Origin of the sequence: Inquilinus sp. NPDC058860, from assembly GCF_042743185.1 — a bacterium.
Lineage (GTDB): Bacteria > Pseudomonadota > Alphaproteobacteria > DSM-16000 > Inquilinaceae > Inquilinus.
The window spans coordinates 1-54629 of the sequence record NZ_JBHYMS010000013.1; the positions used below are offsets into that span (position 1 = coordinate 1).

The following is a 54629-nucleotide window of genomic DNA, read 5'->3' on the forward strand; positions in this document are numbered from 1 at the left end:
TTCCAGCACCGTCTCGGGCTGTGCGTCCGCCCGGGTGGTCTCGATCGGTGCCGTCATTGCGTTGGAGACCCCGGGCGGCCACGGACGCCGCCCGGGCCGTCGTCGATACGGCCGCATGCCTGGATGGCCGCCCGGCGGCGATCGCCGCCGCCTACGCCGCCGTGACTGCCGGCGGGCCTCCGGACCTCTGGGCCCATGGGCTGCTGACGGGAACCGACGTTCCGACGGCGGCGGAGTCGCGGACCGCTGTGACCGTTGCGGCCCATGCCGCGGCCGGCGCCGGGCTGGCGGCCGCACAGGCCGGGGTGGCGGGGCAGGACCGCCGGTCCCTCGGGCCCGAGCTGAGCGCGATCAACGCCGCCGCCCGGGAGCTGCTGATCGAGAAGAAGATCCCGGCGGAGGGGCTGGCCGCCGTCGCCGCCCGGGCGGCGGAGAAGCGGGTCGAGCTCGTCCGGAAACAGGCCGAAGAACTGTCCGCCCAGGTGGCGCAGACCCGGAACGCGCTGGACCTCGCCGAGGTCGCGATCGCGGCGCGCGAGGCGGATCTGGCCAGGGCGTCCTCGGACCCGGACCAGACGGCGATCCAGGCATCGTTGGAGTACGAGCGACGGAAGCGGGACGAGCTGCAGGCGACCCTGCGCCGGCAGGGGCGGCAGGCCCAGGCCGCGGATGGGGAGCTGGCGGCGGTGTCCGGCGATGCCCGGCCCCGCATCGCCGCCGCGGTCAGGGCGCTGGAGGCGGCCAACGCCGCGGCGCCGGACCGGCAGCAGGCCGCGGTCGCCGCGGCCAAGGCCGCCGCGTGGGCGATGCGCGGCGCGAACGATCCGGTCCGGGCGGAGCGCGTGGCGGCGGCCGCCCATCTCGCCGCCCTGGCCGGGGCGGATGAGGACGACGCCGAGGCCGCCGGGCGCCTGATGGCGGCCCATTGCGACGCCGCCGGCGGCACGCTCGACGACCTCGGCGCCAAAGCGGCCCAGGCCGCCATCGCCCAGGTCGTGACCGGCGGCGTCGCGGCCGACGATGCCGGCCGGAGGCGGCAGCTGCTGGCCGCGGCGGCCGCGACCACGGCGCTGGAGGGGGCGAAGCCCGTCGCCGCCGCGGCCATGGGCCCGGCCGTCGCCGCGGCGGACGCGACGCCGGCCGCCGGGGTCCACGCCCCGCCGGTGTTCTCCATGGCCGATCCCGACGCCCGCCCGGGCGGGGCGGCGGTGCCGCCGCTGCCGGCCATCCCGAAGCATTATGAGCCGGTGGAGACCCGCTTCGATCCCGCCAGGGCGGTCGCCGTCGACGAATGGAAGCACGCCAAGATCCGGCAGGTCACCGATCTCGGCCTGATCGGGGCTTCGGGGCCCAGCACGACCACTTACATCATCGAGGTGATGGGGCCGAAGGGCCGGTACTGGGCGGATTTCGACTGGTCGCCGAACGCCAACCAGCTGTATGGCGAGATCCCGATCAAGCCCAGCGCCGCCGGGGCGGACGGGCTGGCGGCGCAGGCCGGGACCGTGATCGCCTACAGCGGCATCACCGGCGACTGGGAATCGTTCGAGCAGCGGGCCAAGGACCTGAAGGCGCGGACCGACGCCGCCTTCGCCGAGGTCGCCAGGCTGCTGACCTCGCGCGATCACGACGGCAGCCTGAGCCAGCTGCGCTATCACGGCGGGGAGAGCGGCCACCTGGCGAATCTGCTGCCCTACGTCAAGACCAGGATGCAGGAGGAGATCCGCCTGTTCGTGCAGGGCCGGCACAGCCAGCCGGCGTTCAAGGAGAACCTGTCCAAGATGTTCGTCGAGCTGGTCGAGAAGATCGAGGGCGACCGGTCGCGCAAGAAGGCGATCCTCCGGCACCAGATCGACACGATGATCCGGATCGTGATCGCCATCGTGATCGGCGGCGGCGTCGGCGGCGCCCGGGTCGCGGCGGGCTTCATGGGAGGAGGAGGGTAGGGGGCGTCAGCCCGGCTATCGCACACCCCCTGCGTCCTGCGCCGGTTCAAAATGCCGACGGGGCAGGAGAATGGCACAGCGCGATGCCTGTCGGCCTGCTTGCCTGGCCCGGCGCTGGGCGCTGGGATGGTGTGAGAGCGCTCACCCCGAGGCCACCGCCGTCCAGCGGCCCTTCACCTTCTCGAAGCCGTGCGCCGGCATCGGCACGAAGCCGGCGCCGTCCCAGCGCCGCGGCTCCAGCGTCAGCCGGTCGCCGTCCAGCAGGATGCGGTTGTAGGCGTTCGGCTCGTTGCGCCGCCGGCTCGAGGTCGCGGTCGCCGCCTGGGCCACCAGGATCGGCCGCCGCACCCGGCCGTGATGGGTGGTGACCTCGCCATAGAAGCCGCGGTGCAGGTGGCCGGTCAGGATCAGGTCGACCCCGGCGGTGGCGAAGACGCGCAGCGCCGTCTCGGCCCGCCCGATCAGCTTGGTCTCCGGTGCGTCGGGCGGCGGCAGGAAGGGGTGGTGCGCCACCACCACCTTCAGCATGCCGCGCGGCAGGGCGCGCAGCGTCTCGCGCACCCGCTCGATCTGCTCCAGGCTGATCGACCCGTGCGACCAGTTCCAATGCGCCACCAGCCGCCGAGCGGTGTTGACGCCGATCAGCACGATCCCGTCCTGGACCAGGAGCGGCGCGGTGTCCGGGGTGATGAAGCGGCGATAGCGCGAGAACGGCTTGGTGAAGCGCGACAGCAGGTTGTGCCGCGGGATGTCGTGGTTGCCCGGCACCACGATATAGGGCGCCGGCAGCCGGTCCAGGAAGTCGCGGGCGGCCGCGAATTCCCCGCTGCGCGCATCCTGGGTCAGGTCGCCCGAGACGGCGATCACCGAGGGCTCGAGCGCCTTCAGCTCGGCCAGCAGGGCCTCGACCAGGGCCGGCTCGGTGCGGCCGAAATGCAGGTCGGAGATGTGGGCGACGCTCTTCATCACTCCGGGGTGTCGGGCTTGTCGGGATCGGCACGCGGCACCATCACGGTCAGCGCCTTGGCCAGGATGCGATAGCGCAGGGGCGTCGCCAAGAGATGGTTCTCCCCGTCATTGGCGACCCATAGTCGCGCGCGGCGCGAGACCACGTTCACCCGGCGCGCCGCCAGGGCCGCCGCCGCCGGGTCGTGCTGCCAGGTGCCGGCGACGATGCGGGCGATCAGGCGCCACAGGTCCAGCCGGCGGTCGATCCGCGCGGCGTAGACGCCCAGCGTTCCGCCGTCCAGCGCGACGCGGCTGTGGAGCGCGGCGAAGCCTTCGGCCAGCGGGTTGTTGGTGATCGCCAGGGTGCGGGTGATCAGCCGCACCGGCCGGCCGTCCGCCTGCAGCACCACATGCAGCCGCGGGCCGTGGTCGAAGCCGCGGAAGAAGAAGCGGACCAGCCGCAGCCATTTCATCGGTCCGGGGTCGTGCCGCATCCGCTCGCGCTGATGCACCATGCGCGGGGCGATGCCGGGCAGCGAGCTGTTCAGGAAGATCCGGTCGTTGACCAGGGCGACGTCGATCCGCCGGGTGGCGCCCGCCAGCAGCGCCGGCAGCGCCGCCTCGGGCGACAGCGGGATGCCGAGGTCGCGGGCCAGCAGGTTGGCGGTGCCCATCGGCAGGATGCCGAGCGGGCGGCCGGGACCGGCCCGGTTCTCCGGCAGGAGGCGCTCGGCGGCGGCGATGATGGTGCCGTCGCCGCCGCCGACCAGGATCGCCTCGGCCTCCGAGGCGACGGCGGCGTCCAGCGCCCGGCACAGCGCCGGCCCCTCGGCCACGGCCGCGCGCGGCTCGTGCCCGGCGTCGGCCAGGATCTGCTGCAGCCGCGCCGCGACGGCTTCGGGAGGCCGGCCGAGCAGGGCGCCGGCGGCGCCGTTCAGCACCAGCGCCACGCGCATCGGGCCGTCCTCAGCCGGTCAACGCGCGGTGCCGGTGGTGCCGCCCTCGCAGGTGCAGGCGGTGCTGGGGATGGCGCCGCCCGGGATCGGGCAGCTGCCATACATGGTAACGCAGCGCTGGGCGGCACCGGCCGAGGGCAGCGGCAGCAAGGGCGTGCTCGGCGCCTTGCGGCTCAGGCTCTCCGCCTCGCGCGGCGCCGGCACCGGCTGCGGCCGGAACGGCGCCAGCTGCGGCGGGCGGAGCTGCCCCGGCGGGGTGATCGGCTGGACCGCCGGAGGGCGGCCGCGGACGATCGGCGGCGACCCGATGCCGCCGGCACAGGGGCTGCCGATCTGCGACGGGTCGACGATGCATTGCGCCATTGTGGGCGCCGGGACGGCGGGGGCGGCCGCCGCGGCGAGGCCGGCGGCGAGCGCCAGGCGGATCAGCGGGCTCATGCTGATGAATTGTGCGGGGCGCCGGTTTCTTCAATGGTCGAAGGCCGCGATGTTTCGCTGCGTTTCCGCCGTGTTTCGTCTTAAGCTGACGGCGAATCGGAAGTCGGGCGCGGTGCCGGGCCATGGATGGCCGGCGGGGCGCAGCCGAGCTTCGCAAACAGTCGCAGACCATACCGATGAAATGCAGCCGGCCGGCGCTGTCCAGGCCGGCTGCGTCCCGTAAGCCCCAGCCACCCGAGAGGCAGCCATGGCTTTCACCTTGAAGATCAACGGCACCCCGCACGAGGTCGATGTCGACGGCGACACCCCGCTGCTGTGGGTGCTGCGCGACGTGCTCGGCATGACCGGCACCAAGTTCGGCTGCGGCCTGGCCCTGTGCGGCGCCTGCACCGTGCATGTCGACGGCCAGGCCGTCCGCTCCTGCCAGACCCCGGTCGACAGCGTCGGCGACGGCGCCGTGACCACGATCGAGGCGGTCGGCGAGACGCCGCAGGGCAAGGCGCTGCAGAAGGCGTGGCTGGAGCTGGAGGTGGTGCAGTGCGGCTACTGCCAGTCCGGCCAGATCATGTCGGCCGCGGCGCTCTTGGCCGAGACGCCGAAGCCGACGGACGACGACATCGACGCCGCCATGTCCGGCAATGTCTGCCGCTGCGGCACCTATCAGCGGATCCGCGCGGCGATCCACAAGGCCGCGGCCTGAAGGAGGGACAGACCATGCCTGATGGTTCGCACACCCTCGACCGCCGCGGGTTCCTCAAGGTCGGCGCCGCGCTCGGCGGCGGACTGGCCCTCACCGTCGCCCTGCCGCCGGCGCTGGCCCTGGCGGAGACCCAGGTGTCGCACCGCTTCGCGCCGAACGCCTTCATCCGCATGGATCCCAAGGGGCTGGTGACCCTGGTGATGCCGTCGGCCGAGATGGGGCAGGGCATCTACACCGCCGAGGCCATGCTGCTGGCGGAGGAGCTGGAGGTCGGGCTCGACCAGGTCCGGCTCGAGCATTCGCCGCCGGACGATGCGGCCTACGGCAACGCGCTGCTGGGCAGCCAGGCGACCGGCGGCTCGACCTCGATCCGCGCCTTCTGGACGCCGCTGCGTCAGGCCGGGGCGGTCGCCCGCACCATGCTGATCGCCGCGGCCGCCCAGCAATGGAAGGTCGATCCGAAGACCCTGAAGGCCGAGCGCGGCGCGATCACCGACGGCCGGCGCAGCCTGAGCTATGGCGAGCTGGTCGACCTGGCCGCGACGCTGCCGCCGCCGGACCCGAAGAGCGTGGCGCTGAAGGACCCGAAGGACTTCACCCTGCTGGGCACGCCGGTGAAGCGCCTGGACTCGCCGGACAAGGTGAACGGCAAGGCCGAGTTCGGCATCGACGTCAAGCTGCCGGGCATGAAGGTGGCAGCGATCGCCATCTCCCCGGTCAGCGGCGGCAAGCCGAAGACCGTCGACGAGGCCGCGGCGATGGCGGTCAAGGGCGTGCGCCAGGTGGTGAAGACCGACGCGGCGGTGGCCGTGGTCGCCGACCATATGGGCGCCGCCAAGAAGGGGCTCGAGGCCGCCGCCGTGCAGTGGGATGACGGCCCGAACGCCGCCGTCGGCAGCGCCGACATCGTCCGCGCGCTGGAGGAGGAATCGAAGAAGCCCGGCGCCGTCGCGCGCAACGACGGCGACGCCGAGAAGGCGTTGGCCGGCGCGGCGCAGCGGCTGGAGGCGATCTACCAGGTGCCGTTCCTGGCCCATGCGACGATGGAGCCGATGAACTGCACCGTCCATGTCCGGAAGGACGGCTGCGACATCTGGGTCGGCACCCAGGTGCCGACCATGGCCCAGGGCGTCGCCGCCGAGATCACCGGCCTGCCGAAGGAGAAGGTGCAGGTCCACAACCACCTGCTGGGCGGCGGCTTCGGCCGGCGGCTCGAGGTCGACGGCGTGGCCCATGCGGTCAAGGTGGCGCAGCAGGTCGACGGCCCGGTGAAGGTGGTCTACAGCCGCGAGGAGGACACCCAGCACGACATGTACCGGCCGTACTACTACGACCGCTTCGCGGCCGGCCTCGACGCGCAGGGCAAGCCGGTGGCCTGGACCCACCGCATCGCCGGCTCCTCGATCATGGCGCGCTACTTCCCGCCGGGCTTCCAGAACGGCATCGACCCGGACGCGGTCGACGCCGCGGCCGAGCCGCCCTACGCCTTCCCGGCGATCCGGGTCGAATATGTCCGGGTCGAGCCGCAGGGCGTGCCGACCTCCTGGTGGCGCGGGGTCGGCCCGACCCACAACGTCTTCGTGGTCGAAAGCTTCATCGACGAGCTGGCGGCCGCGGCGAAGCAGGACCCGGTCGCGTATCGCAAGGCGCTGCTGGGCCACAATCCGCGGGCCCTGGCGGCGCTGACCCTGGCCACGGAGAAGGCCGGCTGGGGCACGCCGATGCCGAAGGGCCACGGCCGCGGTGTGATGGTTCAGTTCGCCTTCGGCAGCTATGTCTCGATGGTGGCGGAGGTCGAGGTGGCGGGCGACGGGTCGATCAAGGTTCATCGCCTGGTCTGCGCCGTGGATTGCGGCCTGACGGTCAACCCGGACACGATCGAGGCGCAGGTCCAGGGCGGCGCGATCTTCGGCCTGACCGCGGCGCTGCACGGCAACATCACCTTCGCCAACGGAAGGGTGGAGCAGGGCAATTTCGACACCTACCTGCCGATGCGGATCGACGAGGTGCCGGTGGTCGAGACCCATCTGATCAAGAGCGCCGAGGCCCCCGGCGGCATCGGCGAGACCGCCACCGCCGCCGTCGCCCCGGCGGTGGCGAACGCGATCTTCGCCGCCACCGGCAAGCGCCTGCGCGCCCTGCCGTTCGACACGGATCTGCTGAAGTCGTCCTCGTGACAGGCTGAACTCCGGCGGGGGCCGCGGCTCCCGCCGGCGCAACCCGGACGGAATCCGGGATCCCGAAGGAAGAGGAAGAGACGGAAATGAAGCTGACGCAGTGGGCCCTCGCGGCCCTGCTGGTGGCTGGCGCGAGCACGCCGGCCTTGGCCGATGGCGATGCCGCGCGGGGCCAGACCCTGTTCTCGCGCTGCAGCGCCTGCCACACGGTGACCGAGCAGAACAAGCTCGGGCCCCATCTCTCCGGCGTGTTCGGCCGCACCGCCGGGACGGTCGCCGGCTACACCTACTCCAAGGCCATGGCCGCCTACGCCAAGCCCTGGGACGAGGCGACGCTCGACACCTTCCTGGCCGCGCCGAACAAGGCGGTGCCGGGCACCAAGATGACCGCCGGCGCCGTGACCAACCCGCAGGACCGCGCCGACATCATCGCCTATCTGAAGACGCTGGGGGCGTCGTAGGGCTGGCGAAGCCAGATCGCGCGATCCCGCCCTTCTACTCTCCCCCTCCCCCCGCGGGAGGGGGTAGGGGGAGGGGGAGGATAAAATGGGCGAGGCGGATTCTGATGACCGCCGGCTTCGCCTCCGGCCCATCCGCCCGTCACCCCATCCACACCGCCTCGACATTGTTGCCGTCCGGGTCGATCAGGAAGGCGGCGTAATAGGTCGGGCCGTAGTCGGCCCGAAGCCCGGGCGCGCCGTTGTCGCGGCCGCCGGCGGCCAGGCCTTGGGCATGGAAGCGGTCGACCGCCGTCCGGTCGGGGGCGCGGAAGGCGACATGGGTCCCCGCGCCCGCTGCCCCGGAGCGGTACAGCCACAGCGCCGGCGCCCCGGCCGGGCCGAGGCCGGCATCGGCATCGCCGCGGGAGCAGACCCCGTGGCCGAGCGGCGCCAGCACCGCCTCGTAGAAGCGCAGGCTGGCGTCGAGGTCGCGGACCTTCAGGCCGAGATGGTCGTACATGGCAGAACCTCCGTCGTGAGCCGGAGGTCAGGCTGCGGCGATCGGGGCCAGCCTTTCTTGGAATATCTTGCGGTCGCCCCGGGCCGCCTTGCGGAAACGTTGGGGCGAGACGCCGGCGGCGCGGTGGAAGCTGCGCACGAAGTTCGACAGGTCGCCGAAGCCGACGTCGTAGGCGATGTCGGTGACCGGCCGCGTGTCCTCCGCCAGCAGGCGGGCGGCGCGGCGCAGCCGGGCGCGGACCAGGTACTGGTGCGGGGTGACGCCCAGGCTGCGGGCGAAGATCCGCAGGAAGTGGAAGGGGCTGAGGCCGACGGTCCGGGCCGCGCCGTCCAGGTCGACCGGCTGGTCGGCATTCGCGTCGATCCACAGCGCCGCCTCGACCGCCCGGCGGCGGTCGCGCGCCGCCGGCTCGGCCGGCCGTGCCTCTCGCCCGGTCACCAGGGCGAGGAAGCGGGTCGTCAGGGCGATGCCGACCTCGTCCAGCCCCAGGTCGCTGCGGCCCTCGGCCGTGGCCTGGGCCAGTTCGCCCAGCACCATCAGCCCGGGCAAGGGCGGCATCGCCCCGGCGCGCCAGGCGGCGCGGTCGTCGCCGACCGCCTCGACCAGCGCCGGGGCCAGCTCGAAGGACAGGCACTCGTCGCCGCCATGGTGATGCTCGTGGCTGCAGGCATACTCGTCGCCCGGATGACCGACCAGCACCGACCCGGCCACCAGCTCGTCGGCCCGGCCCAGCTGGCGGCAGCCGAAGCTGCCGCGCCGGACATAGGAGACGGAATGACCCGTGTGCAGCTCGGTGAACGGACGGTCGTCCGGCCCGGCGCTGCACCGGTAGTCGTACACCGTCATCGACGGGCGCTGCAGGATCTGCTCGGCGGGCATGTGCGGAGTCTGCGCGCGCCTGTGGTCTCCGGCAAGCCCGGTCAGTCGAACAGCGAGGCCTGGGCGGCGGCCGCGGCGCCTTCGATCCGCAGCATGCGCAGCTTGGTGTCGACCCCGCCGGGGGCGGAGAAGCCGCCGGGCTTGCCGCCGGCCGCCAGCACCCGGTGGCAGGGCACCACGATCGGGAACGGGTTGTGCCCCATCGCCTGGCCGACGTCGCGGGCCAGCAGCGGGTCGCCCAGTCGCCTGGCGATCTCGCCATAGGTCATGGTCGACCCCGGCGGGATGGCGCGGGCGATGGCGTAGACCCGGCGCTCGAACTCCGGCACGCGGTCGAGGTCGACCGGCACGTCGGACAGGTCGATGCGCTCGCCGCGCAACAGGGCGCCGATGCGCTCGATCACCCGGGCGATCCCGGGCGGGGGCGCGCCTTCCTCCGTGCCGGGGCAGCGGCGGAGCAGGCGCATCCGCGTCTTCTCCGGGCTCGACCCCGGCAGCTGCACGCCGGTTATGCCGCGCGGGCCCCAGGCGATGCCGCAGGGGCCGATGGCGGTCTCGAACAGGGTGTAGAGATGCTCGCTCATGGGCCGGATCCTACCACCCGCCTCCCGGTCGGTCGGCCCGGTTCTTGCGGTCAAACTCGGTCAGTGTCCGACGGTGGCCGGCCCGGGCTCCGCCGCCGCCTCGATCTCCGCCTCCTGCGGCCTGGCTCCGGCCGGCCGCGGCGCGATCGGGATCAGCCAGATGGCGACGAAGGTCAGCACCGCCACCCCGGCGACGCCCCAGAAGCTCCAGTGCAGCGCCTGGTCGAACACCGCGCGCACCGACGGGTCGGCCGCTAGGTCCGCCAGCCCGTCCGGCCGGTTCAGCACGTCGTGCACGCCGGCGGCCAGGGCGCCGCTGCCGAAATGGGCGATGCCGAGGTTCAGCACCGCGCCCAGCGCCGTGGCGCCGATGGTGTTGCCCAGGCTGCGGGCGAAGATGATCGACGCGGTGGCGCTGCCGCGCATCGACCAGTCGACGCTGTCCTGCACCACGGCGATGGTGGTCAGGCTGATCAGCCCCATGCCGAAGCCCATCAGGAACGACCCGGCGCCGGCCAGGGCCGGGTGGCTCTGCGGCGTCAGGAACAGCAGCACCGCGGCGCCGACCGGGAACAGCAGGCTGCCGGTGCGCAGGGTGCGGCGGATGCCGAAGGCGCGGTAGAAGCGGCTGGACAGCATCACCGCCATCGGCCAGCCGACCACCAGCATGGTCAGGGTGAAGCCGGCGACGATCGGCGACCGGCCCAGCACGCCCTGGACATAGACCGGCAGGATCGTGGTCAGGCCGATCAGCGCCATGCCGGCCAGAAGGGTGGCGGCGTTGCTGGTGGCGATCAGCCGGCGGCCCCACAGCGCGATCGAGATGATCGGCTCCGGCGCCCGCCGCTCCTGCCGCAGGAACAGCCAGCCGGACAGCAGGAACAACAGCGCCAGCCCGCCCAGCAGCGGGGCGCCGGCATCGGTCTCGGTCAGGATCACCAGCAGCGACACCACGGCGACGGTGAACAGCCCGGCGCCGGCGTAATCGATGCGCACCTCGCGCGGCTCGATCTTCTCCTTCAGGAACAGGATGAAGCCGGCGATGGTCAGCACGCCGAAGGGCAGGTTGATCCAGAAGATCCAGGCCCAGGACAGGGTGTCGACGATGACGCCGCCGGCCAGGGGGCCGATCACGGCGGAGGTGGCCCAGACGCTGGCCATCATGCCCTGGGCGCGGCCGCGCTCCTCCAGCTTGTACAGGTCGCCGATCACGGTCATGGTCACCGGCGCGATCGCCCCGGCGCCCAGCCCCTGCAGCAGCCGGAACAGGATCAGCGACCCCATCGACCAGGCGAAGCCGCACAGCACCGACCCGGCCAGGAACACCGCCGTGCCGCCGATCAGCACCGGCTTGCGGCCGAACACGTCGGCCATCTTGCCGTAGATCACGGTGGCGGTGGTCTGGGCCAGCAGGAAGGCCGAGAACACCCAGCTGTAATAGGTGAAGCCGCCCAGCTCGCCGACGATGCGCGGCATGGCGGTGGCGACGATCGTCGCCTCGATCGCGATCATGAAGGTCGCCAGCATGATCGAGGCGATCAGGAACGGTCGCTTCGACCGGTCGACGGCAGTGGACATGGCGTTCCTCCGGGCCCGGGTCGGGCCGGTGCGGCGGGCGGGTCTCTGCGGATGACGGATCACCCATCCTACATCCGACTCCGGGCCGGCGGATGGGGGTGCAGAGCTGCCATGCATCCGGCGGCCACGCCCTTGTCCCGGCCGCGGGGATTGCCCACGGGCGCCGGCCGGTCCAGTTTTCTGGAGGAGACGGCACGGGCAGGGGACCATGCTCTACAAGGGAAGCTGCCATTGCGGCCGCGTCGCCTTCGAGGTCGAGGGCGAGCTGACCGGCGCCGTTGCCTGCAACTGCTCGATCTGCTCGCGCAAGGGGGCGCTGCTCTGGGCCGTGCCGCATCACGGCCTGCGCGTGCAGGCGGCGCCGGCGGATCTCGGCACCTATCTGTTCAACCGCCACGCCATCCAGCACCGCTTCTGCCGGAATTGCGGCATCCACCCCTTCGCCGAGGACACCGCGTCGGGGGCGGAGCGGTCGGCCTACATCAACATCCGCTGCCTCGAGGACATCGACCTCGCCGCGGTGCCGGTGCATGAGTTCGACGGCCGGTCGATGTGACGGTCCGGCGCCGGGAATCGGCCGCTTCAGGGCCGGGGGCCGCGTCGCGCCCAGGCGGAGACGAACAGGCAGAACGCGATGATCGCCCCGATCTCGGCCCAGAAGAAGATCAGGATGTCGGCGCGGACGCCCAGCGGCGGCGTGCCCGGCAACGCGCTGCGCAGTGCGGGCAGCGCGAAGATCACGGCGCCGAGCGCACCGGCGAGCGTGACCTCGATCCTCCGCATGCCGATGAAGACGAGGCCGCCGATGACGAGGGCGCAGAGCGCCATCACGACGATGGCACCATAGATCGCGATGCCGAAGAACGAGACGGCCCCCGTGCGGCGGATCGCGAACTGAAGCTGCAGGTCACCGGCGGTCTCTGCCGCCGCCTGCTGCGCCTTCACGGTGTAGCCGAGCAGGCCTTCCCAGACCGTGACACGGATCGGCAGCGGCGCCTCGCTGTCGTCCGGGTTTCGCTCGCTCGCCGCCAAGGTCATGGCGGATCCATACCGGTCCAGGGGATAGTCGCGCACATTGCCGTCCTCGAGATCGAATTCGAAGGTGACCTCGGGAAGAGGCTGGCCGGCCCCGATCTGCACATGTTCGATCTGCTTGCCGCGCTTGATCCTGATCAGGAAATCGTGGTCTGCGGTCGCGGTCGCCGCACTGGCCAGGGAGGGATCGGGCGTCACGCTGATCCGCATCTGCACGGAATCGTTGACCGGGTCGACCTCGATCGGCTGCACATAGAGCCTGACCCGAGCCTCCCCGGCCGGGGCGCCGAACTCGGTCTCGGCCGGCGCGCTCGACACGTCGAACCGGGCCAGGATGAGGATATAAGCGATCGCGCACCCCGCCAGCAGCACGGCCAGCACGATGGCCCGGCGCAACGGCGATGCCGAGAGGGCTCGTGGGATTTCGCCTCCGGCTGCATCGCCGGCCGGCTTGTCGGAGACGTCTTCCATGGCCTCGCACCCGGGTTTGCGGGATCATTTCAAAGCCCGGGCCGGGGCGGCAAGGTCCGATCGGCGCCATTACGCCTTAAGCCTTAATCCCGGTCTAGCCCCGGTATCCCCGGCAGTGCCGTGGCCAGATGGTCGACGAAGGCGCGGACCCGGCGCGGCACGAAGCGGCCGGAGGGGTACACGGCATGCACCTCCAGGGGCGCATAGGCGTAGCCCGGCATCACCCGAACCAGCGCGCCGCGGTCGAGCAGCGGCTGCACCAGCGGCAGCTGGGCGCCGCCGATGCCGATCCCGGCACGGATCGCCTCGACCAGCACGAAGGCGTTGTTGGCCAGGAAGCGCGACCGCACCCGTACCTCCAGCGGCCCGTCCGGGCCGACCAGCGGCACCGCGTCGCCCGCCGCCGCCCAGCTGAAGCGGACATGCGGGTGGCGCGCCAGCTCCTCCGGCGTCTCCGGGCTGCCATGGGCGGCGACATAGTCCGGCGCGGCCACCAGGATCCGCCGCAGCGTCGCCAGGCGGCGCGCCACCATGCCGGGCGAGGCCAGGGCGCCGAGGCGGATGGCGACGTCGACGCCCTCGCCGATCAGGTCGGCATAGCGGTCATCGGCGATCAGCTCGACCGCCAGCTCCGGATGGCGCCGCTGGAAGCCGATCAGGATCGGCGCCAGATGCGCCTGGCCCAGCCCGGCCGGCGCGTGCACGCGCAGGCTGCCGGTCAGCGTGTCGGACGCCTCGGCCAGCCCGTCCTCGGCCTCGGCCACCGCCTCCAGGATGCGCCGGGCCTGGGCGTGGTAGCGCTCGCCCGCCTCGGTCAGGGCCAGTCGGCGGGTGCTGCGGTTGAGCAGGCGGACGCCCAGCCGCCGCTCCAGCGCCGCCACCTGCTGGCTGACCGCCGGCTGGGTCAGGCCGAGCTCCCGCGCCGCCGCCGACAGGCTGCCGAGCTGCGCCACCCGGACGAAGGTGGCCATCGTGGTGAACCGGTCCATGGCCGATCATCCCAAAGTCGTGCTTATGGATGATAGTCGATCGGCGCCACTACTCAATGCCGTCCGAATGAATGATCTCTGGGCCGGAGCCCGCGGGCGATCGGCACGGAGAGACAGCGATGGACCGGAAGACGGCACTGGTGGTCGGGGCCCAGGGGGTGATCGGCCGCAACCTGGTGGAGCATCTGGCGACGCTGGAGGAGTGGCAGGTGATCGGACTGTCGCGCCGCGGCGGCGACGCCTCGGGGCGGGTCCGGCATGTCGCGGTCGACCTGCTCGACCCCGCCGATGCGCGGGACAAGCTCGGGACCTTGAGCGAAGTCACCCACATCTTCTACGCCGCCTTCCAGGACCGGCCGAGCTGGGCCGAGCTGGTGGCGCCGAACCTGGCCATGCTGGTCAATGCGGTGGAGACGGCCGAAGCACCCGGGCTGCGCCATGTCGGCCTGATGCAGGGCTACAAGGTCTATGGCGGCCATCTCGGCCCGTTCAAGACGCCGGCGCGGGAGGACGACCCCGGCCCGATGCCGCCGGAATTCATGATCGATCAGCTGGCCTGGCTGCAGGCCCGGGCCGCGGCCCGGGGCTGGAACTGGTCGGCGATCCGGCCGGCCGTGGTCGGCGGCACAGCGCTCGGCAACCCGATGAACCTGGCGGTCGCCATCGCCGTCTACGCGTCGATGGCGAAGGAGCTGGGCGTGCCGTTCCGGTTTCCCGGCAAGCCCGGCGCCTATGACAAGCTGTTGCAGATGACCGATTCGGGCCTGCTGGCCCGGGCCACGGTCTGGGCGGCGACCGATCCGCGCGCCGCCGGCCAGGCCTTCAACATCGCCAATGGCGACCTGTTCCGGTGGACCGACCTGTGGCCGCGCCTGGCCCGCTTCTTCGAGCTCGAGACGGCGCCGCCGCTGCCGATGCCGCTCGAGACGATGATGGCGGACAAGGAGCCGCTGTGGCGGTCCATGATCGCCAGGCACGGGCTGGCGCCGACGCCGTATCGCGACGTGTCGTCCTGGCGCTTCGCCGATTTCGTCTTCGGCTTCGACTACGACATGTTCGGCGACACCTCGAAGTCGCAGCGCTTCGGCTTCCACGACACGGTCGACACCGAAACGATGTTCCTCGACATCTTCCGCGACCTGCGCCGGCGCCGGATCATTCCGTGACGGATGCAGCACAACAAAGCCGCAATCGAGTGGTAGAGAAGAGAGGCTCCCGGTATTGCGGGAGCTTCGATATCGGGTGTGAATAATTTGATATGATGGTCATGTTCTAGTCGGCAGGGGCGATTGCGCTCTCCGACTGCGCCGATCGACTGATATTCACAAGAAGACGTATGGACGGCAAAGGATCGGCCGTCGCGATATCTCCTGGGCAATGCGAGGCCAATTGCGGACCGGACGCCCATGCCGCTGGCGACAGGGCGATGCCGGACCGTGCGCAGCCGGACCCCGTTTCGCACCTGCCTCCCACATGCGAGGCCGGCCGGTCGCCGGTCTCCGTACCCAGGAGGCCTGTATGGTAAGGAAACCCGAAACCAAGGACCAGGGCGTCGCCGTCCGCGTGGCGCTGCCGGACGACGAGCGCGCCCGCAAGGCGTCGCTCGCCGTCTATGCCTATTCCCGCGGCGGCAAGCTGCTGGACGTGAAGCCGCTGGACGCGAAGGGCGAGGTCGCCCTGCGCGTGCCGATCGGCGCCGAGGGCACCAGTCTCCGGCTGCTGGTGGGCCCGCGGCTGGAGGGCGAGGAGCGCTCGGTCGCCGAGCTGATGCGCCGCGGCGCGGTCGAGCGCCACCTGCGGGTCGACCGCGGCGCCGAGCGCCTGGCGATCGACATCCCGGTCGCCCTCGACACCATCCTGTGCTGGCTCCGCGGCCTGTGCGTGGTCCGGGGCACGGTGCTGAAGCGCACCACGCTGGGCGGGCAGAGCATCGACCTGCCGGTCTGCGACGCCACGGTCGAGGTCTATGAGGTCGACCGTTTCCCGATCATCCTGCCGAAGCTGCCGAAGCTGGTGCTCGACCGGCTGCGCGACCTGATCCTGCATCCGGTGCCGCTGCCCGACCCGGTCCCGGATCCGCTGCCGGGCCCGTTCCCCGGGCCGTTCCCGCCCCCCGGCCCCGGCCCGGACCCATTCCGGGGCGATGCCGTGCTGCGCCGCCTCGGGCCCGAGACCGCGCCGCAGATGATGCACAGCCATGCCGAGGCGGCGACCGCCCTGGCCGGGCTGGACCAGGCCGGCACCCTGCGCTTCGCCGCGCGGACGGGCAGCGACCTCGATTTCCAACGCGTTCTCCTGGATCACGAGCTGCTGCTGCGGCCGATCTTCTGCATCCTGTTCCCCGGCTTCTTCACCAAGCAGTTGGTGGCCACGGCGCACACCGACGATTGTGGCCATTTCCACACGCTGTTCTTCCAGGGCTGCCACAACCACGACACGCCGGACCTGTACTTCAAGGTCAAGCAGCGTTTCCTGTGGTGGGACATCGTCATCTACGGGCCGACGCCGGTGCCCTGCTACACTTGGTGGAACTACGCCTGCGGCAGCGAGGTCACGCTGGTCACGCACCACCCGCTGGCGCGCACCTGCCCGCCCTGCGAGCCGGTGGTGGCCGGCGACAATTGGGTGCTGTTCACCGCGATCGGCCAGACCTCGATGAACGCGATCTTCGGCAATTCGGACGCGCTGCAGGGCGTCACGACCCCGGCCAATCGCGGCCTGACCGGGGACGGGGCGCCGTTCGGCGGCGTGCTGCGGCCGCAGCTCCTGTTCGACAACAGCCTGCGCGAGACGCTGGGGGTCAAGTACTACCGCCTGTTCTGGCGCCGCGCCGGCACCCCGGACTGGATCCCGATGCTCGGCGATGTCGGCCGCCACTACACCTATGACGGCGGCGGCGGTCAGCCGGTCAGCGCGCTGTACAAGCTGGGGCCGCTGTCGCCGCCGGAAGCCCCCGCGGCCAACCTGTTCGAGATCCCGCCGGCGCTGCCGCCGCAGGGCGTCTGGGGGCCGGTGATCGCGCCGGTCGACTACCAGAACGGCGTGTTCGACACCACGCTGCCGGCGCCAGGCATCGCCTACGACGCCGGCGGCGCGGAGGTCGGCACCGACCGGTCGGGCAAGTTCGAGATCCGGCTCGAGCTGTTCGACACCGCGGGCGCCCCGGTCGACATCGCGGCACTCGGCATCCGCTACTTCGTGCCGGATGTCGACAACCTGGCCGGCACGATCACCACCGTCGGCGCCGCCCCGCTGGGCCTGGTCGACGGCAACGCCATGGTCGTGACCGTGCATGTCGACAACAATCCGACCTATGCCGAGATCGACGCGCCGGCGATCGGCATGGCGTCGGCCGACCCGTGCTGCGGTGTGCTCGGCTTCTCCCCGGGCGACGTGGTGCTGCTGCCGTGGCGGGCGAAGCATAAGAACGGTTTCGCCACCTACAGCTTCATCACCAAGCGGGTCGACCAGAAGGTGTTCGAAATCCTCGACGCCCCGGTGGGCCTGGTCGGCAGCCACAGCACGGTACAGGGCGCGCAGGGGCTGATGGACGCCAACCTGCCGGCCGGCTGCCTGCCCGGCGGATGCAACGTCGCCGCCTTCGCCTCGCTGGAAAAGGTCACGGCGATGGCGACCGACGGCTGGAGCCGGCTGCAGTATCTCGACAGCGGCGACTTCGAGGCCTTCACCCTCAGCCGCGGCGGACCGGCCTAGGATCGGCACCCGAGCGGAGGCTCCCCGCTTTGGCAGGGAGCCTCATCTCGTCACCGTCACCGGGCCAGATCGAAGCGGTCGAGCTCCATCACCTTGGCCCAGGCCGCCACGAAGTCCCTCACGAACTTCTCCTGCGCGTCGGCGCTGCCATAGACCTCGGCCAGCGCCCGCAGCTGCGAGTGCGACCCGAAGATCAGGTCGACGCGGGTGCCGGTCCATTTGAGCTCTTCCGTCTTCCGGTCCCGGGCCTGGAACACGTTCTCGGCATCCGAGGACGGCTGCCACTGCGTGCCCATGTCGAGCAGGTTGGCGAAGAAGTCGTTGGTCAGCACCCCCGGCCGCCGGGTGAAGACGCCATGCGGGGCGTTCCCGGTGTTGGCGCCCAGCACGCGCAGGCCGCCGACGAGCACCGTCATCTCCGGCGCCGTCAGCGTCAGCAACTGCGCCCGGTCGACCAGCATCTCCTCCGGCGTCAGGGCCAGCAACGTCTCGCCGAGATAGTTGCGGAACCCGTCGACCTTCGGCTCGAGCGGCGCGAAGGAGGCGACGTCGGTCTGCTCCTGCGACGCATCGGTGCGGCCCGGGGTGAAGGGCACCTGCACGTCCTGCCCGGCATCCTTCGCCGCCTTCTCGACCGCGGCGCCGCCGGCGAGGACGATCAGGTCGGCCAGCGAGATCTTCCTGCCGCCGGACGCCGAGGCGTTGAACTCCTGCTGGATCGCTTCCAGCTTGGCCAGCACCGTCGCCAGCTGGTCCGGCTGGTTCACCGGCCAGTCCTTCTGCGGCGCCAGGCGGATGCGGGCGCCGTTGGCCCCGCCGCGCTTGTCGGAGCCGCGGAAGGTCGACGCCGAAGCCCAGGCCGTGGAGACCAGCTGGGGCACGGTGAGGCCGGAGGCGAGCACCTTCGCCTTCAGCGCGGCGACGTCCTGCGCGTCGACCAGCGGGTGGTCGACCTCGGGCACCGGGTCCTGCCAGATCAGCGTCTCCTTCGGCACCAGCGGGCCGAGATAGCGCACCTTCGGCCCCATGTCGCGATGGGTCAGCTTGTACCAGGCGCGGGCGAAGGCGTCGGCGAACTCCTCCGGATGCTCGAGGAAGCGCCGCGAGATCTTCTCGTAGGCCGGGTCGAACCGCAGCGACAGGTCGGTGGTCAGCATCGCCGGGGCATGGCGCTTCGACGGGTCGTGCGCATCCGGGATCGCGCCGGCGCCGGCGCCATCCTTCGGCCGCCACTGTTGCGCGCCGGCCGGGCTCTTGGTCAGCTCCCATTCATACTGGAACAGGTTCTTGAAGAACTCGTTGCTCCACTTCGTCGGCGTCGAGGTCCAGGTGACTTCCAGGCCGCTGCCGATCGCGTCGCCGGCGAAGCCGGTGCCGTGCGTGCTCCTCCAGCCCAGGCCCTGCTCCACGATATCGGCGCCTTCCGGCTCGACGCCGACCAGGGCCGCATCGCCGGCGCCATGGGTCTTGCCGAAGCTGTGGCCGCCGGCGATCAGGGCGACCGTCTCCTCGTCGTTCATCGCCATCCGGGCAAAGGTCTCGCGGATGTCGCGCGCCGCGGCGACCGGGTCCGGATTGCCGTTCGGGCCTTCCGGATTGACGTAGATCAGCCCCATCTGCACGGCGCCGAGATGGCCCTGCAGCTCGCGCTCGCCGCTGTAGCGCTCATCCGCCAGCCACTTGCCTTCGGGGCCCCAGAAGATGTCCTGATCGGGCTCCCAGGTGTCCGGGCGCCCGCCGCCGAAGCCGAAGGTTTTGAAGCCCATCGACTCGAGCGCGACGTTGCCGGTCAGGATCAGCAGGTCGGCCCAGGAGAGCTTGCGGCCGTATTTCTGCTTGATCGGCCACAAGAGCCGGCGCGCCTTGTCGAGATTGACGTTGTCCGGCCAGCTGTTGAGCGGCGCGAAGCGCTGCTGGCCCCGCCCGCCGCCGCCGCGGCCGTCGCCGATGCGGTAGGTGCCGGCGCTGTGCCAGGCCATGCGGATGAACAGGCCGCCGTAATGGCCGAAATCGGCCGGCCACCAATCCTGCGAATCCGTCATCAGGGCATGCAGGTCCTTGATCACGGCATCGAGGTCGAGGGTCTTGAATTCCTTGGCGTAATCGAACGCCTCGCCCATCGGGTCGGACAGGGCGGAGTGCTGGTGGAGAACCTGAAGGTTCAGCTGGTTCGGCCACCAGTCCCGGTTGGTGTGGGCGCGGGGACCGCCTGTGAACGGGCACTTGCCTTCGCTAGCCATGTTCCCTCCGATCGGGTTCCGCAGTTTTGAATTATTCTAAAACCAAATTCTAAAACCAACGCGGCGCTTTGGCCAAGGGCGAATGGGTGGTGCCGGCGTCAGCGCGCCAGTTTCGCCGCGATGCCGTCGAGCAGCAGGCCGAGGCCGTGGTCGAACTCCGCATCCGGGTCGCCGCCGCGCACCGCCGCCATGCCCGCGGCGAGCATCGGATAGGCGGCCAGATCGGCGGCGGCCATCCGTTCCCCCTCGCGTTCGTTGACGTCGGCGGCGTCGGCCTGCTCCTCCAGCACCCAGCCCACCACGTAGCGGCCGATCGCGATCTCGGCGCGCAGCGCGTCGGCCGGACTGAGGCCCAGGGCGCACAGGGCGGCGGTCTCGGATTCGACCGCGGCGAACTCCGCCGGCTCCGGCCGGGTGCCGGCGTGCAGCCGGGCGCCGTCGCGCCGCGACAGCAGCGCCCGGCGGAACCGGCGCGCATCGTCCGCCACCCAGGCGCGCCAGTCGGCGCCGGGCTCGACCGTCCGCCGCATCCCGGCCTCCTCCATCATCGCCGCGGCCATGGCGTCCAGCAGCGCCCGCTTGTTCCGGAAATGCCAGTACAGGGCCGGGGATTGCACGCCGAGGCGTTCGGCCAGGCGGCGGGTGCTCAACCCGTCGATGCCGACCTCGTCCAGCAGATCCAACGCCGTCCGGATCACCACGTCCCGCTGCAGCTTCATCATCTGCTCCTCACTCCGCCGCTTGACAGCCTAGCCGCGCTCGGTTCCTTATCATTGATAAATTTATCATCGATAAGGATCTGCCATGGCTTCCCTCGCCCCGGCCGCACCGCTGGAAGGGATCCCGGCCGCGTTGTGGCGCCAGGCCGCGATCCTGGTGGTCGGCGGCTTCCTGTCGCGCCTCACCACCTCGATCGTGAACATCGGCCTGGCGCCGATGGGCGAGGGCTTCGGCGTGTCGCTCGACACCATGCAGTGGGTGGCGACCGGCTACCTGCTGGCGCTGGCCGCCTCGATCCCGGTCAGCGCCTGGGCGGCGCGGCGGGCCGGGCCGACCCGGCTGTGGCTCGCCAGCCTCGGCCTGTTCATCCTGGTCTCGGCCGCCTGCGCCCTGTCGGCCACGGCCGGGCAGCTGATCGCGGCGCGGGTGCTGCTGGGCCTGTGCGGCGGCCTCCTGGTGCCGGTCGGGCAGATGCTGCTCGGCATGGCGGCCGGGCCCGGGCGGATGGGCCGGCTGATGGGCACGATGGGCATCGTGGTGGTGCTGGCCCCGGCGATCGGCTCCACCGTTGGCAGCGCGCTCCTGGCCTGGCAGGGCTGGCCCTGGCTGTTCTGGATCAACGTGCCGCTCGGCCTCGCCGCCCTCCTGGCCGGCTGGCGCTGGCTGCCGCGCGCCGAGGCCGGCCCGGCGGGCCGGCTCGACATTCCCGGCCTGGTGCTGCTGACCCTCGGACTGCCGCTGATGACCTGGGGCGTCTTCGCCATCGCCCAGGCCGGCGGCCTCGGCGCCGCGGCGGCGGACGGCGCGCTGCTGCTGGGCCTCGCCCTGATCGCCGGATTCGCGCTGCGGGCGCGGCGGATGGAGGCGCCGCTGATCCGCATCCGCCTGCTGCGCGAACGGGTCTTCGGTCCGGCCGGGCTGATCCTGTTCTGCGGCGGCTTCACCGTGTACGGGGCGCAGATCGCGCTGCCGCTCTACTACCTGCTGGTGCGGCACGAGACGGTGTTCACCACCGGCCTCTTGATCCTGCCGCAGGATCTCGGCATCGCGCTCGCCATGCCGCTCAGCGGGCGGCTGGCCGACCGCTTCGGCGGCGGCCGGCTGGTGATGGCCGGCACCATCCTGACCGTGCTCGGCACCGTGCCGCTGGCCTTCCTGGAGGCCCGGACCAGCTATCTCTGGCTCTCCGCCGTGCTGGCGGTGCGCGGCTTCGGCATGGTGCTGGCGGCGATGCCGGCGATGACCGTGGCCCTGGCTTCGCTGCCGAAGGAGCGCGTGCCGGACGGGGTGCCGCTGCTGAACATCCTCGACCGCACCGGGGCCTCGATCGGCGCGGCGCTGGCGGTGGCGCTGTTCGGCCTGTTCCTGCCGCCGGGACCGCCTTATCCGATGGGCGCGCTGGCCGCCTTCGACGCCACGCACGGCATCCTGGCGCTGGTCGCGGCGCTGCCGCTGCTGCCGGCGATGATGCTGCTCCGGGCGGAGCGGCGGTCCTAACGGGACCGGCCGCGGCGCTGGCTTGGCCGTCGCCGGTCCGGCCGGGGCGGCCGCGCCGGCTGGGCGGCGCGGTAGCGGTCGAGCATCCGGGCGAAGCTGGCGAGAAGGGCGGTCTCGATCTCCGGCCGGCCCTCCAGCCGGCTCAAGAGGAAGGCCGCGGATTCCAGGGTCGACAGCGCCTCGCGCCGGGGCTCGCGCCGCAGCTTGCCGTACAGCGACGGGCGCTGCGGCCTCAGGGCGATGCGCTTGCCCTTCAGCATCCAGGCGTTGCGCCACCACAGCGTCTTGGCCTGGCTCCAGGTGCCGTCCAGCACCACCACGCCTTCGATCTCGTCGAGCGCCGCCTCCTGCTCGGGCAGCGGCGCGCCCTTCCTGTCCAGCACCACCAGCTCGCGTCCCGGCGGGAAATCCTCCGGCCGCATCGAGCCGAGATACAGCACCGCCCAGCGCTTCGGGTCGGCCGGCTGGCCCAGCGCCGCTGCCAGGCTGGGCCAGGACAGGCCGATCTTGAACACGGCATCGGTCAGGTGCAGCGCGGTCAGCCGCGCCGTGCCCAGCTCCTTCGCCTGCTCCTGCGGGTGCTGCAGGATCAGCAGGCCGATCCGGTTCTCGACCGGCACCACACCGTCGCAGACGCACAGCGCCGTCGGCTTCAGGCAGCGCGGGCACTCGGCGTCCGGCGCCGCGGGCTCGATGTCGTTCGTGTCGATGGGGTCGGTCATGGCGGTGTTGAAGCGCAGTCCCGGGGCGCTGGCAAGCGGGGAACGGTCGCGCGCCGGGCCTCGGCATGGCACACTTCGGCCGGGGAGGAGCCATGACGACCGGTGCGACGCCGTTCCAGCACCTGTTCCGTCGCGGCGCCGCGGAAGCGCCGCCGCTCCTGCTGCTGCACGGCAGCGAGATGGACGAGCAGGCCATGACCGGCTTCGCCGCCGCGGTCGCCCCCGACACAACCTGGATCGCGCCGCGCGGCCAGGTGCCGGTCGGCGACGGCTGGGCCTTCTTCCGCCGCCACCCGGACCGTACGCTCGACACCGGGGACCTGGCGCTCAGGGCCGGCCATCTCGGCGGCTTCGTCGCCGAAGCGGTGATGCGTCACGGCCTGGCGTGGCGCGGCCGCCTATCCTGGCCGGCTTCTCCAACGGCGCGATCATGGCGGCGGCGCTGCTGGCGCTGCGGCCCGGCCTCGCCGCCGGCGCCATCCTGATGCGGCCGAAGCCGCCCTGGCCGGAGCGGGACTTCCCGCGGCTCGACGGGCTGCCGGTGCTGATCCTGGCCGGCGAACGCGACGAGCGCCGCGACCCGGAGGACGCGCCGGTGCTGGCGCGGCCGTCTGACGGCGGGCTCGAGCGCTTCCGGTGCTCGCGGACTCAAACGTCCGCTGCGCGCCGGTTCTCGAAACCACCGCCAGCCGACTCGCGCCAGCGCATTTCCAAACGATCTCTCCCGTCTGGGACGGCTACAGCCAGCCCCAGCGCTTGAACCGCCAGTACAGGAAGCCGCAGATGCCGACGATCGCGCCCAGCACCACGAAATAGCCGTAGGGCAGGCGCAGCTCCGGCATGTTGTCGAAGTTCATGCCGTAGATGCCGGCGATCGCCGTCGGCACCGCCAGGATCGCGGCCCAGGCGGCGAATTTCCGCTGCACCTGGTTCTGGCGCGAGGCCTCCAGCAGCAGGCCGGCCTCGAAGGTGTGGGTGACGATCTCGCGCAGCGCGTCGATATGGTCGCTCACCCGACGGACATGGTCGGCGACGTCGCGGAAATAGGGATGCATCGCCTCGTCGATGCAGCCCACCTCGGTGTGCTCCAGCTGCCTGCACACCTCCGCCGTCGGGGTCACGGTGCGGCGGATCACCATCAGCTCGCGGCGCAGGGCGTGGATGCGCTCGATGTCGCGGGCGGTCAGCGGCGCCTTCAGCACGCGCTGTTCCAGCGCCGTCACCTCGACCTCGATCGCCTCGACCACCGGCGTGTAGTTGTCGACCACGAAGTCGAGGATCGAATACAGGACGAAATCCTCGCCGTGCCTGAGCAGCGCGGGGCTGGCCTCCGCCCGTTCCCGCACCTTGGCGTAGGAGGAGGACGGGCCGTGCCGCACCGAGATGACGTAGCCGGGACCGACGAAGATGTGGGTCTCGCCGAACTCGGTCTCCTCCTTCACCCGGTGGGCGGTGCGCAGCACCACGAACAGGGCGTCGCCATAGGTCTCCAGCTTCGGCCGCTGATGCGCGTGCAGCGCGTCCTCGATCGCCAGCGGGTGCAGCCCGAACTGCTGCGCCAGGTCGCGCAGCTCGGCCTCCTCCGGCTCGCGGATGCCGATCCAGACGAGATGGCCGGGCTTCTCCGCCCATTGCCGGCCCTCCGACAGGGCGATCTCGGCGACCCGCTGTCCATTCTCATAGGCGGCGGCCGCAACCAGATGACCCAAGATTCCCTCCGTCCGTCGACGCGGGCGGCACGATAGCACGGTGTCCGACGGCCGCCAGCCGGGCGGTGGCGGCAATGCTCCCAAAGCCGGGAACAATTGAGATTTCACCTTCATCGACAACTGTAACAACCTGATGTTACGGTGGTTCGCAATTCGGCCCGGCGGTCCGAAGATCGCGGATCAAGACGGTGCGATGCCTGCCAGACCGTGCAGATTCTCCATTGCGGCTCTCCTTCTGGTCTCGGCGTCGGCGCTCGCCGGCTGCAGCTCTCTGCTGCATGAGGGCACGGCGGATCTTGCCGGCGTCGGCGGCGCGGCCGCGGCCACGGCGGTCACCGACAACGCCCTGGTCGCGACCGGCATCGGGCTCGGCGTCCGCTCCGCCGCCAGCGCCGGGCTGCAATATGGCGAGCGCAAGCTGCACCAGGCCGAGCAGGACCGCATCGCCGCCGTCGCCGGCCCGATGGCGGTCGGCCGGGTGGCGCGCTGGGACATCGCCCATGACGTGCCGATCGAGGCCGACGAGAAGGGCGAGGTCACGGTCAGTCGGCTGATCGGCGCGCCGCCGCTCGCCTGCAAGGAGATCGTGTTCTCGGTCGAGGGCGAGAAGGACCGCGCCTTCTACGTCGCCGTGATCTGCCAGAACGGCGAGACCTGGAAATGGGCCTCGGCCGAGCCGGCGACGGAGCGGTGGGGATCGTTGCAGTGATGGGGGCAGTGACGGGGGCAGTGACGGGGCGGCGTCGCCGTCTCCCGTGGCGCCTGCTGCCGATGCTGGTCATGCCGCTCTCGGGCTGCGCCATGGTGGCGGATGTCAGCGGCATCGCCACCGGCGGCACGGTCGGCGCCATCACCGCCAACCCGGTGGTCGGCTACAGCGTCGGCATGGGCACCCGCGCCGCGGTCGCCGCCGGGGTGAAGTCGGTGATGCGCGACCTGCACAAGGACGAGCAGGACGCGATCGCCGCCGTCGCCGGCTGGATGCAGCCGGGCGAGACCAAGCTGTGGCGGATCGACCACGACCTGCCCTTCGGCTATGCCGACGAGACCGGCGCGGTCCAGGTCACCCGGCTGATCGAGACGCCGCTCGCGACCTGCAAGGAGATCCTGGTCACGGTCGAGGAGGGCGAGGGCGCCAAGGCGACGCGAGGGATCTACGTCGGGACGATCTGCCGCCAGGGCGAGACCTGGAAATGGGCCTCGGCCGAACCGGCGGTGGAACGCTGGGGATACCTGCAGTAGGCCGCGAGCCGGGGCCGGCCGTCACTCCCGCGGCATGGCCGCGATCATCTCGATCTCGACCCGGGCGCCGAGCGGCAAGGCGGCGACGCCGATGGTCGAGCGGGCCGGGTAGGGGGCCCGGAAATGCCGTTCGTAGACCGCGTTCATGGCGGCGAAATCGTCCATGTCGGTCAGGAACACATTGACCTTCACCACCGCGTCGAAATTCAGGTCCGCCGCCGCCAGGATGTGGCCCAGATTGGCCAGGCACTGCTCGGTCTGGGCGGCGGCGTCGCCGTCGACCAGGCGGCCTGTGGCGGGGTTGATCGGGGTCTGGCCGGAGAGGAAGAGCAGGTCGCTGCGTCCCACCACGCCGTGCGAATAGGGGCCGATGGCCTGCGCCTGCGCACTCGTCACAGCCTTGCGTGCCATCGCACCCCCATCTCGCCCCCTCAGGCGTGTGCCGCGCCAGGCGGCGCGACGCGATGATGCCGCGACCGGTGCGCCGTTGGAAGACGGTTTCGCGATGCCGGCAAGATTTCGCGGCGAGGGGCGGCCGGAACCTTGTCCCGGCCGCCCGCCACCGCGGACTCCCACGGCGGATCCGGGGCCCCTTCCTTCGCGGAAGGAGCCCGGCTCCGTTCCTACTCCGCCGCCTGGGCCAGCGGCGCGTCGGGCGACCAGCGCAGCACCGGCTTGCGGGCCGCGGCGGTCTCGTCCAGGCGCCGGCGCGGCGCGTGGTAGGGCGCGCCCTTGAACCACTCCACCTGGCCCGCCTTGGCCTTCTCGACCAGCGACCGCATCATGCCGATGAACTGGTCGAGCGTCGCCTTGCTCTCGGTCTCGGTCGGCTCGATCAGCATGGCGCCGTGCACGACCAGCGGGAAGTACATGGTCATCGGGTGGAAGCCCTCGTCGATCATCGCCTTGGCGATGTCGAGCGTCGTCACGCCCGTGTCCTTCAGCGCCCGGTCGTCGAACAGCGCCTCGTGCATGCAAGTGCCGTTGTCGAAGGCCGGGGTCAGCACGTCCTTCAGGCGGGCCTGCACGTAGTTGGCGTTCAGCACCGCGTCGCTGGCCACCTGCCACAGCCCGTCGGCGCCGTGGCTCATCATGTAGGCGAGGGCGCGGACGAACATGCCCATCTGGCCGTGGAACGCCTTCAGCCGGCCGAAGCTGTGCTCCGGCGCGCCGTCGCGGCCCTTGTGCTCGGCGACGCGGAAGCCGTTGGCGTCATGCACCACGGCCGAGATCGGGGCGTAGGGCGCCAGCGCCGCCGACAGCACGACAGGGCCGGAGCCCGGGCCGCCGCCGCCATGCGGGGTGGAGAAGGTCTTGTGCAGGTTGATGTGCATGGCGTCGACGCCCAGGTCGCCCGGGCGCACCCGGCCGACGATGGCGTTGAAGTTGGCGCCGTCGCAGTAGAAGAAGGCGCCGGCCTCGTGCACCACCCGCGCGATCTCGACGATGTCGCGCTCGAACAGGCCGCAGGTGTTCGGGTTGGTCAGCATGATCGCCGCCACGTCCGGCCCCAGCTTGGCCTTCAGCGCGGCGAGGTCGACATGGCCGTCCGCCGTCGCCGGGATGGCGTCGACGGTGTAGCCGATCGCCGCCGCGGTCGCCGGGTTGGTGCCATGCGCCGATTCCGGCACCAGCACCCGCCGGCGATGGCCCTCGCCGCGGGCCTCCTGGGCGGCGTGGATCGCCATCATGCCGCACAGCTCGCCATGCGCGCCGGCGGCCGGGGACAGGGCCACGGCCGGCATGGCGGTCAGCGTCTTCAGCCAGTGCGCCAGCGTGTCGATCAGCTCCAAGGCGCCCTGCACGGTCGCGACCGGCTGCAGCGGGTGGATGTCGGCGAAGCCGGGCAGCCGCGCCATCCGCTCGTTCAGCCGCGGATTGTGCTTCATGGTGCACGAGCCGAGCGGGTACAGCGCGGTGTCGATCGCCATGTTCATCCGCGACAGGCGGGTGTAGTGGCGCATCACCGTCGGCTCGGCCAGGCCGGGCAGGCCGACCGCGGCGCGCGGCTTCACCCCGCCCAGGCGCAGCTCGGCGGTCGAAGGCTCCGGCAGGTCGACGCCGCAATGGCCGGGCGAGTCCTGCTCGAAGATCAGCTTCTCCTCGATGTCGAGGCCGCGGTTGCCGGTGAAGGTGTCGACTTCGGTCATCACAGCACCTCCGACAGGCCGGCGCACAGCGCGTCGATATCGGCCTCGGTGTTGGTCTCGGTCGCCGCCACGAGAGCCAGGTCGGCGAAGGCCGGGCGGTTGGCGTAGATCCGGCTGACCGGCACGCCGCCCAGGATGTTGCGCTTGGCCAGCAGGTCGATCACCAGCTCGGCCGGCTTCGGCAGGCGAATGGTGATCTCGTTGAAGAAGCTGTCGTTCAGCACCGCGACGCCCGGCACCTTGGCCAGCTTCTGGGCCAGGGTCACGGCCTTGGCGTGGTTGATCCGCGCCAGCTTCGTGAACCCGGCCTCGCCCAAGAGCGACAGGTGGATGGTGAAGGCCAGCGCGCACAGGCCGCTGTTGGTGCAGATGTTGCTGGTCGCCTTCTCGCGCCGGATGTGCTGCTCGCGGGTCGACAGGGTCAGCACATAGCCGCGCTTGCCCTCCGCGTCGACGGTCTGGCCGCACAGCCGGCCCGGCATCTGGCGGATGAACTTCTCGCGGGTCGCGAACAGGCCGACATAAGGGCCGCCGAAATTCAGCGCGTTGCCGATCGACTGGCCCTCGCAGACCACGATGTCGGCGCCCATCTCGCCCGGCGGGGTGAGGAGGCCCAGCGACACCGCCTCGGTGACCACCACGACCAGCAGCGCGCCCTTGGCGTGGCAGGCCTCGGCCAGGGCCGACAGGTCGTGGACGTGGCCGAACACCGACGGGTTCTGGACCACGACGCAGGAGGTCTCGCCGTCGATCCGGCCGGCCAGGTCCTCGACCCCGTCGGGGCAAGGCACCGCCTCGTCCAGGGTGAAGCCGGTGAAGTCGGCATGGGTGCGGCAGACGTCGCGGTACTGCGGGTGCAGCCCGCCGGAGATCACCGCGCGGCTGCGCCGGGTGACCCGGTTCGCCATCATGATGGCCTCGGCGCAGGCGGTGGAGCCGTCATACATCGAGGCGTTGGCGACCTCCATCCCGGTCAGCAGCGCGACCTGGGTCTGGAACTCGAACAGATACTGCAGCGTGCCCTGGGTGACCTCGGGCTGGTACGGCGTGTAGCTGGTCAGGAACTCGCCGCGCTGGATCAGGTAGTCGACCGTGGCCGGGACGTGGTGGCGATAGGCGCCGGCGCCGCAGAAGAACGGCACCGACCCGGCGGGCACGTTCTTTGCCGCCATCGCGCCGAGCGCGCGCTCGACCTCCAGCTCGCCCTGGTGCGGCGGCAGCTCGGTCAGGGGGCCGGGCAGCCGCGCGCTCTGCGGCACGTCGCGGAACAGGTCGTCGACCGAGCCGGCGCCGATCGCCGCGATCATGTCGCGGCGGTCGGCCTCGGTCAGAGGCAGATAGCGCATCAGTGCTGGTCCTCGACGTAAGCCTTGTAGGCGGCCTCGTCCATCAGGCCGTTCACCGCGGCGGGGTCGGACAGCTTCACCTTGATGAACCAGCCCTCGCCCATCGGCTCGTCATTGACGGTTTCCGGCGCGTCGACCAGCGTCTGGTTGGTCTCGACGACCTCGCCGGCCACCGGGGCGAAGACCTCGCTCGCCGCCTTGACCGATTCGACCGTTCCGAAAGCGTCACCGGCGCCCAGCGTCTTGCCGACCTCGGGCAGCTCGACGAAGACGACGTCACCCAGCTGCTTCTGGGCGAAATCGGTGATGCCGATGGTGGCGATGTCACCCTCGACGCGGATCCACTCGTGGTCCTGGGTGTAGCGAAGCGTGCTCATCTGCTGGCGTCCCTGTTCGTTCAGCGGTGGAAGTTCGGGGCGACGAAGGGCAGGGCGGCCACCACGGCCGGATGCGCCTTGTCGCGGATCAGGAGGGAGACGGCCGTGCCGGGGGCGGCGAACCCCGTCTCGAGATAACCCATGGCGACCGGGCCGCCGACCGAGGGGCCGAAGCCGCCCGAGGTGACACGCCCGATCTCGCGTCCGTCGGCGGACAGGACCGGCGTGCCCTCGCGGGCCGGGGCGCGGCCCTCGGGCCTGATGCCGACCCGCTCGCGCGCCGGCCCCTCGGCCAGCTGCTTCAGGATGCGGTCGGCGCCGGGAAAGCCGCCCTCGGCCCGGCGGCGCTTGCCGATGGTCCAGGACAGGCCGGCCTCGACCGGGGTCGTCGCGGTGTCGATGTCGTGGCCGTAGAGGCACAGCCCGGCCTCCAGCCGCAGCGAATCGCGGGCGCCCAGGCCGATCGGCGCCGCCTCCGGCTCCGCCAGCAGGACGCGGGCGATGCGATCGGCCTCCTCGGCCGGGACCGAGATCTCGAACCCGTCCTCGCCGGTATAGCCGGAACGGCTGATCATGCATTCGACCCGGTCGAGGGCGAAGGTGCCGGCCTCCATGAAGGCCAGGTCGTCGGCGCCGAAGGCGTGGCGGGCCAGGACGGCGGCGGCCTTCGGGCCCTGCAGCGCGATCAGCCCGCGGTCGTCCAGCCGCACCAGCCGGGCGCGGCCGGCCAGCTTCGCCGCGATATGGGCGAAGTCGGCGTCCTTGCAGGCGGCGTTGACCACCAGGAACAGCCGCGCCGGGTCGGGCGTGCGGGTGACCATCAAATCGTCGAGGATGCCGCCCGTCTCGTTCAGCAGCAGCGAATAGCGGATGCGGCCCGGCGCCAGGGCGGCGATGTCGCCCGGCAGCAGCGTCTCGATCAGCGCGGCCGCGTCCTCGCCCGGCTCGGCCTCCAGCCAGGCCTGGCCCATATGGCTGACGTCGAACAGCCCGGCCTCGGCGCGGGTGTGCAGGTGTTCCTTCAGGATGCCGGCCGGGTACTGCACCGGCATCTCGTAGCCGGCGAAGGGGACCAGCTTGGCGCCGAGCTCGACATGCAGGTCGAAGAGTGGAGTTCGGAGCAGGGGGGTATCGGTCACGGTCCCGGGTCCTCGTCGACAAAAGGTGGGCGTGCGGGACCATCCCGCGCGCCACCCCCTCTGTCTGGGACCTGAGAGAATCGCCGGGAACTCTGTCCGGCTTACCCCATCGGTGAGGCAGCGGCGGGCGCCGCTGCCTGCTCTCCAGAGTGCCTTACCCTGACGGTCCTTTGGCCTGAGAGTTTCCGGGGCGTTTGCTCCTTCGGCGCCGGTCCCGCTGCAACGCGGTCCCGGTCTCTCCCGCCAGGGTCGTAGGCCGTATCAATGCGCAGGCGGACACTCGTCCGTCGCGCCCGAAAAGTCAATCCGCGACGGTTACAGGCCTGCTTCCGTCATTCGTCATTGCGGCGGCAGGCTCGAATCCGGTGTGCGCGGATCGGGCACCACCGGGGCGATGGTGCGGCGGCCGGCGGCCTGGGCGGCGGCGCCCGGCGTCCGCGGGTCGTTGCGGTGCTTGTTGAACTCGAGCTGCTGCGGCGTCAGCTGGAATCCGATCATGATCTTGTACGAGCCGCCCTCCGCCGGGCTGGAGGCGGGGATCACCTGCTCCAGCGGCTCCTGGATGGTCTCGCGCGGGGTGACCTGCAGCCTGGGCACCGGGATCTTCACGTCGAAATTGGCCTTGTTCAGGATCCGGTCCTGGGCGTCGGTGACCGCGACGAAGTACTGCACCGGGACGTCCTTCTCCAGCCAGGCGGCCGGGCCGCGCCAGGCGGTGAACTCGACATTGACGTTCATGGTCACGGCGTTGTCGCCATAGGTGCAGTCGCCCCGGGTGTTGGTGATCCGGGCCTCGACCAGCACGTCCTTCGGATTGGTGCTGTTGTTGCGCACCAGGTCGTAGACCGCGGCCTCCTGCGGAATGACGATCTGCGGGCAGCGCAGCCCGGCCTGCTGCGCCGCATTCTCGCCACCGCAGGCTGCTAGGCCTGCCAGCAGGAGGACGGAACCGCCGGCCCGAAGGCGCCCTGAGACGCCGTACCGCGCTTTTCTTGGGAGGGCACCTATATTAGGGTCGCGACGCAACAGTTCGGCGGGCATCGCCCTCTCCTTCAACAACGGGTTCAGGACCATAGGAAATGGCACAGGCTGGCACAAGCGCAGGCGCGGATGCGCGGGACGCGCGGCCGTCCTTGACGGTGATGCTGGCCTCGCCGCGCGGATTCTGCGCCGGCGTCGACCGCGCCATCCAGATCGTCGAGCGGGCGATCGAGAAATACGGCGCCCCGGTCTATGTCCGGCACGAGATCGTGCACAATCGCTTCGTGGTCGAGACGCTGGAGGCCAAGGGCGCGATCTTCGTCGAGGAGCTGGACGAGGTGCCGAACGACGCGCCGGTGGTGTTCTCGGCCCATGGCGTGCCGAAATCGGTGCCGGCGGAGGCGGAGCGGCGCAAGCTCCTGTATCTCGACGCCACCTGCCCGCTGGTCAGCAAGGTGCATCGCGAGGCCGAGCGGCACTACCGCACCGGCCACACCGTGATCCTGATCGGCCATGCCGGCCACCCCGAGGTGATCGGCACCATGGGCCAGCTGCCGCCCGGCGCGGTGCGGCTGGTCGAATCGGTCGAGGACGTGGCGACGCTAGAGGTCGAGGACCCCGACAACCTCGCCTTCGCCACCCAGACCACGCTGTCGCTGGACGACACGGTCGCGATCGTCGACGCGCTGAAGGCCAAGTTCCCCACCATCTCGGCGCCGAACAAGCAGGACATCTGCTACGCCACCACCAACCGGCAGGAGGCGATCAAGGTGATCGCCCCGCATTGCGACGCGGTGCTGGTGATCGGTGCGCCGAACTCCTCCAACTCGGTGCGGCTGGTCGAGGTCGCGCGCCGGGCCGGCTGCGACAAGGCGATGCTGGTGCAACGCGCGGCGGACCTCGACTGGTCCTGGTTCGACGGCATCGCCACCCTCGGCATCACCGCCGGCGCCTCGGCGCCCGAGGTGCTGGTCGAGGAGGTGATGAGCGAGCTGCACAAGCGCTACGCCGTCAGCATCCAGTCCGAGCCGACCACGGTCGAGACCATCACCTTCAAGCTGCCGCGCGAGCTCAGCCCCGCCTGACCATGCCGAAAGATGGACATCTGAGTCCGCAGCGTCTGCGGACGCCCGAGGCATTGGTCGAGGCCGGCCTGGCGGGGCATGACCGCCTGGACGAGTTGCGTTCGGTCGCGGCGCGCTACGCCATCGCGGTGACGCCGGCGATGGCGGACCTCGTCGACCCGGCCGATCCGGACGACCCGATCGCGCGGCAATTCGTGCCCGGCGCAGCCGAGCTGGAGACGCGGACGGAAGAGCTGGCCGACCCGATCGGCGACGGCGCCCACAGCCCGATCCCGGGGCTGGTCCACCGCTATCCGGACCGGGTGCTGCTGAAGCTCCTGCATGCCTGCCCGGTTTATTGCCGCTTCTGCTTCCGACGCGAGATGGTCGGGCCGGGCGGCGAGGCGATGGGCGAGGCCGATGTCGCGGCCGCGATCGACTACATCCGTGCCCGGCCGGAGGTGTGGGAGGCGATCCTGACCGGCGGCGACCCGCTGATGCTGGCGCCGCGCCGCCTGGCCGACGTGGTGGCGCGGCTCGACGCCATCCCGCATCTCGGCGTGGTCCGGCTGCACAGCCGTGTGCCGGTGGTGGAGCCGGAGCGGGTGACGCCGGAGCTGGTGGCGGCGTTCAAGGCACAGGACAGCGCCGTCTGGCTCGCCATCCACAGCAACCATCCGCGCGAGCTGACCCCCGCGGCGCGGGACGCGATCCGCCGCCTGGCCGATGCCGGCATCGCGCTGGTCTCACAGACCGTGCTGCTGCGCGGCGTCAACGACGACCCGGCGGTGCTGGAGCAGCTGTTCCGCGACTTCGTGCGCCTCAGGATCAAGCCCTACTACCTGCATCACGGAGACCTCGCCCCCGGCACAGCCCAGTTTCGAACCGGGATCGAGGACGGGCGCCGGATCATGAAGGCGCTGCGCGGCCGGCTGTCGGGCCTGGCCCAGCCGACCTATGTGCTCGACATCCCGGGCGGCCGCGGCAAGGTGCCGGTCGGGCCGGACTATCTCGACGGCTCCGACGCCGAGGGCTGGACCGTCGAGGACCCGAACGGCCACCGCCACGCCTATCCGCCGAAGATGTGACCGATCGTCAATCCTGGCCAGTGAGGGGGCGGAGGGCCAGCAGCCGCCGACGGGCCGTCACGATGCCGCGGCTGAGCAGGACCAGCACTGCGCCGATCGCCAGCCGCGCGGCGGTGGAGACGAAGCCGCCGAAATCGTCCGGGGCGATCGGAGGCATGGGGAAGCCGTTCTCGGCCACGTAGCGATAGTACAGCCCGGCCTTGCCCCAGTAGTAGAAGGCATCGGCGATCCCGGTCGCGACGAAGTACAGGCCGAGCGCCGCGATCGCGATCTCCTCGACTGCGCGGAGGTCGAAGCCGCTGCCCTGGCCGGGCGCGGCCGCTTCGACCAGCAGACGGTCGACGATCCGCCCCGCTCCCCAAAACATGACGAGGCCGATCAGGCCCGCGATGGCCGGCGGCATGAGCGTCATGGTGATGACGTCGCGGGTCGTCATCGGCGCCTCCATCGGCAGCATGCGCCCCAGCAGGACCGGCAGGTCGATCACGGCAGACACAATGACGATCAGCCCGGCGATCTTGACCAGAAGGCGGGCGATTTCCCGTAACGACATGGCATGACCCCCCGGTTCAGCCGGCAGGCAGTGTATCAGGAAGGTGTGGCCGCACTCCACATCCTGCGTCTCTCCCTTCGACAAGCCGGCCCTTCCCGCACTATGAAGACGGGCGCTGTCGCTTCCGCCGGGTGCCCATGGCCGTCTACACCGAAGTCACCGACGAGGATGTCGCCGCCTTCGCGGCGGAATACGACATCGGCTCCGTCCTGTCGCTGAAGGGCATCGCCGAGGGCGTCGAGAACTCCAACTACCTGCTGGTGACCACGGCCGGGCCGCATATCCTGACGCTCTACGAGAAGCGGGTGGCCGAGGCCGACCTGCCCTTCTTCCTCGGGCTGATGCAGCATCTGGCGGCGCGCGGCATCGAATGCCCGCAGCCGGTCGCCGCCCGCGACGGGCAGGCGCTGCGCCGCCTGGCCGGCCGGCCGGCGGTGATCGTCACCTTCCTGGACGGGCTGTGGCCGAAGCGGATCCAGCCCTGGCACTGCCAGGCCCTGGGCCCGGCGCTGGCCCGGATGCACGCGGCCGGGGCCGATTTCCCGATGGTCCGGCCGAACAACCTGTCGCTCGGCGGCTGGCGCCGGCTGGTGGCGGATTGCGCCGGCCGTGCCGACACCGTGACGCCCGGCCTGGCCGAAGGCATCACCCGCGAGCTCGCCTTCCTCGAAGCGCAGTGGCCGACGGACCTGCCGGTCGGGCTGATCCATGCCGACCTGTTCCCGGACAACGTGTTCTTCCGCGACGGCCGCCTGTCCGGGCTGATCGACTTCTACTTCGCCTGCACCGACATGCTGGCCTATGACCTGTCGATCTGCCTGAACGCCTGGTGCTTCGAGCCGGACGGCGCCTTCAACGTCACCAAGGCGCGGCTGCTGCTGTCCGGCTACCGGGCCGAGCGGACGCTGTCGCCGGCCGAGGTCGCGGCGCTGCCGATCCTGGCGCGCGGCAACGCGCTGCGCTTCCTGCTGACCCGGCTCTACGACTGGCTGAACCACCCGCCGGGCGCCTTCGTCCGGCCGAAGGACCCGCTCGAATACTGGCGCAAGCTGCGCTTCCACCAGCAGGTCACCAGCGTGGCCGCCTATGGGATCGATCCGTGACCGACACCGCCGCGACGACGAAGAAGCCGATGAAGCTGCCCAAGGTCGAGATCTTCACCGACGGCGCCTGCAGCGGCAATCCCGGCCCCGGCGGCTGGGGCGTGCTGCTGCGCATGGGCGAGACCGAGCGCGAGCTCTATGGCGGCGAGACGCTGACCACCAACAACCGGATGGAGCTGATGGCGGCGATCCAGGCGCTGGAGGTGATGAAGCGCCCGGTCGAGGCGGTGCTGACCACCGACAGCCAGTATGTCCGCAACGGCGTGATGCAGTGGCTCAAGGGCTGGAAGGCGCGCGGCTGGGTCACCGCCGACCGAAAGCCGGTGAAGAACATCGACCTGTGGCAGCGGCTCGACACCGCCATGGCGCCGCACAAGGTCCGCTGGGAATGGACCCGCGGCCATGCCGGCCACGCCGAGAACGAGCGGGTGGACGAACTGGCCCGGAAAGGCCTGCGCGAGCACGGCCGCGGCCTGGCGCCGGTCGAGGCGTCGTAGGTCGGGTTCGCTTGGGCGAACCCGACATTCGCCTCTCTTCCCATTTGTCATGCCCGGGCTTGACCCGGGCATCCAGGAAATGTCGATGCCGCTCCGGGTGGCTCCTGGATTGCCGGGTCAAGCCCGGCAATGACAGGAACGGGGTACGTGCGAACTGGCCGCTTGACCCGGACCATCCTCTCTCCATATTACCAATAGTAAGTTACTATTGGTAATGACGCCGCCGTGCCCCGCGCCGGTGGCCTGGAAAGGGAAGGTCATGGTTCAGCGAGTCCTGATCGCCGGCGGATATGGCGTGGTCGGCGGCACCGTCGCCCGGTATCTGCGGCGGACGGCGCCGGATCTCGACATCATCCTGGCGGGGCGGTCGCCGGAGTCCGGCGCGGCGCTGGCGCGGGAGATCGGGGCATCGACCCTGCGGCTCGACGTCGCCGACCCGGCGGCGGCCCTGGCCGATCTCGGGCCGGTCGACCTGATCGTGGCGGCGCTGCAGGACCGCGGCGACACGCTGATTCAGGCCGCCCTGGCGCAAGGCGCGGCCCATATCGGCATCACCAAGGTGGTGGAGGAGACCGGACCTGCGGTGTTCGCGGCGCTGCACGCGCCGCCGCGGCGGCCGGTCGTGCTGGCCGGCCACTGGGCGGCTGGGGTGCTGATCCTGGTGGCCCGGCAGGCGATCGAGGATTTCGCCCGGGTCGACTCCGCTGCCATCGCCGCGCTGTACGATGAGCGGGATGCGGTCGGGCCGATGAGCGCCGCCGATGCCGAGGCCTTCTCCGGCCGCGCCTTGCTGCGCCGGGCCGGGCAATGGGCCTGGGTCGATGGCGGCGACCACGGCCGCGCCCTGCACCTTGCCGAGGGGCTCGAGGCCACCGTGCAGCCCCTGGCCGCGCTCGATATCCCCAGCCTGGCTGCGATCACCGGCGCCCCCGATATCCGCTTCGATTTCGGCATGGGCGAGTCGCTCGGCACCCGGGCCGGCGACCGCGCCTCGCATGAAGGCGTGATCGAGATCGAAGGGGTGCTGCTGTCGGGGCGGCCTGTCCGGCGGCGGGTCCTGGTGTCGGACCCGAAGGGGGTGGACCACATGACCGCGCTGGGCGCCCTGGTCGTCGCCGAGCGCGTCCTCGGCCTGGACGGCCTGCCGTTGCCGGCAGGCGGCCTGGCCTTGCCCGAGACCCTGGTCGCGCCCGAGGCGGCGATCGCCCGGTTCGAGCAGCTCGGGGTGCGGATCACGACCGAGACGGATCCGGAGTGACATGGGAAGGGGCCCGCCACGCGGCGGGCCCCGTCAGTCTCAGAGCGCCGCCAGGATGGCCTCGCCGCTCGACACCTCGAAGGCGCCCGGCTTCTCGACGCCGAGATGGGTGACGACGCCGTCCTTGGCGACCAGGGCGAAGCGCTGCGACCGGGTGCCCAGGCCATAGCCCGACCCGTCCATCTCCAGCCCCAGCGCCTTGGTCAGGGTGGCGTTGCCGTCCGGCAGCATGAACACGGTGTCGCTCGACACCTCGCTCTTGTCGGCCCAGGCCTTCATCACGAAGGGGTCGTTCACCGCCAGGCAGACGATCTGGTCGACGCCCTTGGCCTTCAGCGCCTCGGCGTTGCCGGTGAAGCTCGGCAGGTGCTTGGCCGAGCAGGTCGGGGTGAAGGCGCCCGGCACCGCGAACAGGGCGACCGTCTTGCCCTTGAACAGGTCGTCGGTCTTGACCTCGGCCATGCCCTCCTTGCCGAGGTATTTCAGCGTGACCGACGGGATGCGGTCGCCAACCTTGATCGTCATGGGGTCTCTCCGACAGATTGCATGGGGCCGGCCCGCAGCGGCCGCCCTTGTTGACCGAATGGTTACGAACTCGCGCCGCGGGCCTGCTTCAAGGCATCCAGGACCGTCTCGGTGCTCAGGAGCTCCGGCAGCAGGATCCCGTCCGGCGCCCCCGGCCCGTACACGGCGTTGAACGGTATGCCGTAGCGGCCATGCGCCGCAAGGTAGTCGGCGATCGCCGGGTCCGGATTGGTCCAGTCGGCCAGCATCGGCACCATGCCCGCCGTGCCCAGCGTCGCCGCCACCGGGTCGCGCTCGATCACCAGCAGCTTGTTGACCTTGCAGGTCAGGCACCAGTCGGCGGTGACGTCGACGAACACCACCTTGCCCTCGCGCACCAGCCCGGGAATCGCGGCCCGGTCGAACCGCGTCCAGGGAATGGCGGAGGCCGCCTGCGGCGTGGCCGCGTCGGACCGGTCGAAGCGCAGCGGCAGCAGCACCGCCGCCAGGGCCAAGCCGACCGCCGCGACGGTGCCGGTCCGCCGGATCGCGACCCCGCCGCGCCGCCGCAGCCACAGCACCAGGCCGATCGCCACCAGCACCGCCGCCACCAAGGCGGCCGCCGCCGGCGGCACCTGCACGGCGAGGACCGAGAGCAGCCAGGCGGCCGTGCCGAACAAGGCGAGGCCCATCACGGCCTTGACCCAGACCATCCAGCGGCCGGGCCGCGGCAGCAGCCGGGCCAGGCCCGGCACGGCGGCGATCAGCAGATAGGGCAGCGCCATGCCGATGCCGAGCGCGGCGAAGATCGTGCCGATCTCGAAGGGCCCGCGCGACAGGGCGAAGCCCAGAGCGGTGCCGACGAAGGGGGCGGAGCAGGGAGTGGCCAGGAGGGTGGCGAAGGCGCCGGTCAGGAACGGACCGGCCAACCCGTCCTTCTCCGGCCGGCCGGTGCCGCTGGCCCGGGCCGCGGCGTCCATGGCGCGGCCGGGCAGCGTGATCTCGAACAGGCCCAGCAGGTTGCAGCCGAACAGGGTGACGATCACCGCCATCGCCGCCAGGAACACCGGCTCCTGGAACTGCAGGCCCCAGCCGACCGAGGCGCCGGCCGCCTTCAGCCCGACCGCGCCGGCCGCCAGCACCAGGAAGGAGGCGAGGATGCCGGCGGCGGTGGCCAGCAGGCCCAGCCGCTGCCGCCGCGGGGTGCGGCCCCCCGCCTCGACGCCCCCGAGCTTGATGATCGACAGGAGCTTGAGCGACAGCACCGGCAGCACGCAGGGCATCAGGTTCAGGATCAGCCCGCCCAAGAGGGCCACGCCCAGGATCGACAGCCAGGCGGCGGCATCCGGCGCCGCCGCCACCGCCGCGCCGACCGTCGCCTCGGCCTCGACGCTGCGCGGCCCGTCGACCAGGGTCAGGACCAGCGGACTGCCGGCCAGGGCCGCCGGCGGGTCGGCCGCCGCCTGGATCCGGTCGATCTCGGCCACCAGCTTGCGGCCGCCCTCGCTGGTGGTGATGCGCGGCGCGGCGAAAGCGTCGCCCGGCGCGCCCTCGACGAAGATGTCGGGTGTCTCGAAGGGCTCGCGCGCCGTCGCCTCGATCCTCAGGCCCCCGTTCGGGCCGGCGGTGGAGGCCGCGACCGTGCCGAAGGCCAGGCCGGCGGCGCTGCCGTCGGCCGGCACCGCGTTGGCGTAGCGGTCGATCAGGTTGGCCGCGGCCGGGTCGGGCGTCGCGGCGCCGGCCGGCAGGTCGAGCGTGAAGCTGAAATTGGCCGGGATGCAGATGTCGCTGCACACCAGCACGGTCGCGGCCAGGGCCAGGTGCTGCGCCTGCCCCGGCTGCGCCACCGGCAGGGTCAGCGGGAACACCACCTCGGTCTCGTAGCCATAGGTCTCCAGGCCGAACAGCTGGAACCGGTGCGGCGCCGGATAGGCAAGCGTCGCGGTGCCGAGATTGGTCGAGCCCGCCCAGTCCAGCGCCGGCGGCAGCCCGGCATCGCCGGGGGACCGCCAATAGGTCTTCCAATGCGGCTCCAGCCGGATGTGCAGCCCGGCCGGGATCTCGCCCAGGGTGCCGGTGCCGTCGACCGCCGTGACCAGCCGCGCCGATGCGCCCTTGGCGTTCTGCCACGGCGTCTCGGCGGCCCCGGCCATGCCGGGCCCGGCCAGCGCGGCGAGGCCGAGCGCGGCGGCCGTCAGGAAGGCGAGCCTACGACTCATCGAAACTCCGGCACCATGAAACCGCCCTTCTTTGGCCTATATAGTCGTTCGAAACCAGATCGCCGCGGGTTAGCCTAGTGTCGCAGGCGGAACGGAAGACGGAGCAGTGGTCGGGATGAGACGGGCGAAATCCTCCAAGGGCAAGGTGCCGGCGGATGGCAGCTACCTCGGGGGGCAGCTGCTGATCGCGATGCCGACCCTGATCGCGCCGCCCTTCGCCCGGACGGTGATCTATCTCTGCGCCCACAACGACCAGGGGGCAATGGGGCTGGTGGTCAACAAGCCGCTGTCGACCATCGACTTCCCCACCCTGCTCGACCAGCTCGGCATCCCGCATGGCGACCTCCTGGGCAGCACCCGGGTGCAGTTCGGCGGCCCGGTCGAATCGGGCCGCGGCTTCGTGCTGCACTCGACCGACTACCGGGCGGAGAAGACGGTGGTGGTCGGCGACGTCGCGGTGACCTCGACGCTCGAGGTGCTGCAGGCGATCGCCAGCGGTGCGGGCCCCAGCCGCCACCTGCTGGCGCTGGGCTATGCCGGCTGGGCGGCGGGGCAGCTCGACGCCGAGATCCAGGCCAATGGCTGGCTCAACGTTCCCTGCGATTCCGACATCCTGTTCGGCGACGACCTTTCGGTGAAGTGGGAACGCGCCATCGCCAAGCTCGGCGTCGACCCGATGATGCTGTCGGGCGAAGCGGGTCATGCCTGAGGCCGCCCGCAAACGCGCCGGCGCGGCCGCCTGATGGCGTGACCTCCGCTTCCGGTGCTCACGGACATTCGTCCGCTGCGCTCCGGGTCTCGGCCCCACCACCAGCCGACTCACGCCGACACGTTTTCGGACGACCTCTGGGAACCGGCTACCCTTTCCTGTCATCGCCGGGCTTGACCCGGCGATCCAGGGGCCACCCAGAGCGGCCTCAACATCTCTGGATGCCCGGGTCAAGCCCGGGCATGACAGTGATTGGGACGGTCGGACCGGTCAGTTCGAGCCCAACGCTTCACTCAGGAAAGCTGGCGGCACGGTCTTGGTCAGCCACACCCCGTTGTCGGCGCGGTGGAAGACGAAGCCCTGCCGGTGCATCGCGCCGGCGGCGACGGTCAGCACCAGCGGTTGGCCGTGCCGGCGGCCGACCGCCGTCGCGGTTTCGGCATCCGGCGACAGGTGGACGTGGTGGCGCGAGCCGGCGACCAGCCCCTCGGTCCGGATCGAAGCCAGGAACCGGGTCGCGGTGCCGTGGAACAGCTGCTCCGGCGGCTCCACCGGCGCATAGGCGATCGCCACCTCCGCCGTCGAATGCCCCTGCACGGCGCGGATCCGGGCGCCGTCCGGGCTGATCGCGAACCGCTTCTTGTCGCTGGTGTCGACCACCGCCCGGATCAGCTGCGGATCAAGCGCCTGTCCGTTCGTGGCCGCGGCGGCGATCAGCGCGTCGATCCCGGCCCAGCCCTCGCTGTCGAGCGACAGGCCGATGGCCTGCGGCTCGTGCCGCAGGACGTAGCTCAGGAACTTGCTGGTCTCGGTCAGCCGGTCGGCCATGATCGGGTCTTTCACGGGTCGAGGCCGCGCAGCCTATCACAACCGCCGGGTCAGCCAGTCGGCTCGGATTGGGTCGCCCTCAGGCGACCCAATCGACGCCGTCAGTTCAGCTCGCGCACATCGGTCAGGTGGCCGGCGATCGCCGCGGCCGCGGCCATGGCCGGGCTGACCAGGTGGGTGCGGCCGCCGCGGCCCTGCCGGCCCTCGAAGTTGCGGTTCGAGGTCGAGGCGCAGCGCTCGCCCGGCGACAGCTTGTCGGCGTTCATGGCCAGGCACATCGAGCAGCCGGGCTCGCGCCAGTCGAAGCCGGCGTCCTTGAACACCTGGTCCAGCCCCTCGGCCTCGGCCTGTTCCTTCACCAGGCCGGAGCCCGGGACGATCATGGCGTAGACCGTGCCGGCGACGCGCCGGCCGCGGGCGACGGCGGCGGCGGCGCGCAGGTCCTCGATCCGGCCGTTGGTGCAGGAACCGATGAAGACCTTGTCGACCGGCACCTCGCTCAGCCGCTGGCCGGGCTTCAGGCCCATATAGTCCAGGCTGCGGCGCCAGGCGCTGGCCTTGTTGGCATCCGGCGCCTTGTCCGGGTCCGGCACGATGCCGGTGATCGGCGCCACGTCCTCCGGGCTGGTGCCCCAGGTCACCATCGGCACGATGTCCCTGGCCTTCAGCACGACCTCGCGGTCGTAGCGGGCGCCCTCGTCCGACGGCAGGGTGCGCCAGTACTCGACGGCCTGGTCCCAGGCCTCGCCCTTCGGCGCCAGCGGCCGGCCCTCGACATAGGCGAAGGTGGTGTCGTCCGGGGCGATCAGCCCGGCCCGGGCGCCGGCCTCGATCGACATGTTGCAGACCGTCATCCGGCCTTCCATCGACAGGGCGCGGATGGCGTCGCCGGCGTATTCGATGACATGGCCGGTGCCGCCGGCGGTGCCGATGGTGCCGATGATCGCCAGGATCATGTCCTTCGCGGTCACGCCCAGCGGCAGGTCGCCCTCGACCGTGATGCGCATGTTCCTGGCCGGCTTCTGCAGCAGCGTCTGGGTGGCCAGCACATGCTCGACCTCGCTGGTGCCGATGCCGAAGGCCAGCGCCCCGAAGGCGCCGTGGGTCGAGGTGTGGCTGTCGCCGCAGACGATGGTGGTGCCCGGCAGGGTGAAGCCCTGCTCCGGCCCGATGATGTGGACCACGCCCTGGCGGATGTCGTTCATGGTGAAGATCGGCACGCCGAAATCGGCGGCGTTCTTCTCCAGCGTCTCGACCTGGATCCGGCTCTCCTCGTCGGCGATGCCGCCGGCGCGGTCCGAGGTCGGCACGTTGTGGTCCGGCACGGCCAGGGTGGCCTGCGGCTGGCGAACCTTGCGGCCGGCCAGGCGCAGCCCCTCGAAGGCCTGCGGGCTGGTCACCTCGTGCACGAGGTGGCGGTCGATGTAGAGGATGCACGTGCCGTCATCCTGGCGGTGGACGACATGGCTGTCCCAGATCTTGTCGAACAGTGTCCGCGGCGCGCTCATCTCTCACATCTCCGTCATCCGGCTCTTCGGCCGGCGGCCCTTTCGGCCGACGCTGGACCATAGCCGAGCGCAAACCGAGGCAAAAGCTGGAATAATTTCAAAGTTGTCACCCTCCCCGCGGTGCAAATCGGGACGATGGACAGGAGTCCGGCCCGGCCGCATCCTCGCAGGCGCAAGCAACAAGACAGATATGGGAGTGCCCATGACCATCCGCAGCGCCGCCCTTCTCATCGGCCTGGCCGCGGCTCTGGCTGCCCCGGCCGCCTCCGCCGCCGGGGGGATCAAGGGATTCTGGCGCACCGGGGACGGCCGATCGGTGATCGAGATCCTCGACTGCAGCAACGGCCTCTGCGGCCGCATCGCCGGCCTGCCGCCGGACGCTCCCGCCACCGATGCGAACAACCCGGACGAGAGCAGGCGCAGCCGGCCGCTGTGCAAGCTGGTCATGCTGCACAGCTTCACCCAGGTCTCCGACACGGAGTGGGAGGACGGCACGATCTACGACCCGAAGAGCGGCAAGACCTACGACGCCAGGATGCATCTGACCGGGCCGGACACGCTGGACCTGCGCGGCTATGTCGGCATCAGCCTGCTCGGCCGCACCGACACCTGGACCCGCCAGCAGCCGGGCAGCTTCAAGGCGTGCGGATGAGCTGAGCCGTCAGCTGCGCCTTGCCGCGGCCACGGCCGCGAGCCACTCCGCCGTGTCGTCGACGGCGATGTCGATATGGCCGTCGCCGGGCAGGGGCTGGCCCCAGTCCGACGGGGTGCGCACCCACACCGTGGTCATGCCCAGTCGATGCGCCGGCAGCAGGTTGCGGGCCATGTCCTCGACCATCACGGTCGAGGCCGGCGCCAGGCCATAGCGGTCGAGCATCGCCCGGTAGGGGCCGGGGTCGGGCTTCGGTACGTAGTCCGCCGCGACGATGTCGAAGATGCCGTCGAACTGCGCCACGACGCCGAGCCGGGTCAGCACCCGCTCGGCATGGCGGACCGAGCCGTTGGTGAACACGATCTTGCGGCCCGGCAGGTCGGCCAGCGCCGCCGCCAGGGTCGGGCTGGGCCCGATCGCCGAGATGTCGATGTCGTGGACGAATTCCAGGAACGGGCCGGGGTCGACCGCGCGCTCGTTCATCAGGCCGCGCAGCGTCGTGCCGTACTCGCGGAACAGCCGCTTCTGCAGCGCCTTGGCCTCGCCCTCCGGCAGGTCGCAATGCGACCGGATGTACTCGCCCATGCGCCGGTCGATCTGGGCGAACAGGTTGGTGCGGGCGGGGTAGAGCGTGTTGTCGAGGTCGAACACCCAGTGCTCGACATGGCGCAGGGGATCGGCCGGGTGCATCCCTTCAGTCCGCCGGCTTGACCTGGTGCCGCATCAAGAGCGGCATCTGCGCCATGGCGAAGACCAGGGTCAGGGGCAGGATGCCGAACAGCTTGAACCCGGCCCAGAACTCGGTCGAGAAGCCGCGCCAGACGATCTCGTTGACCGCCGCCAGAACGACGAAGAACACCGCCCAGCGCCAGGTCAGGCTGCGCCAGCCCTGGTCGTCCAGCTCGAACACCGTGCCCATCATCAGCTTCAGGAAGTTGCGGCCGGTGGCGAGCCCCGTGAACAGGATCGCCGCGAACAGCAGGTTCACGACGGTCGGCTTCAGCTTGATGAACAGGTCATTCTCGAGCCACAGGGTCAGCCCGCCGAAGACCAGCACGAACACGCAGCCGACCATCGGCATGATCGGCCAGCGCTTCTCCAGCCGGATCGACAGCACCACCGCCACCACGGTCGCCACCATGAACACAGCCGTCGCCGGCATGATGCCGGCGGTCTGGTTGGCGATGAAGAACAGCAGCAGCGGCCCGGCCTCGAGCGCAAGGCGCAGGAACGGGCCCTTCTCGGCCTTGGCGACGGCCTGCGTTTCGGCCCGCGGCTGGGTCTGATCGATCATGGCCGCACCCTAGAGCAAGTTGTCCGGCCAGGAAACCGGGATCGGCGGGATGGAATGCCGCGGCTGTCCGGCCGGAAGCCCCATGCCCGGCGACGATGGCTGCACTGCCGACAGCGCTCTTGTACGACAACCTGCCCGGGCGAAGGTTAGGGATGCGGGGCGCTTCGCCGCCGCCGATCCTCGCATTCGGAAAACACCGCACCATGTCCGCACACAGTCCGGCGGTGGCCAGCCCGGCGCCGCTCGACCACGCCACCGTCCGTTCGATCATCATCGGCATCATGCTGGCGATGCTGCTGGCGGCGCTGGACCAGACCATCGTTGCGACGGCGCTGCCGACCATCGGGCAGGAGCTGGGCGATGTCGAACACCTGTCCTGGGTGGTCAGCGCCTATCTCCTGGCCGCCACCGCGGTGACCCCGCTCTACGGCAAGTTCAGCGACATTCACGGCCGGCGCATCACGCTGCTGGTCAGCATCAGCGTGTTCATCGTCGGTTCGGTCGCCTGTGCGCTCGCGCCGACCATGCTGGCGCTGATCCTGGCCCGGGCGCTGCAGGGGCTGGGCGGCGGCGGGCTGATCTCGCTGGCCCAGACCATCATCGCCGACGTGGTCTCGCCGAAGGAGCGTGGCCGCTACCAGGGCTACATCGCCAGCGTCTTCGTCACCTCCAGCGTGGTCGGGCCGGTGCTGGGCGGGCTGTTCGCCGACCATCTGCACTGGTCGGTGATCTTCTGGATCAACCTGCCGCTCGGCCTCGGCGCCTTCTGGATGGTCTGGGGCGCGCTGCGCCGCCTGCCGCGGCACGACCGCCGGCACCGGCTCGATGTGCTCGGCGCCGTGCTGATGGTCGGCGCCACCGTGGCGGCGATGCTGGCCCTGACCTGGGGCGGCACCCGGTATCCCTGGGATTCGGCCGAGGTGCTGGGCCTGTTCGGCGTCTCGCTGGTGCTGTGGGTGCTGTTCGCCGCGCGCCTCCTGACCGCGGCCGAGCCGCTGATTCCCCTGGCGGTGATGCTCAACCCGGTGGTCGGCACCGGCACCGCCGCCGCCTTCTGCGTCATGGGCAGCTTCATCGGCCTGTCGATCTACGTCCCGGTCTATCTCGAAGGGGTGGTCGGGCTGTCGGCCAGCAACTCCGGCCTGGCGCTGATGCCGCTGATGGCCGGCACCGTCACCGGCGCCAACATCGCCGGCCGGTTCATGGCGCGCATGACCCATTACAAGCGCACGCCGCTGGTCGGGCTGGTGATCGCCGCGGCGGCGCTGGTCGGGCTCGCGGCCTATCCGGACGGGCTGCCGCTGTGGCTGGTGGAGGTGGCGCTCGCCGCAGTCGGCCTCGGCCTGGGCACGGTGCTGCCGGTCACCACCATCTCGATCCAGAACGCGGTGGCGATGCACCAGCTCGGCACCGCCACCGGCTGCATGAACTTCTTCCGCTCGCTCGGCAGCGCCATCGTCGTCGCCGGCTTCGGCGCCATCGTGCTCGGCGCCATCGGCGGCGACGGACGGTCGCCCGAGACGCTCGGCGCTCTCACCCCGGCGATGCGCGACGGGCTGATCGGCGCCTTCCACTGGATGTTCCTGGCCGCCGCCGCCGGCCTCGCCCTCGGCTTCGTGGCGCTGCTCCTGATGGAGGAGCGGCCGCTGCGCAGCGGCGCCGCGGCGCATGCCAAGGAAGCGCTGGTGGAGTGAACGATGGCCGGATCGTCTCAGAAGTAAGGACGATTGTCCTTTGCAAGCGCAGTCACTGCGCATAACATCCTAATCTTCCAAACCGACCTGCGTACCGCATCCCGGCGCCGCCCTTTCCCGGGCGCCGGGATGCAGCCCGCGATCGTCTATCCCTTCACCGCGCCGGCGGTGAGGCCGGAGACGATGCGGCGCTGGAAGATCATCACCAGCACGATCAGCGGCACCGTCACCACCACCGACGCCGCCATGATGTTGCCCCACGGGATGTCGAACTGGGTGGCGCCGGAGATCAGGGCGATCGCCACCGGCACCGTCCGCACCTCGTTGGTCAGGGTGAAGGTCAGGGCGAACAGGAACTCGTTCCAGGCGGCGATGAAGGCCAGGAGGCCGGTGGTCGCCAGGGCCGGGCCGAGCAGCGGCAGGAACACCCGCACCAGGATCTGCCAGGGCCTGGCGCCGTCGACGATCGCCGCCTCCTCCAGCTCGCGCGGCAGCTCGCGGATGAAGGTGGTCAGCACCCAGACCGAGAAGGGCAGGGTGAAGATCATGTAGCTGAGGATCAGCGAGCCGAGCGAATTGTACAGCCCGGCCCAGCGCACCAGCTCGAACAGCCCGGTCAGCACCGCCACCTGCGGGAACATCGACACCGCCAGGGTCAGCATCAGGATGGTGCTGCGGCCGCGGAACCGCACCCGGCCAAGCGCGTAGGCGGCGCTGACCGACAGCAGGAGGCAGATCAGCACGGTCGACCCGGCGACGATCAGCGAATTGACGATGTTGGTCAGGAAGGGCTGCTCGCGGAACACGCTGACATAGTTGTCGATCGTCGGCGAGGGCGGCACCAGGTCGGTGCCGAACAGCTGCTGGCCGCTCTTCAGCGACGAGATCACCGCCCAGTAGAACGGGAACACCGTGTAGACGATGATCGCCGCCACTAGCACATAGAAGAAGCTGCGGCCGATCCGGCGCCTGGAGGATCTGGTCATGGCCGCCCCCTAATTGTCGAAGCGCACGCGGCCCGCCACCATCCACAGGGCGGCGAGCACGGCGATGATGACGAACAGCAGGGTCGAGGCGGCGGAGCCGAATCCGACATTGCCGAAATCGATGCTCTGCTGCCGGGCGAAGACCGACATGCTCATGGTGTTGATGCTGTTCGAGGTCAGCACGTAGATCAGGTCGAACACCCGCAGCGAATCCAGCGCCCGGAACAGGATCGCCACCATCAGCGCCGGCCAGATCAGCGGCAGGGTGATGCGGGTGAAGACGCGCCAGGGCCGGACGCCGTCGACCTTCGCCGCCTCGTACACCTCGTTCGGCAGCATCTGCAGAGCGGCCAGGATCAGGAGCGTCATGAACGGCGTGGTCTTCCAGACGTCGACCGCGATCACCGAGGCCAGCGACAGGGCCGGGTCGGCGGTCCAGGCGATGCGGCTGGAGATCACGCCGAGCGACAGCAGCACCTCGTTCACCACGCCGTACTGGTCGTTCAGCATCCAGCCCCACATCTTGGCCGAGACGATGGTCGGGATGGCCCAGGGGATCAGCACCGCGGCGCGCAAGAGGCCTCGCCCGGGCAGATGGGCGTTCAGCGTCATGGCGATGACGAGGCCGAGCACGGTCTCGATCGTGACCGAGATCACGGTGAACAGGATGGTGTTCCAGGCCGACCGCCACCACACCGGGTCGACCAGCAGCCCCTGCCAGCTGAAGATGCCGCTGGTGTCGACGTCGTAATCGACCGGCTTGTTCTGGTCGATGTCCCAGAACCGGCCCTCCTCCGGCTTCCACACCAGGTTGGTGCCGGTCGGGTCGTAGAACACGTAGTAGCCGCCCAGCTCGGCGTCCCAGTCGGCGCGGTTCGGCCCGTAGAACAGGTAGTTGTCGAAGCCGACCAGGCGGGTCGGCTGCTCGGCCTTCAGCGTCGCGTCGGTGAAGCTCAGCGCGATGGTCCGCACCAGCGGCCAGCCGGCGACCAGCGTCAGCACCAGCAGCATCGGCAGCAGGAACATCCAGGCGGCGCGGATGCGCTGCCGGCTGAGCCTCGAGACGGCCGGCTTGACCGTGTGCCCGGAACGGGCCGGGGTCGAGGTGGCGACGGTCATGGGGATCTCCCCTTGTTCGTTGATGGTGCGGGAGGGACCGGCAGGCGGCGCCCGCCGGCCCGCGCCCTCACCAGCGGCCGCCGCGGCTCAGCCGGTTCAGCTCCTTCTGCAGCTGCGCCAGGTTGGCGGCGCCGTCGCCCTGCTTCGACAGGGTGTTGTGGACCGCGTTCCAGAACAGGGTCGAGACCTCGTTGTAGCGCTCGCCGGTGATCGCCGAGGGCCGGGCGACCGCGCTTTCGAAGGCGGCCTTCAGCTGGGCGAAGAAGGGCTGGGCCTTCAGCACCTCGGGGTCGTCGTACAGCGCCGGGATGGTGGTCTGGAAGGTGGCGTCGATGGCGCGGCGCTTCTGCTCCTCCTTGCCGGTCAGGTACAGGACCAGGTCGGCGGCCTCCTTCGGATGGGCCGAGTATTTCGACACCGCCAGGTTCCAGCCGCCGAGCGTCGCGGCGTGGCGGGCGCCCTCGCCGTCGCCCTTCGGCAGCGGGGCGGTGGCGATCTTGCCCTTGACCGGGCTGTCGCCGGAATTGACCAGCGAATAGGCGTAGGGCCAGTTGCGCATGAAGGCGGCGTTGCCGGACTGGAACACGCCGCGGGCGTCTTCCTCCATGTAGTTCAGCACGCCGTCCGGGGCGATCGTGCCGATCCAGGAGGCGGCGAGATCCAGCGCCTTGGCCGCCTGCGGGTTGTTGACGGTGATCTTGCCGTCCTGCCCGACGATGGTGCCGCCGCCGAAGCTGGCGACCCATTCCAGCCCGTCGCAGGTCAGCCCCTCATAGGCCCGGCCCTGGAAGACGAAGCCGAAGAAGCGGTCGTTGCCGGCCTGCCGTTCGCCGTCCTGGATGGTCTTGGCGCTCTCGGTCAGCTCGGCCCAGGTCTCCGGCACCTTGAGCTTGTATTTGTCCAGCAGGTCCTGGCGGTAATACAGCAGCCCGGCATCGGTGAACCAGGGCAGGGCCAGGAGGTGGTCGTCGATGGTCAGGCCCTGGATGATGGTGGGGAAGTGCTGGCCGATCGCGGCCTGGTCGGCATAGGGCTTCAGGTCGATGAAGTGGCTGCCGAGGATGGCGGGCCAGATCACGTCGATCTGGAACACGTCGATGTCGCCGGACTGGGCGGTCAGGATCTGCTGGTAGAGGGCCAGCTGGTCCGAAGTCGATTGCGGCGCGGCGACGACCTTGACCGTGTTGCCGGTCTTCTCGGCCCAGGCCTTGACGCCCTGCTGGCATTGCGGCTGCTCGGCGCCGGCCGAGCCGCAGGATATGGTGACCGTGACCCCTGCCGCGTGGGCGACGGTGCCCGTCAGGACCAGCGCGAGGGTGAGGGGAAGGATGGCGCTCCTCGACATGTCTCCTCCTTCTGCTTGTGGCAGCGGGAAGACCGGGCGGGTCCCCCGCGCTCGTCTTGGGCAAAGGGTGACTCGCCAGGACGGCCCCTGGCGAGTCGAAACGAAATTATTCTTGAACCGAACGTTGTCAGGCCGCGCTTCGTTCCGGCTGCACCGCCTCGGCCGCCAGGGCGCCGAAGAAGGCGGCATAGGGCGGCAGCGCCACCCGGCCGCCGTCCAGCTTCGCCCCCAGCCCGGGCGCGTCGGTCGGCGCGATCTCGGCCGGAGGTGCGGTCCAGATCCGGGTCTCGCCGGTCAGGTTGAAGACGCAGAGGGTGCGCTCGTCCTCCAGCCGCCGCTCGAAGGCCAGGACGCCGTCGGCGGTGTCGAGGAAACGCAGCGATCCGGCGGCGAAGGCCGGGCGGGTGCGGCGCCAGCGCAGGAACCGGCGGGTGAAGGCCAGGGTCGAGTCGGGGTCGCCGGCCTGGACGCCCGCGGCCAGGCGGCGATGCGCCTCCGGGATCGGCAGCCAGGGCTCGGCGGCGGAGAAGCCGGCCTGGCGGTCCTCGGCCTGCCATGGCATCGGCGTGCGGCAGCCGTCGCGGCCCTTGTAGTCCGGCCAGAAGGTGATGCCGTACGGGTCCTGCAGCTTCTCGTAGGGCACCTCGGCCTCGGGCAGGCCCAGCTCCTCGCCCTGGTACAGGAAGACGGTGCCGCGCAGCGAGGTCAGGAGCGCGATCAGCAGGGGCGCCAGCCGCGGGTCGGCCGCGGCGCCGCCCCAGCGGGTCAGCACGCGTTTGACGTCGTGGTTGGAGAAGGCCCAGGACGGCCAGCCGTCGGTGGTCGCCGCCTCGAAGGCGGTCAGCGCCGCGGCGATATGCGCCGCGCTGAAATTCTCGTTCAGCAGGCTGAAATTGTAGGCGGTGTGCAGCAGGTCGGCCTGGACGTATTCCGCGGTCCGGCCGATCGGGTCGTCGTCGCCGATCTCGGCCACCGCCATCCTGTCCGGATAGCGGTCCATCAGCGCGCGCAGCCGGCGCAGGAACATCAGGTTCTCGGGCTGCGACTTGTCGTGGAGATGCAGCTGCATGTAGTAGGGGTTGTCCGCCCGTTCGTCCCCGGTCGGGGCCCGGTCGGCCGGCTTGCCCGGATTGTCGCGCAGCAGCCGGTCGTGCATATAGAAATTGGCGGTGTCCAGGCGGAAGCCGTCGGCGCCGCGCCGCAGCCAGAACTCCAGCGCCGCCAGCACCGCCTCCTGCACCTCGGGGTTGTGCAGGTTCAGGTCGGGCTGCTGCGTCAGGAAATTGTGCATGTAGTACTGGCGCCGGCGGGTGTCCCACTGCCAGGCCGAGCCGCCGAAGATCGACAGCCAGTTGTTCGGCGGGTTGCCGTCCGGCTTCGGGTTGGCCCAGACGAACCAGTCGGCCTTGGGGTTGTCGCGATCGGCCCGGCTCTCGGCGAACCAGGGATGCTGGTCGGAGGTGTGGCTGATCACCTGGTCGATGATCACCTTCAGCCCCAGGGCGTGCGCCTTCTCGACCAGCCGGTCGAAATCGGCCAGCGTGCCGAACATCGGGTCGACGTCGCAGTAATCCGAGACGTCGTAGCCGAAATCCTTCATCGGCGAGGTGAAGAAGGGCGAGATCCAGATCCCGTCGACGCCGAGATCGGCGATGTAGTCGAGCTTGGCGGTGATGCCGGCCAGGTCGCCGATGCCGTCGCCATTGGTGTCCAGGAAGCTGCGCGGGTAGATCTGGTACATCACCGCGCCGCGCCACCATTCGCGCATTCGTCCCCTCCGCGTGTCCCCCTGCATCCGAGCCGCGAACTGCCGCTGCGTCGCGGTCGTCTGAATGCATTCAGTTTTTACAGTATCGGTCCTTTCTTGATCGATCAAGAGGGAGACTTTAGGGTGGTCCCATGACGGACGGACCGGAGAAGCGGCGGGGCACGCTGCTGGACATCGCGGCGGCGGTCGGTGTGTCGCGCACCACCGTGTCGAACGCCTTCAACCGGCCGGACCAGCTGTCGGCCGAGCTACGCGACAGAATCATGGCGGCTGCCCGGGCGATGGGGGTGCACGGGCCGAACCCGGCGGCGCGGATGCTGCGCACCGGCAAGGCGGAGGCGATCGGCCTCCTGTTCCACGAGACGCTGCCCTTCGCCTTCGACGATCCGGCGGCGGTCGGCATGCTGCGCGGCATCGCCAGCGCCTGCGAGAAGGCGCGCTCGGGCCTCCTGATCCTGCCGGCGGTGAAAAGCCCGGCCAGCCGCAGCGCCATCCACCGCGCCGCGGTCGACGGCTTCCTGGTCTATGGCTTCCTGAACGGGGCGGAAGCCTGGACGCCGCTGCTGCGCCGCGGCCTGCCGGTGGTGGCGATCGACAACCAGGTGCCGGACGGCGTGGCCTTCGTCGGCATCGACGACCGCGGCGCCGCCCGGCGGGTGGCGCAGCATGTGGTCGGGCTCGGCCACCGCCGTCTCGGCATCATCACGCTGGAATCGGCGGTCGACGGCTATGTCGGGCCGCTCGACGCCGCGCGGCGGACGAAGATGACCTTCCGCACCAGCGTCGACCGGCTGGACGGCTATGTCGAGGCGATCGCCGCGGCCGGCATCGACCCGGATTCGGTGCCGGTGGAGGAGCGGCCGGCCTCGAGCGAGGCGCATGGCCGCGGCGCCGCGCTGTCGCTGCTGCGCCGGCCGGACCGGCCGACCGCGATCCTGGCGATGTCCGACCGGCTGGCGATCGGCGCGATCGAGGCGGCGCGGTCGCTGGGCCTCAGGGTGCCGGAGGACCTGTCGGTCGCGGGCTTCGACGACATCCCGCGCGCGGCGCTGGTGCGGCCGGCCCTGACCACGATCCGCCAGCCGCTGTTCGACAAGGGCGCCACCGCCGCCCGGCTGCTGCTCGACGCCGTCGCCGACGGCGCCGCGATCCCGCCCGACCGCCACCTGCTGCCGACCGAGCTGGTGGTGCGCGGTTCGACCCGGCCGCCGGGGTGAGAGGGCCGAACAGCGGCCCAACCCTTTTCCGTCAGTTCGCCACCGCGCGCAGCACCGCGGGCTTCTTCGGCGCTTCGACCGCCTGCAGGCCCTCGTAGATCGAGAGGTAGTCCTGGGCCATGCGGCGGGCGGTGAAGCGCTGGTCGAAGACCTCACGGATGCGGGCGTTCGACAGCTCGGGCAGGCGCTGCACCGCCGCCACCGCGCCGATCTCGTCCTCGACGATGAAGCCGGTGACGCCCTCGTCGACGATCTCCGGCACCGAGCCGCGGTTGTAGGCCACGACCGGCGTGCCGCAGGCCATCGCCTCGATCATCACCAGGCCGAAGGGCTCGGGCCAGTCGATCGGCACCAAAAGGCCGATGGCGCCGCTGAGGAAGGCCGATTTCTGCGAATCGTCGATCTCGCCGATGAAGTCGACATGCGGCGACCGGGCCAGGAGCGGCTTGATCTCGGCGTCGTAATACTCCTGGTCGGCCTTGTCGACCTTGGCCGCGATCTTCAGCGGCAGGCCGCTCTTCGCCGCGATCTCGATCGCCCGGTCGACCCGCTTCTCCGGCGCGATGCGGCCGAGGAAGGCGAGATAGCCGCGCTCGGCCGGCACCGGCGCCAGCAGCTGCGCCGGCAGGCCGTGATGCACGGTGGCGATCCAGCCGGCCTTCGGCATCGGCCGGCGCTGGGCGTCCGAGATCGAGACCACCGGCACATGCGAGAAGGTCTCGAACATCGGATGCAGCTCGGGCATGTCGAGCCGGCCGTGCAGCGTGGTCACGAACGGGACGTCGCCGCGGCTGAACAGCGAGAACGGGAAATAGTCGAGATGGCAGTGGACGATGTCGAACTCGTCCGACCGCCGATACACCTGCTCGAACATGTGCATATGGGGCGCGATCCAGTCGCGCACCGAGGCGTCGAGCCGCATCGCGCGCGGCCAGCAGGCTTCGAGCCTGGCGGAGGTCACGGAATCGCCGCTGGCGAACAATGTGACGTCATGGCCGAGGGCGACGAGCTCTTCCGTGAGAAAGGACACGACGCGCTCGGTGCCGCCATAGAGCTTGGGGGGGACCGCTTCGAACAGCGGGGCGACCTGCGCGATTCGCATGTGGATGGAACTCCCTCCGCAGATGGGGGTTTGTCTGACATCACCGGCGGCGCTGCGGCGCAGCAATGCGGCGCTGCTCTTCTTCAGGTGCTTCCGCGGCAACGGGCACTCGATGACCACAGACAATCGGAACGGCAAAAGGTTCCGACTCCGGTTCGATAATGTTCTGTGGGGTGCGCGCAGATCAGGTGCAGTGCAGCGATGCATTGTCATCTGTCGGTGTGGTGCGCCAGGACTCTCAAGGCGGCGGAAACACGCCGTCCGTGGTGGATGAAGACAACGCAGGGGATCTGATGGACATGACGGCGTCCACGCAGACTCGCACTCTCGAGGGATTCCGCAACCGGCCGATCGGTTTCATCCTGCACTATGTGCGGCAGGAGGCCGCATCGCATGCGGTGGTGATCGCCTCGGTCGTCGCCGCAGTCGCCTGCGGCATCGGCTCGCAATACGCGATCAAGCATCTGGTCGACGTGCTGGCCCTCGGCGCCTCCGGGGCGATCTGGCTGGCCTACGGCCTGCTGGTCGGGCTGATCCTGGCCGACAACATGCTGTGGCGGGTCGGCGGCTGGGTCGCCGCCCGGGCCTTCGTCGCGGTCACCGGCGCGGTCCGCCGCGACCTG

General features: G+C 70.8%; 52 protein-coding genes and 2 riboswitches (1 of these 54 running past the window's edge). Of the genes, 21 read left to right on the forward strand and 31 right to left on the reverse strand.

The genetic code is table 11. The annotated features are described in order from the left end of the window. The first annotated feature begins 248 nt into the window (after positions 1-248). Positions 249-1946, forward strand: coding sequence for a hypothetical protein (locus tag ACFW16_RS11155; RefSeq protein WP_380304804.1), 1698 nt, complete (start codon positions 249-251; stop codon positions 1944-1946). Between the two features lie 141 nt (positions 1947-2087). Here ACFW16_RS11155 and ACFW16_RS11160 read toward each other — a convergent pair whose 3' ends face one another. The 3 genes from ACFW16_RS11160 to ACFW16_RS11170 are packed head-to-tail and all read right to left on the reverse strand — an operon-like array spanning position 2088 to position 4288. Next, on the reverse strand, positions 2088-2912 hold the full coding sequence (locus ACFW16_RS11160; RefSeq protein ID WP_380304806.1) for a metallophosphoesterase family protein: 825 nt from the start codon (positions 2910-2912) through the stop codon (positions 2088-2090). After that, positions 2912-3850: a diacylglycerol/lipid kinase family protein gene (locus ACFW16_RS11165; RefSeq protein ID WP_380304808.1), complete on the reverse strand. Its 939-nt coding sequence runs from the start codon at positions 3848-3850 to the stop codon at positions 2912-2914. Before ACFW16_RS11165 ends, ACFW16_RS11160 begins: the two co-directional genes overlap by 1 nt. An 18-nt stretch (positions 3851-3868) precedes the next feature. Next, positions 3869-4288, reverse strand: a complete 420-nt coding sequence (locus ACFW16_RS11170; protein ID WP_380304810.1) for a hypothetical protein — start codon at positions 4286-4288, stop codon at positions 3869-3871. Between the two features lie 247 nt (positions 4289-4535). Here ACFW16_RS11170 and ACFW16_RS11175 point away from each other — a divergent pair, with 247 nt between their 5' ends. The 3 genes from ACFW16_RS11175 (at position 4536) to ACFW16_RS11185 (ending at position 7626) form a co-directional block, all read left to right on the forward strand. Then, positions 4536-4988 carry a (2Fe-2S)-binding protein gene (locus ACFW16_RS11175; RefSeq protein ID WP_380304812.1) on the forward strand — a complete coding sequence of 151 codons (453 nt, stop codon included), beginning with the start codon at positions 4536-4538 and terminating at the stop codon, positions 4986-4988. Between the two features lie 14 nt (positions 4989-5002). Then, complete coding sequence (locus ACFW16_RS11180; protein ID WP_380304814.1) at positions 5003-7165, forward strand: molybdopterin cofactor-binding domain-containing protein; 2163 nt, start codon at positions 5003-5005, stop codon at positions 7163-7165. 86 nt (positions 7166-7251) lie between these two features. Continuing rightward, positions 7252-7626, forward strand: a complete 375-nt coding sequence (locus tag ACFW16_RS11185) for a c-type cytochrome (protein ID WP_380304816.1) — start codon at positions 7252-7254, stop codon at positions 7624-7626. Between the two features lie 139 nt (positions 7627-7765). Here the strand turns inward: ACFW16_RS11185 and ACFW16_RS11190 are convergent, their stop codons facing one another. The 4 genes from ACFW16_RS11190 to ACFW16_RS11205 are packed head-to-tail and all read right to left on the reverse strand — an operon-like array spanning position 7766 to position 11166. Continuing rightward, complete coding sequence (locus ACFW16_RS11190) at positions 7766-8125, reverse strand: VOC family protein (protein ID WP_380304818.1); 360 nt, start codon at positions 8123-8125, stop codon at positions 7766-7768. A 27-nt stretch (positions 8126-8152) separates the two neighbouring features. Beyond that, the gene (locus tag ACFW16_RS11195) at positions 8153-9004 is read right to left on the reverse strand and encodes a helix-turn-helix domain-containing protein (RefSeq protein ID WP_380304819.1); all 852 of its coding nucleotides are present in this window, start codon (positions 9002-9004) and stop codon (positions 8153-8155) included. 41 nt (positions 9005-9045) lie between these two features. Continuing rightward, positions 9046-9588, reverse strand: coding sequence for a methylated-DNA--[protein]-cysteine S-methyltransferase (locus ACFW16_RS11200; protein WP_380304821.1), 543 nt, complete (start codon positions 9586-9588; stop codon positions 9046-9048). Positions 9589-9648: 60 nt separating this feature from the next. Beyond that, positions 9649-11166, reverse strand: coding sequence for an MDR family MFS transporter (locus tag ACFW16_RS11205; RefSeq protein WP_380304823.1), 1518 nt, complete (start codon positions 11164-11166; stop codon positions 9649-9651). Between the two features lie 208 nt (positions 11167-11374). On the opposite strand from ACFW16_RS11205, the gene ACFW16_RS11210 reads away from it, so the two are divergent. Then, positions 11375-11722 (forward strand): GFA family protein, encoded by a 348-nt coding sequence (locus tag ACFW16_RS11210; RefSeq protein ID WP_380304825.1) that lies wholly within the window; start codon positions 11375-11377, stop codon positions 11720-11722. Positions 11723-11748: 26 nt separating this feature from the next. On the opposite strand, the gene ACFW16_RS11215 is transcribed toward ACFW16_RS11210, so the two are convergent. Further along, a complete protein-coding gene (locus ACFW16_RS11215; RefSeq protein ID WP_380304827.1) occupies positions 11749-12672 on the reverse strand; it encodes a DUF4436 family protein in 924 nt (307 codons plus the stop codon). 83 nt (positions 12673-12755) lie between these two features. Continuing rightward, positions 12756-13661 carry a LysR family transcriptional regulator gene (locus ACFW16_RS11220; protein ID WP_380304829.1) on the reverse strand — a complete coding sequence of 302 codons (906 nt, stop codon included), beginning with the start codon at positions 13659-13661 and terminating at the stop codon, positions 12756-12758. A gap of 119 nt (positions 13662-13780) precedes the next feature. On the opposite strand from ACFW16_RS11220, the gene ACFW16_RS11225 reads away from it, so the two are divergent. Both ACFW16_RS11225 and ACFW16_RS11230 read left to right on the forward strand, forming a co-directional pair. After that, positions 13781-14827 carry an SDR family oxidoreductase gene (locus ACFW16_RS11225; RefSeq protein WP_380304831.1) on the forward strand — a complete coding sequence of 349 codons (1047 nt, stop codon included), beginning with the start codon at positions 13781-13783 and terminating at the stop codon, positions 14825-14827. A 352-nt stretch (positions 14828-15179) separates the two neighbouring features. Then, positions 15180-17375, forward strand: coding sequence for a hypothetical protein (locus ACFW16_RS11230; RefSeq protein ID WP_380304833.1), 2196 nt, complete (start codon positions 15180-15182; stop codon positions 17373-17375). A gap of 56 nt (positions 17376-17431) precedes the next feature. On the opposite strand, the gene katG is transcribed toward ACFW16_RS11230, so the two are convergent. Beyond that, positions 17432-19615 (reverse strand): catalase/peroxidase HPI, encoded by a 2184-nt coding sequence (gene katG, locus ACFW16_RS11235; protein WP_380304835.1) that lies wholly within the window; start codon positions 19613-19615, stop codon positions 17432-17434. 98 nt (positions 19616-19713) lie between these two features. Further along, complete coding sequence (locus ACFW16_RS11240; RefSeq protein ID WP_380304837.1) at positions 19714-20334, reverse strand: TetR/AcrR family transcriptional regulator C-terminal domain-containing protein; 621 nt, start codon at positions 20332-20334, stop codon at positions 19714-19716. 85 nt (positions 20335-20419) lie between these two features. Between ACFW16_RS11240 and ACFW16_RS11245 the strand changes: the two genes are divergently transcribed. Beyond that, entirely contained in the window at positions 20420-21832 is a 1413-nt protein-coding gene (locus tag ACFW16_RS11245) for a DHA2 family efflux MFS transporter permease subunit (protein WP_380304839.1), read from the forward strand. On the opposite strand, the gene ACFW16_RS11250 is transcribed toward ACFW16_RS11245, so the two are convergent. Further along, positions 21829-22554, reverse strand: coding sequence for a tRNA-uridine aminocarboxypropyltransferase (locus ACFW16_RS11250; RefSeq protein WP_380304841.1), 726 nt, complete (start codon positions 22552-22554; stop codon positions 21829-21831). The two genes, ACFW16_RS11245 and ACFW16_RS11250, sit on opposite strands and share 4 nt — an antisense overlap. 92 nt (positions 22555-22646) lie before the next feature. Here ACFW16_RS11250 and ACFW16_RS11255 point away from each other — a divergent pair, with 92 nt between their 5' ends. Continuing rightward, entirely contained in the window at positions 22647-23039 is a 393-nt protein-coding gene (locus ACFW16_RS11255) for a hypothetical protein (protein WP_380304843.1), read from the forward strand. A 252-nt stretch (positions 23040-23291) separates the two neighbouring features. Here ACFW16_RS11255 and corA read toward each other — a convergent pair whose 3' ends face one another. Continuing rightward, the gene (corA, locus tag ACFW16_RS11260) at positions 23292-24263 is read right to left on the reverse strand and encodes a magnesium/cobalt transporter CorA (protein ID WP_380304845.1); all 972 of its coding nucleotides are present in this window, start codon (positions 24261-24263) and stop codon (positions 23292-23294) included. Between the two features lie 193 nt (positions 24264-24456). Here corA and ACFW16_RS11265 point away from each other — a divergent pair, with 193 nt between their 5' ends. Both ACFW16_RS11265 and ACFW16_RS11270 read left to right on the forward strand, forming a co-directional pair. Further along, the gene (locus tag ACFW16_RS11265) at positions 24457-24972 is read left to right on the forward strand and encodes a hypothetical protein (RefSeq protein ID WP_380304847.1); all 516 of its coding nucleotides are present in this window, start codon (positions 24457-24459) and stop codon (positions 24970-24972) included. Next, on the forward strand, positions 24972-25505 hold the full coding sequence (locus ACFW16_RS11270; protein ID WP_380304849.1) for a hypothetical protein: 534 nt from the start codon (positions 24972-24974) through the stop codon (positions 25503-25505). The genes ACFW16_RS11265 and ACFW16_RS11270 overlap by 1 nt, the downstream gene beginning before the upstream one ends. A 21-nt stretch (positions 25506-25526) precedes the next feature. Here ACFW16_RS11270 and ACFW16_RS11275 read toward each other — a convergent pair whose 3' ends face one another. The 6 genes from ACFW16_RS11275 to ACFW16_RS11300 all read right to left on the reverse strand — a co-directional run bounded on the left by ACFW16_RS11275 (position 25527) and on the right by ACFW16_RS11300 (position 31558). Beyond that, positions 25527-25916: a Rid family detoxifying hydrolase gene (locus ACFW16_RS11275; protein WP_380304851.1), complete on the reverse strand. Its 390-nt coding sequence runs from the start codon at positions 25914-25916 to the stop codon at positions 25527-25529. A gap of 212 nt (positions 25917-26128) precedes the next feature. Continuing rightward, on the reverse strand, positions 26129-27655 hold the full coding sequence (gcvPB, locus tag ACFW16_RS11280) for an aminomethyl-transferring glycine dehydrogenase subunit GcvPB (protein WP_380304853.1): 1527 nt from the start codon (positions 27653-27655) through the stop codon (positions 26129-26131). After that, positions 27655-29001, reverse strand: coding sequence for an aminomethyl-transferring glycine dehydrogenase subunit GcvPA (gene gcvPA, locus ACFW16_RS11285; RefSeq protein ID WP_380304854.1), 1347 nt, complete (start codon positions 28999-29001; stop codon positions 27655-27657). The genes gcvPB and gcvPA overlap by 1 nt, the downstream gene beginning before the upstream one ends. Beyond that, positions 29001-29378 carry a glycine cleavage system protein GcvH gene (gene gcvH, locus ACFW16_RS11290; RefSeq protein ID WP_380304856.1) on the reverse strand — a complete coding sequence of 126 codons (378 nt, stop codon included), beginning with the start codon at positions 29376-29378 and terminating at the stop codon, positions 29001-29003. Before gcvH ends, gcvPA begins: the two co-directional genes overlap by 1 nt. Positions 29379-29398: 20 nt before the next feature. Then, a complete protein-coding gene (gene gcvT / locus ACFW16_RS11295; RefSeq protein ID WP_380304858.1) occupies positions 29399-30517 on the reverse strand; it encodes a glycine cleavage system aminomethyltransferase GcvT in 1119 nt (372 codons plus the stop codon). A gap of 56 nt (positions 30518-30573) precedes the next feature. Then, positions 30574-30669: riboswitch (glycine riboswitch) on the reverse strand. Between the two features lies 1 nt (position 30670). Continuing rightward, positions 30671-30770: riboswitch (glycine riboswitch) on the reverse strand. Positions 30771-30856: 86 nt separating this feature from the next. Beyond that, positions 30857-31558 (reverse strand): hypothetical protein, encoded by a 702-nt coding sequence (locus ACFW16_RS11300; RefSeq protein WP_380304860.1) that lies wholly within the window; start codon positions 31556-31558, stop codon positions 30857-30859. 38 nt (positions 31559-31596) lie between these two features. Between ACFW16_RS11300 and ispH the strand changes: the two genes are divergently transcribed. Together ispH and ACFW16_RS11310 are read left to right on the forward strand one after the other, a co-directional pair. Further along, entirely contained in the window at positions 31597-32583 is a 987-nt protein-coding gene (ispH, locus tag ACFW16_RS11305; protein WP_380304862.1) for a 4-hydroxy-3-methylbut-2-enyl diphosphate reductase, read from the forward strand. A gap of 2 nt (positions 32584-32585) precedes the next feature. Then, entirely contained in the window at positions 32586-33650 is a 1065-nt protein-coding gene (locus ACFW16_RS11310) for a lysine-2,3-aminomutase-like protein (protein WP_380304864.1), read from the forward strand. Positions 33651-33657: 7 nt separating this feature from the next. Here the strand turns inward: ACFW16_RS11310 and ACFW16_RS11315 are convergent, their stop codons facing one another. Then, positions 33658-34287 carry a hypothetical protein gene (locus ACFW16_RS11315; RefSeq protein ID WP_380304866.1) on the reverse strand — a complete coding sequence of 210 codons (630 nt, stop codon included), beginning with the start codon at positions 34285-34287 and terminating at the stop codon, positions 33658-33660. Between the two features lie 53 nt (positions 34288-34340). Between ACFW16_RS11315 and ACFW16_RS11320 the strand changes: the two genes are divergently transcribed. The 3 genes from ACFW16_RS11320 to ACFW16_RS11330 all read left to right on the forward strand — a co-directional run bounded on the left by ACFW16_RS11320 (position 34341) and on the right by ACFW16_RS11330 (position 37061). Then, positions 34341-35306 carry a homoserine kinase gene (locus tag ACFW16_RS11320; protein ID WP_380304868.1) on the forward strand — a complete coding sequence of 322 codons (966 nt, stop codon included), beginning with the start codon at positions 34341-34343 and terminating at the stop codon, positions 35304-35306. A gap of 29 nt (positions 35307-35335) precedes the next feature. After that, the gene (gene rnhA / locus ACFW16_RS11325) at positions 35336-35803 is read left to right on the forward strand and encodes a ribonuclease HI (protein WP_380305028.1); all 468 of its coding nucleotides are present in this window, start codon (positions 35336-35338) and stop codon (positions 35801-35803) included. Between the two features lie 259 nt (positions 35804-36062). Continuing rightward, a complete protein-coding gene (locus tag ACFW16_RS11330) occupies positions 36063-37061 on the forward strand; it encodes a saccharopine dehydrogenase NADP-binding domain-containing protein (protein ID WP_380304870.1) in 999 nt (332 codons plus the stop codon). 39 nt (positions 37062-37100) lie between these two features. Here ACFW16_RS11330 and ACFW16_RS11335 read toward each other — a convergent pair whose 3' ends face one another. Both ACFW16_RS11335 and ACFW16_RS11340 read right to left on the reverse strand, forming a co-directional pair. Further along, positions 37101-37586 carry a peroxiredoxin gene (locus tag ACFW16_RS11335; protein WP_380304872.1) on the reverse strand — a complete coding sequence of 162 codons (486 nt, stop codon included), beginning with the start codon at positions 37584-37586 and terminating at the stop codon, positions 37101-37103. A gap of 62 nt (positions 37587-37648) precedes the next feature. Continuing rightward, a complete protein-coding gene (locus ACFW16_RS11340; protein WP_380304874.1) occupies positions 37649-39784 on the reverse strand; it encodes a protein-disulfide reductase DsbD family protein in 2136 nt (711 codons plus the stop codon). Positions 39785-39899: 115 nt separating this feature from the next. Here ACFW16_RS11340 and ACFW16_RS11345 point away from each other — a divergent pair, with 115 nt between their 5' ends. Next, a complete protein-coding gene (locus ACFW16_RS11345) occupies positions 39900-40493 on the forward strand; it encodes a YqgE/AlgH family protein (RefSeq protein ID WP_380304876.1) in 594 nt (197 codons plus the stop codon). Positions 40494-40763: 270 nt separating this feature from the next. On the opposite strand, the gene ACFW16_RS11350 is transcribed toward ACFW16_RS11345, so the two are convergent. After that, the gene (locus ACFW16_RS11350; RefSeq protein ID WP_380304878.1) at positions 40764-41321 is read right to left on the reverse strand and encodes an RNA 2'-phosphotransferase; all 558 of its coding nucleotides are present in this window, start codon (positions 41319-41321) and stop codon (positions 40764-40766) included. 101 nt (positions 41322-41422) lie between these two features. Then, positions 41423-42829 (reverse strand): 3-isopropylmalate dehydratase large subunit, encoded by a 1407-nt coding sequence (gene leuC / locus ACFW16_RS11355; RefSeq protein WP_380304880.1) that lies wholly within the window; start codon positions 42827-42829, stop codon positions 41423-41425. Between the two features lie 202 nt (positions 42830-43031). Here leuC and ACFW16_RS11360 point away from each other — a divergent pair, with 202 nt between their 5' ends. Continuing rightward, positions 43032-43481: a DUF2147 domain-containing protein gene (locus ACFW16_RS11360; protein ID WP_380304882.1), complete on the forward strand. Its 450-nt coding sequence runs from the start codon at positions 43032-43034 to the stop codon at positions 43479-43481. 9 nt (positions 43482-43490) lie between these two features. On the opposite strand, the gene ACFW16_RS11365 is transcribed toward ACFW16_RS11360, so the two are convergent. Both ACFW16_RS11365 and ACFW16_RS11370 read right to left on the reverse strand, forming a co-directional pair. Beyond that, positions 43491-44171, reverse strand: a complete 681-nt coding sequence (locus tag ACFW16_RS11365) for a pyrimidine 5'-nucleotidase (RefSeq protein WP_380304884.1) — start codon at positions 44169-44171, stop codon at positions 43491-43493. 4 nt (positions 44172-44175) lie between these two features. After that, on the reverse strand, positions 44176-44775 hold the full coding sequence (locus ACFW16_RS11370; RefSeq protein ID WP_380304886.1) for a septation protein A: 600 nt from the start codon (positions 44773-44775) through the stop codon (positions 44176-44178). Between the two features lie 203 nt (positions 44776-44978). Between ACFW16_RS11370 and ACFW16_RS11375 the strand changes: the two genes are divergently transcribed. Further along, positions 44979-46469 (forward strand): MDR family MFS transporter, encoded by a 1491-nt coding sequence (locus ACFW16_RS11375; RefSeq protein WP_380304888.1) that lies wholly within the window; start codon positions 44979-44981, stop codon positions 46467-46469. A gap of 146 nt (positions 46470-46615) precedes the next feature. Here the strand turns inward: ACFW16_RS11375 and ACFW16_RS11380 are convergent, their stop codons facing one another. From ACFW16_RS11380 to ACFW16_RS11395, 4 genes are all read right to left on the reverse strand, one after another. Beyond that, positions 46616-47455: a carbohydrate ABC transporter permease gene (locus ACFW16_RS11380; protein ID WP_380304890.1), complete on the reverse strand. Its 840-nt coding sequence runs from the start codon at positions 47453-47455 to the stop codon at positions 46616-46618. Positions 47456-47464: 9 nt separating this feature from the next. Beyond that, positions 47465-48574 carry a carbohydrate ABC transporter permease gene (locus tag ACFW16_RS11385; RefSeq protein WP_380304892.1) on the reverse strand — a complete coding sequence of 370 codons (1110 nt, stop codon included), beginning with the start codon at positions 48572-48574 and terminating at the stop codon, positions 47465-47467. Positions 48575-48641: 67 nt separating this feature from the next. Then, on the reverse strand, positions 48642-49919 hold the full coding sequence (locus ACFW16_RS11390) for an ABC transporter substrate-binding protein (protein ID WP_380304893.1): 1278 nt from the start codon (positions 49917-49919) through the stop codon (positions 48642-48644). Between the two features lie 127 nt (positions 49920-50046). After that, positions 50047-51687, reverse strand: coding sequence for an alpha-glucosidase family protein (locus ACFW16_RS11395; RefSeq protein WP_380304895.1), 1641 nt, complete (start codon positions 51685-51687; stop codon positions 50047-50049). A gap of 131 nt (positions 51688-51818) precedes the next feature. Here ACFW16_RS11395 and ACFW16_RS11400 point away from each other — a divergent pair, with 131 nt between their 5' ends. Continuing rightward, on the forward strand, positions 51819-52904 hold the full coding sequence (locus ACFW16_RS11400; RefSeq protein ID WP_380304897.1) for a LacI family DNA-binding transcriptional regulator: 1086 nt from the start codon (positions 51819-51821) through the stop codon (positions 52902-52904). A gap of 31 nt (positions 52905-52935) precedes the next feature. Here ACFW16_RS11400 and ACFW16_RS11405 read toward each other — a convergent pair whose 3' ends face one another. Then, entirely contained in the window at positions 52936-54006 is a 1071-nt protein-coding gene (locus ACFW16_RS11405) for a glycosyltransferase family 4 protein (protein WP_380304899.1), read from the reverse strand. 299 nt (positions 54007-54305) lie between these two features. Between ACFW16_RS11405 and ACFW16_RS11410 the strand changes: the two genes are divergently transcribed. After that, positions 54306-54629 carry the start of an ABC transporter ATP-binding protein gene (locus ACFW16_RS11410; protein ID WP_380304901.1) on the forward strand. 1470 nt of this gene lie beyond the right edge of the window, so only the first 324 of its 1794 coding nucleotides appear in the window; it begins with the start codon at positions 54306-54308; its stop codon lies off the right edge, out of view.

What these genes read in the sequence shown, in the direction of transcription:
- ACFW16_RS11160 (WP_380304806.1), bottom strand. Translation starts at nt 2,912, where the DNA reads ATGAAGAGCGTCGCCCACATCTCCGACCTGCATTTCGGCCGCACCGAG.
- ACFW16_RS11165 (WP_380304808.1), bottom strand. Translation starts at nt 3,850, where the DNA reads ATGCGCGTGGCGCTGGTGCTGAACGGCGCCGCCGGCGCCCTGCTCGGC.
- ACFW16_RS11170 (WP_380304810.1), bottom strand. Translation starts at nt 4,288, where the DNA reads ATGAGCCCGCTGATCCGCCTGGCGCTCGCCGCCGGCCTCGCCGCGGCG.
- ACFW16_RS11175 (WP_380304812.1), top strand. Translation starts at nt 4,536, where the DNA reads ATGGCTTTCACCTTGAAGATCAACGGCACCCCGCACGAGGTCGATGTC.
- ACFW16_RS11180 (WP_380304814.1), top strand. Translation starts at nt 5,003, where the DNA reads ATGCCTGATGGTTCGCACACCCTCGACCGCCGCGGGTTCCTCAAGGTC.
- ACFW16_RS11185 (WP_380304816.1), top strand. Translation starts at nt 7,252, where the DNA reads ATGAAGCTGACGCAGTGGGCCCTCGCGGCCCTGCTGGTGGCTGGCGCG.
- ACFW16_RS11190 (WP_380304818.1), bottom strand. Translation starts at nt 8,125, where the DNA reads ATGTACGACCATCTCGGCCTGAAGGTCCGCGACCTCGACGCCAGCCTG.
- ACFW16_RS11195 (WP_380304819.1), bottom strand. Translation starts at nt 9,004, where the DNA reads ATGCCCGCCGAGCAGATCCTGCAGCGCCCGTCGATGACGGTGTACGAC.
- ACFW16_RS11200 (WP_380304821.1), bottom strand. Translation starts at nt 9,588, where the DNA reads ATGAGCGAGCATCTCTACACCCTGTTCGAGACCGCCATCGGCCCCTGC.
- ACFW16_RS11205 (WP_380304823.1), bottom strand. Translation starts at nt 11,166, where the DNA reads ATGTCCACTGCCGTCGACCGGTCGAAGCGACCGTTCCTGATCGCCTCG.
- ACFW16_RS11210 (WP_380304825.1), top strand. Translation starts at nt 11,375, where the DNA reads ATGCTCTACAAGGGAAGCTGCCATTGCGGCCGCGTCGCCTTCGAGGTC.
- ACFW16_RS11215 (WP_380304827.1), bottom strand. Translation starts at nt 12,672, where the DNA reads ATGGAAGACGTCTCCGACAAGCCGGCCGGCGATGCAGCCGGAGGCGAA.
- ACFW16_RS11220 (WP_380304829.1), bottom strand. Translation starts at nt 13,661, where the DNA reads ATGGACCGGTTCACCACGATGGCCACCTTCGTCCGGGTGGCGCAGCTC.
- ACFW16_RS11225 (WP_380304831.1), top strand. Translation starts at nt 13,781, where the DNA reads ATGGACCGGAAGACGGCACTGGTGGTCGGGGCCCAGGGGGTGATCGGC.
- ACFW16_RS11230 (WP_380304833.1), top strand. Translation starts at nt 15,180, where the DNA reads ATGGTAAGGAAACCCGAAACCAAGGACCAGGGCGTCGCCGTCCGCGTG.
- katG (WP_380304835.1), bottom strand. Translation starts at nt 19,615, where the DNA reads ATGGCTAGCGAAGGCAAGTGCCCGTTCACAGGCGGTCCCCGCGCCCAC.
- ACFW16_RS11240 (WP_380304837.1), bottom strand. Translation starts at nt 20,334, where the DNA reads ATGAAGCTGCAGCGGGACGTGGTGATCCGGACGGCGTTGGATCTGCTG.
- ACFW16_RS11245 (WP_380304839.1), top strand. Translation starts at nt 20,420, where the DNA reads ATGGCTTCCCTCGCCCCGGCCGCACCGCTGGAAGGGATCCCGGCCGCG.
- ACFW16_RS11250 (WP_380304841.1), bottom strand. Translation starts at nt 22,554, where the DNA reads ATGACCGACCCCATCGACACGAACGACATCGAGCCCGCGGCGCCGGAC.
- ACFW16_RS11255 (WP_380304843.1), top strand. Translation starts at nt 22,647, where the DNA reads ATGACGACCGGTGCGACGCCGTTCCAGCACCTGTTCCGTCGCGGCGCC.
- ACFW16_RS11265 (WP_380304847.1), top strand. Translation starts at nt 24,457, where the DNA reads ATGCCTGCCAGACCGTGCAGATTCTCCATTGCGGCTCTCCTTCTGGTC.
- ACFW16_RS11270 (WP_380304849.1), top strand. Translation starts at nt 24,972, where the DNA reads ATGGGGGCAGTGACGGGGGCAGTGACGGGGCGGCGTCGCCGTCTCCCG.
- ACFW16_RS11275 (WP_380304851.1), bottom strand. Translation starts at nt 25,916, where the DNA reads ATGGCACGCAAGGCTGTGACGAGTGCGCAGGCGCAGGCCATCGGCCCC.
- gcvPB (WP_380304853.1), bottom strand. Translation starts at nt 27,655, where the DNA reads ATGACCGAAGTCGACACCTTCACCGGCAACCGCGGCCTCGACATCGAG.
- gcvPA (WP_380304854.1), bottom strand. Translation starts at nt 29,001, where the DNA reads ATGCGCTATCTGCCTCTGACCGAGGCCGACCGCCGCGACATGATCGCG.
- gcvH (WP_380304856.1), bottom strand. Translation starts at nt 29,378, where the DNA reads ATGAGCACGCTTCGCTACACCCAGGACCACGAGTGGATCCGCGTCGAG.
- ACFW16_RS11300 (WP_380304860.1), bottom strand. Translation starts at nt 31,558, where the DNA reads ATGCCCGCCGAACTGTTGCGTCGCGACCCTAATATAGGTGCCCTCCCA.
- ispH (WP_380304862.1), top strand. Translation starts at nt 31,597, where the DNA reads ATGGCACAGGCTGGCACAAGCGCAGGCGCGGATGCGCGGGACGCGCGG.
- ACFW16_RS11310 (WP_380304864.1), top strand. Translation starts at nt 32,586, where the DNA reads ATGCCGAAAGATGGACATCTGAGTCCGCAGCGTCTGCGGACGCCCGAG.
- ACFW16_RS11320 (WP_380304868.1), top strand. Translation starts at nt 34,341, where the DNA reads ATGGCCGTCTACACCGAAGTCACCGACGAGGATGTCGCCGCCTTCGCG.
- rnhA (WP_380305028.1), top strand. Translation starts at nt 35,336, where the DNA reads ATGAAGCTGCCCAAGGTCGAGATCTTCACCGACGGCGCCTGCAGCGGC.
- ACFW16_RS11330 (WP_380304870.1), top strand. Translation starts at nt 36,063, where the DNA reads ATGGTTCAGCGAGTCCTGATCGCCGGCGGATATGGCGTGGTCGGCGGC.
- ACFW16_RS11335 (WP_380304872.1), bottom strand. Translation starts at nt 37,586, where the DNA reads ATGACGATCAAGGTTGGCGACCGCATCCCGTCGGTCACGCTGAAATAC.
- ACFW16_RS11340 (WP_380304874.1), bottom strand. Translation starts at nt 39,784, where the DNA reads ATGAGTCGTAGGCTCGCCTTCCTGACGGCCGCCGCGCTCGGCCTCGCC.
- ACFW16_RS11345 (WP_380304876.1), top strand. Translation starts at nt 39,900, where the DNA reads ATGAGACGGGCGAAATCCTCCAAGGGCAAGGTGCCGGCGGATGGCAGC.
- ACFW16_RS11350 (WP_380304878.1), bottom strand. Translation starts at nt 41,321, where the DNA reads ATGGCCGACCGGCTGACCGAGACCAGCAAGTTCCTGAGCTACGTCCTG.
- leuC (WP_380304880.1), bottom strand. Translation starts at nt 42,829, where the DNA reads ATGAGCGCGCCGCGGACACTGTTCGACAAGATCTGGGACAGCCATGTC.
- ACFW16_RS11360 (WP_380304882.1), top strand. Translation starts at nt 43,032, where the DNA reads ATGACCATCCGCAGCGCCGCCCTTCTCATCGGCCTGGCCGCGGCTCTG.
- ACFW16_RS11365 (WP_380304884.1), bottom strand. Translation starts at nt 44,171, where the DNA reads ATGCACCCGGCCGATCCCCTGCGCCATGTCGAGCACTGGGTGTTCGAC.
- ACFW16_RS11370 (WP_380304886.1), bottom strand. Translation starts at nt 44,775, where the DNA reads ATGATCGATCAGACCCAGCCGCGGGCCGAAACGCAGGCCGTCGCCAAG.
- ACFW16_RS11375 (WP_380304888.1), top strand. Translation starts at nt 44,979, where the DNA reads ATGTCCGCACACAGTCCGGCGGTGGCCAGCCCGGCGCCGCTCGACCAC.
- ACFW16_RS11380 (WP_380304890.1), bottom strand. Translation starts at nt 47,455, where the DNA reads ATGACCAGATCCTCCAGGCGCCGGATCGGCCGCAGCTTCTTCTATGTG.
- ACFW16_RS11385 (WP_380304892.1), bottom strand. Translation starts at nt 48,574, where the DNA reads ATGACCGTCGCCACCTCGACCCCGGCCCGTTCCGGGCACACGGTCAAG.
- ACFW16_RS11390 (WP_380304893.1), bottom strand. Translation starts at nt 49,919, where the DNA reads ATGTCGAGGAGCGCCATCCTTCCCCTCACCCTCGCGCTGGTCCTGACG.
- ACFW16_RS11395 (WP_380304895.1), bottom strand. Translation starts at nt 51,687, where the DNA reads ATGCGCGAATGGTGGCGCGGCGCGGTGATGTACCAGATCTACCCGCGC.
- ACFW16_RS11400 (WP_380304897.1), top strand. Translation starts at nt 51,819, where the DNA reads ATGACGGACGGACCGGAGAAGCGGCGGGGCACGCTGCTGGACATCGCG.
- ACFW16_RS11405 (WP_380304899.1), bottom strand. Translation starts at nt 54,006, where the DNA reads ATGCGAATCGCGCAGGTCGCCCCGCTGTTCGAAGCGGTCCCCCCCAAG.